The sequence below is a fragment of the Thioalkalivibrio sp. AKL9 genome (assembly GCF_000377825.1).
Classification (GTDB): Bacteria; Pseudomonadota; Gammaproteobacteria; order Ectothiorhodospirales; family Ectothiorhodospiraceae; genus Thioalkalivibrio; species Thioalkalivibrio versutus.
The window spans coordinates 342,975-384,366 of the sequence record NZ_KB905104.1 but is presented as its reverse complement, the minus strand read 5'-3'; the positions used below and the strand labels follow the sequence as shown (position 1 = coordinate 384,366).

Below are 41,392 nucleotides of genomic sequence, written 5' to 3'. Positions count from 1 at the left end.
TATCACGCCCGGGCGTTCAGTCAGGCCTGCCGACGACTGGGGATCCGCCACCGTCGCACCCGGCCCTACACGCCCCGAACCAACGGCAAGGCCGAGCGCTTCATCCAGACCGCCTTGCGCGAGTGGGCCTATGCCTTCACCTACGCCACGTCAAAGGAACGCAAAAACCATCTTCCCCGATGGATCCATGACTACAACTGGCACCGTCCACACGGTAGCCTGAACCAACAACCACCCATCAGCATCCTCGGCCTACCCGAGGACAACCTCGTGAGACTCCACACCTAGAAGGAGATCAGGGCGCTGCCGCCGGATCTTCAGGCTCGTTATCTGCGGCTGGTGGATGTGATTCAGGGACACGGCCCGGGGGTGTTAGGTATGCCCCATGCGCGGCAGGTGGAGGGCAAGATCTGGGAGTTGCGGCTGAAGGGGCGTGACGGGATTGCTCGAGCCCTTTATGTCTGCGCAGCTTCACGCGAGGTGGTTGTTCTGCATGCCTTCGTGAAGAAAAGCCAGAAGACCCCGCGTCGGGCGATTGATACGGCCAGGAAGCGGTGGGAGGAGTATCTGTGATGAAGACCCATGAGGAACTGAGAGCCGAGCTGCTGGAAGACTCGGAGGTACGCCGCGAGTATGAGCAGCTGGGGCCGGAGTTCGAGTTCATCGAGGCGCTGCTCGACGCGCGCGCCAGGGCGGGCCTCAGCCAGGCAGAAGTCGCCCGACGCATGGGGACAACGCAGTCGGTGGTGGCGCGGCTGGAGGGTGGCCGGTCGGCCCCTACCTGGAAGACCCTTTGCCGGTATGCGGAGGCCACGGGGCGTCGGCTCCGACTGCATCTGGAGGATCGGGCCTGACCTCCTGAAGGTTTGGGCCACCGGTTTTACAGGAGGCCAGCCCTCTGGCCGATCCGGCGTTGGCCGGGCCCCTCAAACCGGGCGCTGCGTCCTTTGCTGTCTAGCAGCCGCATCACGTCCCTCTCTTCGGCTTCTCGAACCGTCGAAAAGCCATATCTCCATCCTTCGTCATACCGGAAACCGCGTGGCGGTTATCCGGGATCTCTGGCGTGGGTGGTGGCACCGGCGTTTGGTGTTGGTCCGACGTGGGAGGTCCCGGCTCTTCGCTTCGCTGCGGCCGGGGTGACGGAAGGTTTGGTCAATATCGAGGCCATGAGGTTCTGGTTCCGGCTGCTTTTGCAGGATCGGCTCTGAGCGAATACAGGGATGCGGAGACGTGCGGGCCTCTCGTGGGAAGGAAACGGACACAGGTGGATTGTCACCTTGAAGAGGCGGGCACAGAACGCGATGGGCGGCGCGTGGGCCTCGATCAGATGCCCGTAAACAGGAAGTCGCAGGCGGCCATGATGGTGTCTCGTTCGCCGCCGAGGGAGAGGACTTCTTCGCCTAACGTGGTCCGGGAGACCCCGGCAAGCTCGGCGGTGGACAATACCACCCGGTGACCTTCGATAGTGAAGGCGGGGTTGAGGATGTGGGCGGGGAGGCCAAATGACTCCGCGTGTATCAGCGGGGCCACGACCACGGTGCTGATCTCCGCGAGCAGGTCGTTCTGGAGTACCAGCAGGTACGGTACCCAGGATGCGGTATCGGCGGATGGGTTGCGGTGGACCGAGAGCTGGGCCATCAGAAGCGGCGAGTGCGGTCACCGAAGCTGCCACGCTCGGCAACACGCTGGTTGTATTCGGCCAGGGCTTGGCGGTTCTCGGCGATCCAGGCATCGCGGCGTGCTTCTCGCACGGCCTGGACTAACTGCTGCTCGAAAAGGGCCGAGAGGTTGATGCCCAGTTCACGCGCCTGAGCCAGAAGGTCGGAATTGACGGTGAGGTTGGTGGCCTTGCGCGGGGCGTCGGTGTTGTAGGGCATGAGGTTCATGGTGGCTCCCGGTCTGTTCATATGCGATGCGCATAGAATGTGCGCATTCATCATATGGGTCAATTACGGTCATTTGAGAGATGGTGATGCGTTCTGGGTTTCAGTTGTACCGGTTGTCCTGGATCTCAGGTGTAGATGGTGGCACCGGCGTTTGGTGTTGGTCCGACGTGGGAGATCCCGGCTCTTCGCTTCGCTACGGCCGGGATGACAGAGTGTGGGGGCTGCGGCCGGGATGACAGAGTGTGGGGGCTGCGGCCGGGATGACAGAGTGTGGGGGCTGCGGCCGGGATGACGGGACAGGGGTGTTGCGGCCGGGACGATGACAAGGGAATTCAACGGAGAGGGATTGCTCCGTCGCCCGCAGGATCGACCTTCCCGGTCATCCCGGAAACGGCGAAGCCGTTATCCGGGATCTCGACCGTCCAGGGATAGCAAAGTGGCTGTGGGGCTCCATCCGTGGGAGATCCCGGCTCTTCGCTGCGCTACGGCCGGGATGACGGGGTGGGGTGGCGCTGGCGCCGGGATGACGGGGTGGGGGCGTTGCGGCCGGGATGATGGGGTAGGGTGGTGCTGGTCTCCGGCCAGGGTTGCGTGTGCTTCGGGGCGGGGGCTTGGCGTCTGCGATTCCGGGATGCTGATCGGAGAAACTGGTAGGGTCAGTCGGGTGTGGGACGCTGAGATGATGAGAATCTACCGCTGACCGGCCGATATCGACCGTTGGCGGGTTTTTCTGCTGTGGGGCTGGAATCCTCTACTTTATGTGCTAGTTTCTGTCGCGGGGACACGGACGTTCCCGAAAGAGCCGCCCGGGCAAGGATGCTGGGGTGGCTCTTTCTCTTTCTGGGGCTGGTGAAGAGCGAGGCTCTCTGGCTGGTGATCGGAGGGTGTGATTCGGCGGCCCGTTCTTCTATTTCCTCGCCGGGCGCGCAGGCTCCGCGCGCGCACTTTGAGGCGGGCGGACGGGCACCGAGGGAGGGTGCGCGCGCGATACCTGCGGTGATGCCCGGAATGCGGACCGCGGGCGGGTCCTCAGTGCGAAGCCGGCCGTCTTTGGGTGGTAGGTGGGGATGGTTGGGGCCTTGGCGGGCGAGCATTGCTGCGCGTAATCGGCAATGCGCGGGCTCGTGACGCTTGCTGGGGTGATTGTTTGCTGGCGGGCCCCATAGGGAATCACGGGTATGGGGGTGTTGTCTGGCGCGGGCGGGGGCTTCGCGGCCAAGGCCGCTCCCACAGGGTCTGATCCCACAAGGGCCTTATTCGTTGGGGCGATGCAACTATGCGGTTGCCAGAGAGGGGGGCTCCGGCGAAAGACCGCCCCACGGGGTTGTGGGGCGGCGCTTGGTTTAGTGGTCGGCGGGGGGCATGTATTCGTGGCGGATGTGGTCCGGTTGCTCCGGTAGCTGGATGCCGGCGTTTTCCAGGGCTTCGGTTAGCTCCTCGCATTCGTCGAGGTCGTCGGCGCGCTTCTTGAGCGTGGCCAGGGCGTCGGCGGCTTCCGCCTGGGGCATGGTGATGACGAGTTCCCCGTTTTCCGCTTTTTCCAGGTGCATGTGCTGCTCCTTAGTGTCTTGTGGTGAGTCGATGATGCCTTTGCGGCGGCGAGCTCAGTCCTCGATGGAGGGCTGCTTGGGGGCCTGCTCGTCGAAGGCATGCGGCGGCTGGCGGAATTCGTTTTCCAGCTCGTAGATGCCGTCTTGCAGCACGGAGCCCAGTGCCCGCGCGCCGTTGCTGATCTCGCCATCGAGCTCGGTGATGTTTTCGGCGATGCCCTTCGCGGTCTTCTTGTCGATCTTCAGGGTGACCGTTCCGTCCTTCAGTGTGGCTTCCATGTCGATCTCCTGGTTGCGATGTTGGTGACGTCGGTTGTACCCGTGTAGAACGGGTCTGATTCGTGTTCGGTTGACCTGCATCAAGATAGCCGGGCTCGTTGGGCGCTATCCTGTATAACCGTTTCTGCCTCCAACGTACCGAAGAGGCAGCCGATCACGAGCATTCCCGCTTCCCGGGAAAGGAGAAACCATGATGCATTCTAAAGTGATGACCATGCGCCACGGCCCGCGGTTCCTCGCACTGGTGGCGATGCTGCTGGCGCTGGCGTTTGTCGGTGCGGCGCAGGCCGATAACCATGGCGACCAGCAGCCGGAGATGGTCAAGGTGACGCAGAGCCCGCATTCGTTCCCGGAAACCCTGGCCGCGTTCGAGCGCGAGGCGTCCGAGGCCGGCTGGAGCATCCTGAACCGCAACAACATGGCCGGGACGCTATCCGAGCGCGGTTTCACCATTGATCCGGTGGTGATCCTGGACGTGTGCAGCGGGCGCTACAGCGCCCAGATCCTGGAAGAGGATGCGTATCGCCCGGTTTCCGCCTTCATGCCCTGCCGGGTGAGCGTTTATCAGGACAGCCAGGGGGATGTGTTCATCTCGCGGATGAATGTCCCGGACTTCCTGCCGATGATGCCGGAAGGCGTGGCCGAGGTGATGGAGAAGTCTTCCGAGGAGATCGAGGCGATTATCGAGCGGGCCATCGCCGAGTAACGCAATCCGGTACAGTCCTGTACCGCAGGCCGGGCGTCAGGCTGGATTGGATCTGACGTGCCCGGTGCAATGGGGCCCGCTTCGGCGGTTCCCTTGTTGTTGGGGTCGAGGGATGACGGCCCGCCGGTTCCCCTGGAATGTGCAATGAACGCTTGAATGGAGACGGGGTGTCCCCCGATGCAGATGCCGTTGGCATTGACGAGAAACGACGCGACTAGCAGCGATTCGGCCCGATGGGGCGCCGCGCCAGCCGGAAACGGGGCGCGGCGCTTTTTTGCGTCCGCGTCGAGCGCGTGCGGGCACCGCCGATGACGACCCGGCGTCAGGTGTCGCGGCGCTTCGCGGCCGGGTGGATCGCGGGTGCCTATGTCGTGCTGGGGCTGTTGTGGATTGCCCTGTCCGATGTGGCGCTGGCCTGGTGGGCGGGGGCGGACATCACGACTGCCCTGACACGGGTGCACCTGGGCAAGGGCTTTGGGTTCGTGCTGGTCTCCGGGGCGCTGCTTTATCTTGCGATGCGCTGGTTGCCGGCCTGGCGCGACGAGGCGCCGGGTACGGGTGCGCGCGAGGAGCTGGCGCGTTTCGGCTCCTGGCCCTGGCTGGTGCTGGCCGTGGCGGTGATCGCCTCCACCGCAGGCGTAGGGCTGGGCGCGTGGCATTTGCAGGGGGCCGCCGCCGAGTCGCAGGCGCGTGAGGATCTGCAACGCGCGGCTTTTTTGAAGGGCGGCGTGATCGACCAATGGCTGGCGGAGCGTACCGGCGACGCGATGGTTCTGGGCGAGGCGCGGGGCTTCAACCTGTTCGCGGTAACGGCCCTCGAGCGGCGTTCGACGCTGGCGCTGGAGCAGGTGCTCGATCGCCTGGAGCTGATGCGCACGGCTTATGATTACGACAGCGTGGCCCTGCTGGATGCGGATCGTCAGCCGGTGATCGAACTGGGCCGCAGTGCCCTCGACGAGGCCGCGATGGACGCGGTGCTGCGCGAGGTGCGGCGCAGTGGCGAGACCAGTGAGCCGATCCTGCACGCGGACCCGGACCGGCGCCCGCGGATCAGTTGGGCGGTGCCGGTGCGCGACCGGGCGGCACCGCAGCATCCGGTGGTGGGACTGTTGCTGCTGTCATCGACGCTCGAGAACCTGCATCCGTTGCTGACCCTGACCGCGAACCGTAACGGCATGGATGCCCAGGCGCATATCGTGGTGCGCGAGGGTGACCAACGCGCCATGATTGCCCGGATCACCGAGTCCGGGGGCCTGATTATCCCGGCGCCTGCGGCCTTCCCCCGGCTACGCGAACGGGTCCTGGATCATCCCCGTGCCGAGGTTGTGATCGAGCGCTTTGAGGATGCGGACAGTCCGTTCCTTGCCGGTATACAGGGGCTGGAACCCGCGGGCTGGGACCTGGTGCTGAAGCGCGATCTCGACGCGCTTCAGGCGCTGCCACGGCAGCAGGCGGCGTGGGCGGCCGGGGCCACGCTGTTCGTCTGGCTGGTCGTGCTCGGGGCGGGGGCGTTGCTGTGGCGTCAGCAGTGGTTGCGGCGCAACCTGGTCTTGGTCCGGGCTCACGCCGATCAACATCGGCTGCTCGGGATCTTTTTCGATATGCCGTTTGTCGGGATGGCGATTTCCGGGCCGCGGGGTCAGGGCTGGGAACGCGTGAATGCGTGCCTGGCCGACATGCTGGGTTATGCGCCGGACGAGCTGGCGGCGATGGACTGGGACCGCCTGGCCATACCCGAGGATCGTGGCTGCGAGGCGGTGCTGGATGCCGAGATGCGCCGCGGCGACCGTCCGGGCTATAGCGTGGTGAAGCGCCTGCTGCGCCGTGACGGGCGCGTGATGGTCGCGGATATCGACGTGAAGTGCAGCCGCACGCCGCAGGGCGAGCTGGACCGGGTGGTGGCGACGGTCGGGGACATCACCGAACAGCGCGAACAGGAAGAGCGGCAGCGCCTGGCCTCGGTGGTGTTCGAAAACACCCGAGAAGGGGTGGTGATTACGGATGCTAGCGCCCATATCCTGTCGGTGAACCGGGCCTTTACCCAGTTGATGGGATACACCCAGGACGAGGTGGTGGGGCACACGCCGAAGATGTTCCAGTCCGGGCGCCACGATCAGGCGTTTTACACCAACCTGTATCGCGAGCTGCAGGTGAACGGTCACTGGCAGGGCGAGATCTGGAACCGGCGCAAGAACGGCGAGATCTTCCCGGAGTTGCAGAGCATTACCGCGGTGCGCAACGAGCAGGGCCACCTTACACATTACGTGTCGGTGTTCGCGGATATCTCGCGGATCAAGGCGTCGGAGGCGGAGCTCGACTTCCTCGCGCATCACGATCCGCTGACCGAGCTGCCGAATCGCCGCTTGCTGCGCGCACGCCTGACGCACGGCATCTCGTTGATGCGTCGCCGCCAGGGGCATCTGGCGCTGCTGTTCGTGGATATCGACCGCTTCAAGGACATCAACGACAGCCAGGGCCACGCCGCGGGGGACCGCTTGCTGAAGATCGTCGGTGAGCGCCTGCAGGTGGGGCGGCGCGGAACCGATACCGTTGCCCGCCTGGCGAGCGACGAGTTCGCGGTGCTGGTGGAGAACCTGGGGCATGTGGACGACGCCGCGCTGGTGGCGGAGAACATCATCCGCGAGGTGGGCTACCCCTGTGATCTCGGCAACGGCGTGGAGATGGAGATTGCCGCGACGGTTGGCATCGCGGTCTTCCCCGACCATGGGGTGGATGCCGACACCCTGCTGCAGCAGGCGAGTACCGCGCTGTCGCAGGCCAAGATGGACGGGCGCGGGAGCTATCGGTATTACTCCGACGAGTTCACCCGTGCGGCACGCGAGCGCATTGACCTGTCGGCGCGCCTGCGCCGCGCCATCGAGGCGGATGTGCTGGAGGTCCACTACCAGCCGCAGTACAACGTCGAGGACGGGCGACTGCTGGGGGCGGAGGCGCTGTTGCGCTGGACCGATCCCGAGCTGGGTCCGATCTCGCCGGGGCGCTTTATCCCGCTGGCCGAGCAGACCGGCCTGATCGTGGAGCTGGGGGGCTGGGTGCTGCGCCGGGTGATCGAGCAGGGCCATCGCTGGCGCGCGGCGGGCTATCCGCCGATCCGCCTGGCGGTGAACGTCTCGGCGCTGCAGTTCCAGCGGGTGCCGATCGACCAGCAGGTGGGCCAGTTGCTGGAGGACTTCGAGTTCCCGGCGGATCAACTGGAGCTGGAGATCACCGAGTCCGCGTTGATGGCGGACCCGAGCCGGGCCCGGCGCATCCTGATGCGCTTGCGCGAGCGCGGGGTGCACTTTGCGATCGATGACTTCGGCACCGGGTACTCCTCCATGGCGCAGCTCAAGCGTTTCCCGGTGGATACGCTCAAGATCGACAAGAGCTTCGTCGACGGCCTGGCCGAGGACGATGCGGCCGGCAGCGCGGACGATCGCTCCATTGCCCGCTCCATCGTTGGCCTGGGCCATGGCCTTGGGCTGACCGTGCTGGCGGAAGGCGTGGAGACCGCCGAGCAGCTCGCGGTTCTGCGCGAGCTGGGCTGTGACCACTATCAGGGGTTCTACGCCAGCCGCCCGGTGCCGGCGCTCGAGTTCGAGGCCTTGCTGACCAGCGCTCCGGGCACGCCTTCACCTTAGGCGGTTCACCGCGGCATCCGGAGGATGTTGCAGCGGCCCGTCTGGCGAGCCCGTTGCGGGCCTCGCGTCGGGCTACTAGACCCCGGGCAGGTGCAGGATGCCGACCACGGCGCCGGTCATCAGCGTGGCCAGGGTGCCGGCCACGATGGCGCGGATGCCGAGGGCAACGATCTCGCTGCGTCGCTCCGGGACCAGGGCGCCCAGCCCCCCGATCAGGATGCCGAGACTGCCGAGGTTGGCGAACCCGCTGAGGGCGTAGATCAGGATCAGCTCGCTGCGCGCGGACAGGGCGTCGCGCGGCAGTTCGGCCAGATGCAGGAAGGCCACCATTTCGTTGAGGATGGTCTTTACCCCGAGCAGGGAGCCGGCGGTGACCGCCTCGTTCCAGGGGATGCCCATCAGCCAGGCCAGCGGCGCGAAGACCCACCCCAGCATGCGCTCCAGGCTGAGGGCCGCCCCGGCCACCTCCGGTAACGCGCCGAGCATCACGTTGACCAGCGCGACCAGCGCAATCACCACGATCAGCAGCGCGACGATCTGCAGGAGCAGTTCCAGCCCGCGCAGGGTGCCGCGGGTGATCGCATCCATCGAACTGCTGGCGGGTTCCGGTTCGGGCAGCAACTCGCCCGCGGTCGAGGGTGCGGTGGGCGGGATCATCACCGTGGCAACCAGCAGTGCGGCCGGCAGGCTGATCAGGGAGGCGACGATCAGGTGGCCCAGAGCATCGTCCAGCGCCGTGTTGATGATGGTGGCGTAGAGCACGAGCATGGTGCCGGCCAGGGTGGCCATGCCGACGGCCATCAGTGCGAACAGCTCGCTGCGGGTCATCTCCCGCAGATAGGGGCGGATCACCAGCGGGGATTCGACCATGCCGAGGAACACGTTGGACGCGGTGCCCACGCCCAGGGCGCCGCCGATCCCGAAGGCCCGCTGCAATACCCTGGACGCGCCGCGGATCAGTAGCGGCAGGATGCGCCAGTGAAACAGCAGCGCCGAGAGTGCGCTCAGGACCAGGATCAGCGGCAGGGCCTGAAAGGCGAGCACGAAGGTGCTGCCGTGGCCTTCGGTCGCAAATGGGGGTTCGTCCCCGCCGATGTAGCCGAAGACGAAGGTGGTCCCGGCCTGCGTCGCGTCGGTCAGGGCGATCACCGCCTCGTTGGCCCACAGGAACAGGTGCTGCATGCACGGCACGTTCAGCAACAGCGCGGCAATCCCGAATTGCAGGGCCAGGCCGGCCAGTACCGGCCGCCAGGGGAATGACCGCCGGTGCTCGCTCAGCAGCCACGCGATCGCAATGAAGACCAGAAGGCCCAGGCCGGCTTGCAACTCGGTCACGAACAGTCTCCGACAAAAATGGCGGGCACAGCATACCCGGGGGCTGGGTCCGATGCGCGCGGCGGGTCGGCGGTGGGCCATGCCGGATTGTGTGTCGGGCGCGACGTGGATCGTCGCCTGGGGATGGTAGGGTAGGCGCATCTGGACCACGCGGGCCTTGAGGCCATGCGTGGCATTTCCCGAACGGATCAAGGAGCCGGGTTGGTGGAGTCGCGCGAGTTGCAGCCAGGGATGGTGGTGCTGCATGGCAATCACCTGGAGTCGCTGCGCACGCTGGCGGTGGAGTGGATGCGCCGTGCGCCGCTCGGTCCGCTGGAGAACGAGACCATCCTGGTGCAGAGCAACGGCATGGCGCAGTGGCTGCGGCATGCCCTGGCCGCGCCGCCGGATGCCGACCCGCCGGGCTGTGGGATCGCGGCGGCGCTGGACATGCAGTTGCCGTCCCGCTTCGTGTGGTCCGCCTATCGTGCGGTCCTGGGGGCCGAGGCCGTTCCGCTGGAATCCCCGTACGCCAAGCGGCCGCTCACCTGGCGGCTGATGCGCCTGCTGCCGGAGTGCCTGGCGCAGGAGGCCTTCGCGCCGCTGCACCAGTTCCTGCAGGACGACGATCCGGGGCAGGGGGGCGACCTGCGCAAGCGTTTCCAGCTGGCCGAGCGCCTGGCGGACCTGTTCGATCAATACCAGGTGTACCGCGCTGACTGGCTGACCGACTGGGCGGCCGGACGCGACATCCTGCGCGACGCCCGCGGGCAGGAGCGCGAGCTGGCGCCCGGGCAGCGCTGGCAGGCCGAGCTGTGGCGCTTGCTGCAGGCGGATATCGGTGTGGCCCGCGAGGCGGTCAGCCGCTCGGCCGTGCATGCCCGGTACATGGAGGCGGTGCGCGCGCTGGAGCAGCGCCCGGCGCGCCTGCCCCGGCGGATCATCGTGTTCGGCATCTCTTCGCTTCCGGGGCAGATCCTGGAGGCGCTGGAGGGCCTGGCGCGCTTCTGCCAGGTACTGGTCTGCGTGCACAACCCCTGCGAGTACTACTGGGCCGACATCGTGGCCGACAAGGACCTGCTGCGCGCCACGCGCCGGCGCCAGGCGCGCAAGGCGGGCATGCCCGAGGCCCTCGACGAGGCGGAGCTGCACAACCACGCCCACCCGCTGCTGGCGGCCTGGGGCAAGCAGGGACGCGACTACATCGGGCTGCTGGACGAACACGACGACCCCGAACACTACGGCCGGGTGTTGCGCACGCTGGACTGGGAGCGCGTGGACGTCTTCGAGCCGCACGGCACGCGTGGGCCGGAGGACTGCCTGCTGCACCAGCTGCAGGAGGACATCCGCGAGCTGCGCCCACTCGCCGAGACCCGGGAGACCTGGCCCGCGGTCCCGGCGGAGGACCGTTCCGTCCAGTTCCACGTGGCGCACAGCCCGCTGCGCGAGGTGGAGCTGCTGCACGACCGCCTGCTGGATCACTTCGAGCGCGATTCGTCGCTGCGCCCGCGCGATGTGATCGTAATGGTTCCGGACATCGATCAGTACGCCCCGCACATCGAGGCGGTGTTCGGCCAGCCGGAGACCGATGATCCCCGGGTTATCCCGTACACGCTGTCGGACCAGGGTCCGCGCGGCCGCGATCCGGTCCTGATCGCGCTGGAGCAGTTGTTGTCACTGCCGGAGAGCCGGATGGGCGTCAGCGAGCTGCTGGACCTGCTGGACGTGCCGGCGGTGCGCCGGCGCTTCGGGATCGCGGAAGAGGACCTGGGCCAGCTGCACCGCTGGGCCGAGGGGGCGGGCGTGCGCTGGGGGCTGGATGCCGCTCAGCGCGCCGGGTTAGGCCTGCCCGAGGGGCTGGAGCAGAACACCTGGCGCTTCGGCCTGCGGCGGATGCTGCTGGGCTATGCGCTGGGCGACCAGGGTCCGTGGCAGGGCCTGGAGTCCTACGACGAGATCGGCGGGCTGAGTGCCGCGCTGCTGGGGCCGATGGACGCCCTGATCACCGCCCTGGAGGATGCCTGGGCGTGGCTGCGCCAGGCGCATGCGCCGGCAGACTGGGCCGTGCATCTGGGCGGGCTGCTGGAGCAGTTCTTCGCGGCCGAGACCGATGCCGAGCTGTTCACCCTGGAGCAGCTGGGCGAGGCCCTGGATCAATGGCGCGACGACTGCGCGGCGGCCGGACTGGAAGAGGCGCTGCCGCTGGCGGTGGTGCGCGAGCAGTGGCTGGCGAGCCAGGACGATTCCGGGGTGGGCCAGCGTTTCCTGGCCGGGCAGGTGAACTTCTGCACCCTGATGCCGATGCGGGCGATCCCGTTTCAGGTGGTCTGTCTGCTGGGGATGAACGACGGCGACTATCCGCGCAGCCCGACCCCGGTGGACTTCGACCTGATGGCGAACGACTACCGCCCGGGCGATCGCTCGCGGCGCGAGGACGATCGCTACCTGTTCCTGGAGGCGCTGCTCTCCGCTCGGCGCCAGCTGCATGTGAGCTGGGTAGGGCGGCATGTGCGTGACAACGAGCCGCGCCCGCCGTCGGTGCTGGTGGGCCAGCTGCGTGATCACCTGGCGGCGGGCTGGGGGCTGGCCGGGTCCGACGGGCCGGAGTCCGGCCCGGCCCTGGTGGACCACCTGACCACCTGGCACCCGCTGCAGCCGTTCTCCCCGGTGAATTTCCCGGCAACAGACGCCGCCGACGCTCGGCACTTTACCTACGCGCGGGAGTGGGAGGCGGTGCACGATCCGGCGCCGGGCGCTGCGGCGGATGCCGCTGGTGGCGCCCCCGCGGCGGTGCCGTTGCTGGAGGCCGAGCGCGAGCCGCGCGCCCTGGGGCCGGAGGCACTAACGCGCTTTCTGCGCTTCCCGGTGGAGGCGTTCTTCCGCCATCGTCTGGGGGTGTTCTTCGACGAGGAGGAAGAGGCCGGCGACGACCTGGAACCCTTTGGCCTGGCCGGGCTGGAGCAGTGGCAGGTGCGTCAGCAACTGGTCGCGGCGGCACTCGAGACCACCGACGACGCGGAGGCCTGGCCGAGCATCCTGGAGGCGGAGTCGGCCCGGCTGCAGCGCGCGGGCCGGCTGCCGCTGGGTGCGGCAGGCGAGCTGGAGCGCGGCGCGATGGTGGAGGAGGCCGCGCGGCTACTGGAGCGGATCGGCGAGCGCTATGCGCTGTACCCCGAGTCGTTGCCGGCCGCACGGCCCCTGCGTCTGGAACACGAGCACTGGGGTCTGGAGGCCGTGCCACCCGCCCTGCGCAGCGACGGGCAGGCGCGGGTATGCCTCGACTACACCGCGAGCCGCATTGGTGATGGCAAGAAGTGGCGCTTCGACAAGCTGATGGCGCCCTGGGTGATGCATCTGCTGGCCAACGCCGGGACGGGCGGCGTGGACTCCGAACTGGTTGGACTGGACAAGCGCCTGGAGCTCCCGGGGCTGGAACCGGGGCTGGCCGAGGAGTTGCTGGGGACGCTGCTGGAGGCCTGGGCGGCCGGCCAGGAGCGGCCGCTGCCGCTGGCCTGCGCCGCCGCCTTTGCCTGGCTCGCGGCGGAGGAGGGATCGAAGGATCCGTATGACGAGGCGCTGAAGACCCTGGCCGGGAATGACTTCGCCGCCGGCGAATGGTCGCGCAGCCCGGCGCTGGCGCGTGCCTGGCCCGACCCCGAGACCCTGCTGGACGATCCGGACTTTGACTTCTGGCGCGACCGGATCTACCGGCCGGTGTTTTTCGTGGTGAATCAGGCGGAGGACCCCGCATGAGCGCGACCGCCCACAAGCTGGATCTGCTGGGGCTGCCCCTGCACGGCAGCCGCCTGATCGAGGCGAGTGCCGGCACCGGCAAGACCTACACCATCGCCGCGCTGTATCTGCGCCTGGTGCTGGGGCACGGCGAGTTGCCGGAGGGCACTGATGCCCTGACGCCGCCGCAGATCCTGGTGATGACCTTTACCGACGCGGCGACCCAGGAACTGCGCGAGCGTATCCGCGACGCGCTGGCGATTGCCGCGCGCGTGTTCCGCGCGGAGGACCCGGATGCGGTGCCGGGTGTGCAGGACATCCACCTGCAGTTGCGCGGCGAATACGCCGAGGCGGAACGCCCGGGTGCGGCGCGCCGGCTGGAGCTGGCGGCGGAGTGGATGGACGAGGCCGCGGTCTCCACCATTCATGGCTGGTGCTATCGCATGCTGCGCGAGCATGCCTTCGACAGCGGGAGCCTGTTCACCCAGGACCTGGCGAGCGACCAGCAGGAGTTGCTGGCGGACGCGGCGCGCGACTACTGGCGCCGTTTTGTCTATCCGCAACCGGCGGCGCCACTCGCGCTGCTGCGCAACGCCTTCGGTGCTGATCCCGACACGCTGCTGCAGAAGATCCGGCCGCTGGTCGGGCATCTCCCGGCCCACACGGCGGATGTGGAGCTGGAGACGCCGGAAGGCTTGGCAGCTGCATTGGGCGATCGGCTGGCGCGGCTGGAGGCCATGAAGCGGCCCTGGCGCGAGGACTTTGCGGCGGTGGCCGAGCAGTTCGAGACGCTGCGCAACTCGGTGCTGAACAAGCAGAAGTACAGCAACCCGGAGAAGCTGCTGGGGGCGATGCGCGACTGGGCGGCGGACCCCGGCGCACTGCGGCCAGGCGGGGTCTCGGGCGACTCGCCGCTGGAGCGCTTCAGTGCGGCCGGGATGCAGGCGCGGCTGAAGGCGGGGCAGGCGCTGCCGGACGATCTGCATCCGGCCTTCGCGGCGCTGGACGATCATGCCGAGGTCTGTGTGGACGACCGCGAGCGCCTGTTGCAGGCGGCCGCGCGGCAGGTGGACGCGCGGTTCCGTCAGGCACAGCGTCAACGCGCGCAGATGGGTTTCAACGACCTGCTGACCCGGCTGCGTGACGCCCTGGACGGACCCGGTGGCGAACACCTGGCAGCGACCCTGCGCGCCCAATTCCCGGTGGCGCTGGTCGACGAGTTCCAGGATACCGATCCGGTGCAGTATCGGATCTTCCACCGCGTCTACCGCATCGACGAGAACCCGCGCGATCTGGGCGTGCTGCTGATCGGCGACCCCAAGCAGTCGATCTATCGCTTTCGCGGAGCGGATATCCATACCTATCTCGCCGCGCGCGCGGCCACCGCCGGGCGGCATTACACGCTGGAACGAAACTTCCGGTCGACCGATGCCCTGGTGCAGGGCGTGAACCGGCTGTTCCAGCATGCCGAGGGCTGGCAGGACGGGGCCTTCCTGTTCCGCTCGGGAACGGAGAACCCCTTGCCGTTTCTGCCGGTGGACGCGAACGGCCGCTCGGAGGCCTTCGAGAACGATGGACAGGCGATGCCGGCCGTCACGCTGTGGTGCTTTGATCCGGGCGCGCCGGTGCCCAAGGGCGCCTATCGCGAGCGCATGGCGCAGGCCTGCGCCAGCTACATGGTGGAACTGCTCAACGGCGGGATGGCCGGTCGCTGTGGCTTCCGCAAAGGTGAGGAATTGACCGGGGTACGGCCGCGCGACATGGCGGTGCTGGTGCGCGGGCGTGGCGAGGCGGATGCGATCCGTGCCGAGCTGCGCCGGCGGGGTGTGCGCAGTGTGTACCTGTCCGATCGCGAGTCGGTGTATGCGACCGCCGAGGCGGGAGATCTGCTGCGCTGGTTGCGCGCCTGCGCCGAGCCGACCAGTGAACGGCTGCTGCGCGCGGCGCTGGCGACCGCGACGCTGGGGCAGTCGCTGGCCGAACTGCATCGGCTGACGCTGGACGAGCTGGCGTGGGAGGTCCGCGTCGAGCAGTTCCGCGACTATCGGCGGTTGTGGCAGTCGCGCGGGGTGTTGCCGATGCTGCGCCGCCTGCTGCACGACTTCGAGGTCCCGCGCCGGCTGCGGGCCACGGCCGAAGGCGAGCGTGCCCTGACCAATCTGTTGCATCTGAGCGAGCTGCTGCAGCAGGCGGCCGCCGAGCTGGATGGCGAGCAGGCGCTGATCCGGCACCTGACGGAACATCGCGGCGGCGAAGGCGAGACCGGGGAGGAGCAGGTCCTGCGTCTGGAGAGCGACGAGGACCTGGTCAAGGTGGTTACGCTGCACAAGTCCAAGGGGCTGGAGTATCCGCTGGTGTTCCTGCCGTTTGTCTGCAATTTCCGCCAGACGGATACGGCCAAGGATGTGCCCTACCGCGACCATCCGCCGCAGGGTGGGGCGCGCTGGGTATTCCGCATGGACGGCGAGGTGTTCGAGCGCGCCGAGCGCGAGCGCCTGGCCGAGGACCTGCGCCTGTTGTATGTCGGCATGACCCGTGCGCGGCATGCCTGCTGGCTGGGGATTGCGCCGATCGTCTCCGGAAAAAGCAAGACCAATCACTTCGACCGCACGGCGGCCGGATACCTGCTGGCCGGACCCGCGGGGGTGCAGGACGGCGGGTTGGAGGCCGCGCTGCGGGATGCAGCCGGCGACGCATCGGCGATTCATGTGGGCCCCCTGCCGGAGGCGCGCGCGGTGGCCGCGCAGATGGGCAGTGCCACGACCGCGACGGGGCCGGCCCGGGTGCCGCCGACGCGCCGCTTCGAGCGCTGGTGGGTGGCCAGCTACAGTGCGATTGCCGCGCATGACGAGGGGGTCGCGCCGGTGGCCCCCGACTCGGCGCGCGAGGACGTGCTGCGCGAGGGGGTGGCGGATGCGAGTCGGCCGCCGCTGGAGGCGCCGGAGCCCGAGTCGCGCGCGGCCAGTGGGCTGCATGCCTTCCCGCGCGGGCCCGGGCCCGGCACCTTCCTCCACGGGCTGCTGGAGTGGGCGGCGGAGCAGGGGCTCGCTGCGCAGGCGGCAGATCCCGAACGGATGGCGCAGGAGATCGCGACACGCTGCGAGCGGCGGGGCTGGGGCGAGTGGTCGGAGACGGTCGCGGACTGGATGCAGCAGTTGCTTGCGGTCGCCTTCCCGCTGGAGGACGGCGAACATTTCAGTCTGGGCGGCCTGACCACCTATCAGCCGGAGCTGGAGTTCCTGTATCCGACGCGCAACCTGCAGGCGGGCGAGCTGGATCAGGCGGTCCGCGCGCAGATCCTGCCCGGACAACCGCGCCCGCCGCTGGGGAACGTGACCCTGAATGGGATGCTGAAGGGATTCGTCGATCTGGTCTTCGAGCGCGGCGGGCGCTATTACGTGGCGGACTACAAGTCCAACTGGCTGGGGACTTCGGCGCAGTCCTACACCCCGGAACGCCTGCAGGCGGCGGTGCTGGAACACCGCTACGACCTGCAGCTGGTGCTCTACACCCTGGCACTGCATCGCCAGCTGGCCGCGCGCCTGCCGGGCTACGACTATGACCAGCACATGGGCGGCGGGGTGTACCTGTTCCTGCGTGGCGTGGATGCGCCGGGGCACGGGGTGTTCCACCACTGTCCGCCGCGCGCGCTGATTGAATGGCTGGATCACCGCATGGCGGCCGGCCCGAACCGGGAGGCGACGGCATGAGCGCGGTGATGACAACGGGCACCTTGGCCTCGGCGGAGGCCGTGCTCGAGCTATTGCGCGAGTGGGAGGAGGCCGGCTGGCTGCGCAGCGTGGACCGGGCGCTGGTGCGCTTCCTGCACGAGCAGGCCCCGGCGGCGTCGCCGCTGGCCCTGCTGCTGGCGGCGCTGGCCAGCCATCAGGTCGGGCGCGGCCATGTGTGCCTGGAACTGGACGCATTGCTGCAGGCCCCCGACGCCACGCTGGCCCTGCCGCCGGAGGGCGAGCCGGGATCAAAGCCGCCGCCGCGACCCTCGTCGGTACTGCAGGGGGTATCCGTTGCGCAGGTTGCGGCGGCCCTGCAGGACAGTGGCCTGGCCGGACCGGGCGAATTGGGTGGAACGCCGCTGGTGTACACCGGGGGGCAGGTCTATCTGCGCCGCTACTGGGAGAGCGAGCGCCGCATCGGCCAGGCCATCCGCGCGCGCCTGGCTGACCGCGAGGCCTGGCAAGGTGCGCTGGACGAGCAGGCGTCGCGGGACTGGCTGGACCATCTGTTCGGACCGCCGGCGGAGGCTGCCACCGATCCGGACTGGCAACGCCTGGCCTGTGCCCTGGCGGCCGGTTCCGGCTTCAGTGTGATTACCGGCGGGCCGGGGACCGGCAAGACCACCACCGTGCTGCGACTGCTCGCGTTGTTGCAGGGGTTGCAGGGTCCGGACGACCCGCTGCGCATCCGCCTGGCGGCGCCGACCGGCAAGGCGGCGGCGCGCCTGAATGCCTCGGTCAGCGGGGCGCTGGATCGCCTGGGGCTGGACCAGCTGCCCGATGGCGATGCGCTGCGCCGGAACCTGCCGGCCGAGGTGGTGACGGTGCATCGCCTGCTCGGGGCGCGCCCGGATACCCGGCACTTCCGCCACGGGGCGCGCAACCCGCTGGCGGTGGATGTGCTGGTGGTGGACGAGGCCTCTATGATCGACCTGGAGCTGATGGCGAGCCTGGTCGAGGCCGTGCCACGCACGGCGCGCCTGATCCTGCTGGGGGATCGCGATCAGCTCGCCTCGGTGGAGGCCGGCGCGGTGCTGGGCGAGCTGTGCCATCGCGCCGGGGGCGGGCACTACACGCCGTCGACCGCGCACTGGCTGGAGGCCGTGACCGGGATGGCCGTACCGGCGGCCATGCAGGATGCGGCCGGTCAGGCGCTGGACCAGCACATCGTGATGCTGCGGGAGAGTCATCGCTTCGGCGCGGACAGCGGGATCGGGCGGTTGGCCGCGGCGGTGAACACGGGCGAGGCATTGAATGGGCCGGACGGGGACGATGCCGTCCGGCAAAAGGTACTCGCTGGGCCCGAGGACCCGGCACTGGTGACGCTCGCGGTGGACGGGCGCGCGGACACGCCGGAGGGCGAGGCGGTGGGTTATGCGGGCTATCTCGAGGGCCTGCGGGCGGCGCGGCCGGCCCCGGCGGCCCCGCGCGCGGCCTGGGAGGACTGGGCGCGCGACGTGCTGGCGGCCCACGGGCGGTTCCAGCTCCTGTGCGCGGTGCGCCGCGGCCCGTGGGGGCTGGAGACGCTGAACCGGCGCGTCGCCGCGGCCTTGCAGGCGCGCGGCCTGCTCGCGGGGGACGCGGGACGGATGGACGGGCCGGGGGCCGGCGGACAATGGGTCGAGGGGCGCCCGGTGATCGTCACGCGCAATGACTACGCGCTGGGGCTGATCAACGGCGATATCGGGATCGCCCTGGCCGTCCCGGCCTGGCTGGCGCGGGGTGAGCCGGAGGCGGACTCGGATGCCACCAAGGGCGAAGACTCGGTGCTGCGGGTGGCGTTCCTGGCCGCCGGGGACGGCGGTCGCGTGCGCTGGGTGTTGCCCAACCGCCTGGAGGCCATCGAGACCGCATTTGCCCTGACGGTGCACAAGGCCCAGGGGTCGGAGTTCGAGCATGTGGCCCTGGTGCTGCCGGACGCGGACAGCCCGATCCTGACCCGCGAGCTGGCCTACACCGCCATCACCCGCGCCAGCCGCTGGTTCAGCCTGCTGGAGCCACGCGCGGGCACGCTGGTTGCGGCCAGCCAGCACCAGATCCGCCGCAGTGGCGGCCTGCGGCGGTGGCTGGGGAACTCGTCTTAGACCGTCGTAGGGTGCGTTGAGCATCGCGAAACGCACCGTTCACGGGACAATAAGCGCCCTCTTGATGCGATTCGCTGCGCTCATCGGCATCCTACGTCCGTTGCCCGTGTCCGGGGTTGGCAGCATCACCTCGCCCATCGTCCGCTGTCCAGGTCCGGCTTTGGCGGGGCTTCGCGGGCGAGCCCGCTCCTGCAGGGGTTTGGTTCCTGCGATGTCCAACTTTGCCCCAGGATCGTCATCCCGGAAACCGCGTGGCGGTTATCCGGGATCTCCTGCGGTAGGGCCTCTACACCCGTCGGAGATCCCGGCTCTTCGCTGCGCTGCGGCCGGGATGACGGGGTGGCCGGGCCGCATTGCAGGGCTCCCGATGTTGGAGGGGGCTTCGCCTGCAAGCAGGCTCCCACAGAGGGTCGTGCGGCTGGCCGCTCGGGGGGTGTTCAGGTGGTGCGGCTGCCGTAGGTGACGACGGATTCGATGCGTTGGGCGCGTTCTTCGTCGAGGCCGTCGGTCTGGGCGAGGGTGGCGGCGTCGGCGTTGATGATGTCGCGCACGCTGCCGATGTCGCGCAGGAGGTCGCGGGCCTGGTCGGCCTCGACGCCGGGCAGGCCGCTGACGATGAATTCGGCGGCCTTGCGCCGGGTGTCGGGCTTGGTCGGGCGGTCGGACGGGTCCGGCTCGATCTGTGCGTTCAGCCCCAGCAGGTAGATCAGCATGCCGCTGTTGTCGGCATCGGAGCTGGGCAGGACGCTGATGCCGAGGGCGATCGTCAGGTGGGCCAGGGCGCGGTGGATGTCCAGCGCCTGCTGATGGAAACGGGGCTCGTAGAGGTCCCCCTCCACGATGTAGACGACCTGCTGGTAGTTGGCCTTCAGCTTGGCGGCGTTTTCCCACAGACTCTTGTCGACGACACTGAGAACCATATCGGTGGCGGACTTGCGTTCGACCACGACGCCGTTGGGTAGCAGGTAGTCGCCGACGTCGAGGTCGGTGAATTCCAGCTCCACTCCCTCCAGGCGTTCGATGCGCTGAATGATCTTGCCCTGCTCGCGGCGGTCTGCGCGGATCGGCAGGTGAACGTTTTCCATGGGGGGCTCCGGTTGGTTGGCAAACTCAGGGCACTCTAGGGCGTGCCGCGGGCCGCTCCAAATGGCCGGATGGCGGGCGGGGCGGCCCGGTGCACGGGTTGGCGTGCGTGGGCGCCGCACATGGCCTACAGTCGGGGAGCGTGCCCGGCGGATGGCAACCGTGGGCATGCATGGAAACAACAAAAACAGAAAAGGATGGAGTGCATATGTCGATTCAGATTGCAGTGGTGGGACTTGGCCGGGTGGGCGGCCGCTTCCTGGAGATGTTGCTGGAGTCCGGTCTGCCCGGAATGACGATCTGCGCGGCCTCGGAGCAGGGCGAGACCGAGGGGCGCCGGCTGGCCGAGGCGAAGGGGATCCCGCTGGAGTCGGTCGCGGATCTCGTGGCACGCGGGGATCAGGTGGATGTGATCTTCGATCTGACCGGGCAGCCGCAGGTCCGCCAGGAGCTGCGCGAGGGGATGCAGAACAGCGGTAACCGGCATACCGTGGTGGCGCCGGAGGTGATGGCGCACATGACCTGGGCCATGCTGACCCGCGAGGCCCCGCCGGACGTGCACGGCAGTACGGGGTACTGATTGAGCGCCGCGTCGCCTCGTTCGAAGGTGGGGCGAAGGGCTTGATTCGGTCACGAAAGGCCGCCTTCGGGCGGCCTTTTTGTGTCTGGCTGGCGCGCAGGCGTTGAGAAGTGAGGCGAAACGACACGCGGAATGATTGCTTGCTGGTTCGAGCTGATGGTGGGTGCCTGTCCCCTTGATGTCATCCCGGCCGTAGCGCAGCGCAGAGCCGGGATCTTCGGTGTTGCGGTGGCCGGCCGGCGGATCCCGGATCACCGCTACGCGGTGTCCGGGATGACGGGGTGGGGTTGGGCGGTGTCCGGGATGACGAGGTGTGTGTTGCGTGGTGTCCGGGACGGCGGGGTGGTGTGGAGGGGCCGCTTCAGACCAGGCGTGTCTCCAGGCAGTCGGCGAGGGCGAGTGGCGCCATGGCCCTTGAATGAATCCATCCCTGGTAGAGGTCGCAGCCGATCGTCCGGAGGAGATCCCGCTGCGCCGTGGTCTCGACGCCCTCGGCCACCAGGGTCAGGCCCAGGCTGTGGCCGAGGTGGACGATGGAGCGCAGGATCATGTCGGATTCCGGGTCCTGGCCGATGTCGGCGATGAACGAGCGATCGATCTTGAGCTTGTCGATCGGCAGTGACTTCAGGTAGGCGAGCGAGGAATAGCCGGTCCCGAAATCATCCAGCGATACGCGGATGCCCAGGGCCTTCAGTCCGCGAAGCTGATCGCGGGTGAGTGCGACGTCCGCCATGGCCACGGTCTCGGTGACCTCGATCTCGAGGCGCTCGGGCGGGGCGCCCGTGGCTTCGAGGATCGCGCCGAGGCGCTGGACGAGGTCGTGTTGGCGGAACTGCATCGCCGAGACGTTGATGGCGACCCGGAGCTCGAGACCCGAACGGGACCACTGGGCGAGCTGCTCGCAGGCCTCGGAGATGACCCACTCGCCGAGTGGCAGGATCAGGCCGGTGGCCTCGGCGCTGGTGATAAAACGGGTCGGGGCAACGGGACCAAGCTCGCTGTCGGTCCAGCGGGCCAGAGCCTCGACGCCGATGACGCGATTCGACGCCACGTCCACCAGCGGCTGATAGTGCAATTCGAGGCCGTCGTTCCCGAGCGCCTGCTGGAGGCGTTGTTGCAGGCGTTGCTCTTCGTGCACCTGGGCATCCAGGTGTTGCGAGAAGAAGGCATAGGTGTTGCGTCCGGAGTGCTTGGCCTCGTACATCGCCATATCGGCGTAGCGAACCAGGCTGCGTTCGTCGCGGGCATCGCGCGGAAACAGGGCGATGCCCAGGCTTCCGGTGGAGGTCAGTCTACGGGCCTGTTCGGTCTGGAACGGGCTGGTGAAGATGTCGAGGATGCGCTCGGCAATCGCGCCGATGGCCTGTTCGTCTTCGACGTTGGTCAGCAGGATCATGAACTCGTCGCCGCCGAAACGCCCAATGGTCGCCTCCTGGTCCAGGGCGCCCTGAAGTCGTGCGGCCACGGCCTTCAGCAGCTGGTCGCCCTCGTGATGGCCGAAGGTGTCATTGACCATCTTGAAGTTGTCGAGATCCAGCAGCATGACGGCGATCGGGTGGCCGTGACGTTCGGCCTGGGCGATCCCCTGCGTCAGGCGGTCGTGCAGGAGCCAGCGGTTGGGTAGTTCGGTCAGGCTGTCGTGGGTGGCCTGGTGCTGGATCCGCGCCTCGCGGCGCTGGCGGTCGGTGATGTCGCGGATGAACGCGGTGATGCGGCGGCCTTCGCTGTCGTCGAAAGCATTCAGGCTGATGTCCAGCGGGAACTCGGTGCCGTCGATGCGGCACCCGCGCAGGTGGGGCACCTGCCCCATGGTGCGGCGGTTGATGGTGTGGGCATGTGCCCGCCGGTGTATGCGGTGGCGTTCGCGCAGGCGCTCGGGGACCAGCCGCTCCACCGGTTGCCCGATCAATTGCTGGCGTGGATAGCCGAACAGGCGTTCGATGTTGCGATTGGCCATCACGATACGGCCGTCCATGTCGGTGACCAGCACGCCGTCGGGGGCCGTCTCCACCAGTTGCTGGTAACGCTGCTCGCGCATCTCGATATCGCGGTGGGCCTGGTGCAGGCGCTGGAGGGGCGAGCGTACGCTTTCCAGGAACAGGCCCTGGTAGATCAGGAGATACGCCGCGAGCTTGTACAAATGGCCGAGTACAAACGGGGTGTCCGTCAGGTCTTCGTAGAACATGAAGAACATCCCGCTGCCGATGCTCATGACCATGGCGGCGGCGACCAGGGGCATGCCCGGACGTTGCAGGAGCTCACGGCGCAGGGCGAGCAGGGCCAGGGTGGCCAGGTGCAGGCCGATCACCAGCGCCTCCAGCCCCATCTTGATGGGCGTGAGCCCGCTGACCGGGTCGAACAGGAGCGGGATGATCTCCGCATGCCAAAGTCCGATCCACGCCAGCAAGGCGACCAGCAGAAGGCTCCCGACCAGGTAGACAAGACGGGGTGGACCGTCGCTTTGCGAGACCATGGGCAGGGCCACGTAGGCGAGCAATGCCGCGGCCGCGACCAGGCGCGCGGCCAGCCAGAACAACAAGGTCTGTTGTGACGAGTTCGGGGTGATGAAATCCGGCATGGCCGGATAGGTCATCAGGTGCAGGAAATCAAGCAACGCGACCGCCAGGAAGGCGCACGCCAGCAGCAGAGAAGCGGCCACGCGGCGGCGGTCGATTACGTGGTAGCCCACCGCGAATACCAGTACGGCCACAACCACCGCGAACAACTCCGCGCCCGTGTGGAAGGCGGTCAGGTGCTCGCGGGGCAGGATCCGCGGCAGCTCCACCCCGAGCATCCAGATCGCCAGCGGTAACAGCAGTAGCGCCAGCAGAACGCCGGAGGCGAGGGCAATATGTTGCCGCAGGTACCGATCGGAACCCGAAATCATCGGGCTCTAAGTGCACACATTGTTGGACAACTCCCCTGGACGCATCCTTATGGGCGGGTCGCGTCGGCCTGACCGTTGCTGCGTGGGCATCGGTTTCTTTGAAAATGAAGCTAGCGGATATTCCCGCACAAAACAAATATATATCCGATGGGGTATGGAGCGGTGTCTTTTCATTGACAAAAGGCGTATAGTGCCCGGATCGAACGCCCCGCCCGTCAGCGTCCGTTCATTTGATCCAGAGCCTTCCGGCTCGCAGTGATCCCCCTGATTTCGTTTCCCCCGATGGGTGCTCTGTGTTGAACGAGTGGCGGGTGGCGTTGGAGCATTCCATGACTGATACGACCTTTGCCGACCTCGGGTTGGCCGATACCCTTTTGCGTGCGCTGGAAACCTCCGGGTACCAGCACCCGACCCCGATCCAGGCCCAGGCCATCCCGGAAGTCCTGAAGGGAGGCGACCTGCTGGCCGCCGCCCAGACCGGCACCGGCAAGACGGCCGGCTTCACCCTGCCGATCCTGCAGCGCCTTTCCACCTCGGATGCGCCGCAGGCCGGCAATGGCCGCCCGCGTTGCCTGGTGCTGACCCCGACCCGCGAGCTGGCTGCGCAGGTTCACGAATCCGTGAAGACCTACGGACGCAATCTCAAGATGCGTTCGATGACGATCTTTGGCGGTGTGAACATGAACCCGCAGATCAAGGCCCTGCGTGATCGCATGGACATCGTGGTGGCGACGCCGGGGCGTCTGCTAGATCACGCCAATCAGAAGACCATCGACCTGTCCGGTGTCGAGATCCTGGTACTCGACGAGGCCGATCGCATGCTCGACATGGGCTTCATCCGTGACATCAAGAAGCTGATTGCGATGATGCCGAAGAACCGCCAGAACCTGATGTTCTCGGCGACCTTCTCCGACGAGATCCGCAAGCTGGCCAACGGCCTGCTGAACAACCCGGCGGAGATCGACATCGCGCCGCGCAACACGACCGCCGAGGGCGTGAAGCAAAGCGTGCACCTGGTCGAGACCAGCCAGAAGCGCGAGCTGCTGAGCCACCTGATCCGCACCAACAAATGGGAACAGGTGCTGGTGTTTACCCGCACCAAGCATGGCGCCAATCGCCTGGCCGAGAAGCTGTCGAAGGATGGCGTGCGCTCCGAGGCGATCCACGGCAACAAGAGCCAGGCGGCGCGTACCAAGGCGCTGAAGCAGTTCAAGTCCGGCCAGGTGCCGGTCCTGGTAGCCACGGATATCGCTGCGCGCGGGCTCGACATCGACCAGCTGCCGCAGGTCGTCAATTTTGAGCTGCCGAACGTGCCGGAGGACTACGTGCATCGCATCGGTCGCACCGGGCGTGCCGGCTCCGACGGCGCCGCGCTGTCGCTGGTGGACGGTGAGGAGATCAAGCTGCTGAAGGGCATCGAACGCCTGATTCAGCGCCCGATCGACCGTATCGAAACCGAGGGCTTCGCCACGCCGAAGCCGGCTGCCAATGACGGCAACGGCAATCGCCGTGGTGGTCCGGGTGGCAAGCCGGGCGGAGGCGCCCGTAGTGGCGCCCCGCGCAACGGTCGCGGTGGCAAGCCCGGTGGGGGTCGCGGCGGCAACGGTCGCCCGTCCGCCAACGGCAACCGCGCGGCTCGCAGCCGGTAAGCGGACCCGCTAACGCAGTACCGCGAACCCGCGGTCCCGAGTCTCGGGCCCGCGGGTTTTTTGTGTATGGGTATCGGGGGTGAGGCGAGTGCCTGCTCAAGGGCTTTATTCACCACGAAGCGCACGAAGAAGGTCAAGGCCAAAGGCCTATCAACTCAGAGGACACAGAGAAAGGACGAATTCTGTCCGGAACGTCTGTTAGCCATGGCCGCTGGCCCGACCGCTGAAACCAAGCGAGCCCCCTGCTTCAAGTTGAAAGCCTTTCCATCCTCTCCGTGAACTCCGTGTCCTCTGTGGCGCAATCGCCCTTGATCTTCTTCGTGTCTTCATGCGCTTCGTGGTGAGACGATTTCCTGATTAGCGATAAGAGTCAGCCAGTGCCGGGGGGCCTTTGGGGGGGCGTGCATGGCCCGCCCCGGGGCACTTGGATCCAGGCCTTGTTGGGGATGTCACCATCGCGGAGCGCCTTACCCCTGCCTGGTCATCCCGGCCGGAGCGAAGCGAAGAGCCGGGATCTCCCCCGTCGGGGCAACCCCCAACCGCAGAGATCCCGGATAACCGCTACGCGGTTTCCGGGATGACCAGGCTGGGGGCGGCTGGAAACCCGGGCCGGCACGGTCATTGGGCCTGGCTGATGATTGTTGCTAATCAGGAGCGATTTTTGGCTTGTGGTGGGACCTGGGGTTGACCCGGATCAAGACGATAGGGGCGGGGCGGATGGATACTGTGTCGGGCTCAAGACCGGGACCGGCTGGTCGTTAAGGGACGGAAAGGAGGGCGTCGATGAAGATTGGACCGTTGGGTGGGCTGCGACTGAAGCTGATTATCCTGGTGATCGTGGTGAGCACCGTGCCGTTGTCCATCATGGGCGGCGTGACCTTCCACACCATGAAGGGTGATCTGGCCGCGGGTGTGGACGCGGCGCTGGTGACCCAGTTGTGGTGGCTGCTGTGGGTGCTGTGGATCGTCGCGTTCGTGGTGGCGCTGGGTATTGGCTGGTTCTACGCCAATGTGCTGACGCGCCCCATGGAGCGCCTGGCCGAGGGGCTGGAGGCGATCGGCGAGGGCCGAGCGGATCTCGGGCACCGAGTGGAGGTGACGACCGACGACGAGATCGGGCGCACCGGCGCGGCCTTCAACACGGTGATGGGCCGGCTTTCCGGGCTCATTCGCCAGGTTGCCGACGCGGCGGACGGGATTGCCGCCTCGGCGCGGCAACTGGATGGGCGCAGCAATGAACTGACGCGTGCCACCCACGAACAGCGCGGTGATGTGGAGCAGGTGGTCACGGCAATGAACCAGATGTCTGCCACGGTGCAGGAGGTCGCCAACAACACGCAGAGCACGGCCGAGAGCGCGGGGCAGGCGACGCGTGCGGCGGAAGGCGGGCGCACCGTGGTGCAGGCGACCCAGGGTGCGATCAACACGCTGGCCGGCGAGATTCGTCAGGCGAACAATGTGATCGTGGAGCTGAAAGGGGACAGCGACAACATCGGCACGATCCTGCAGGTGATCGAGGAGATCGCCGAGAAGACCAACCTGCTGGCGCTCAACGCGGCCATCGAGGCGGCGCGGGCCGGCGAGGCCGGGCGGGGCTTCGCGGTGGTGGCGGACGAAGTGCGCCACCTGGCGCAGCGCACGAACGACTCGACCGGGGAGATCCGCGAGATCATTCAGCGCCTGCAGGGCGGGGCTACCCGTGCGGTGCAGGCGATGGAGGTCAGCCAGCAGCATGCGGAGACCTCCGTGGCGAAGGCGGGCGAGGCCGGCGAGACCCTGGAGTACATCCACGACTCGGTGACCGCCATCGACGACATGACCCGCCAGGTGGCCAGCGCGACCGAGGAGCAAAGCCAGGTGGCGGAAGAGATCAACCGCAACATCCACCACATCAACGATATTGCCGTGCGCAACGCCGACGGGGCGAACGAGATGCAGCAGGCGGTGGAGGCGCTGGAGGCCTTGGCGCAGCAGCTACAGGGCGAGGTTGCGGGGTTCCGTCAACAGGCGTAACGGCCGAGCCAGGCGCAGCGCAGGTTCGGCTCGCCATCCTGGGAAACCGGGGGTGGTGTGTTGTGACGCCGGATAAGCGACCGCAAGGCCTTGCAACGGGGCTTCAGAAGCCCCGGCGCAGGGCGTCGAAGCCCAGAGCGACGTCGTCGGGGTCGGCACCGGGCTCGATGCGCAGGCGTTCGCGCACCATGTTTCGATCGATGTGGGATTCTTCGATGGCGGTGCCCGGCAGACGGTAGAGCCACCAGGCCAGCGCCGCCTGGGTGCGGGTCTCCGACCAGGGTTCCAGGTCGGTGCCGATCCGCTCGGCGTGGGCGCCCAGCTCCTCGTTGAAGAACGGTTCCAGCCGGTCCAGTGCCGCGAGCGGGTCGGGCATCTCCGGTCGCTCGCCGTCCAGTGCCTCCGTGGCGCGCGCCAGCTCCTGGCGGGCGATCTCCGGCCAGATCTGCGATGGCAGGTAGCCCTCCATCGCCGGGCGACCCGCCGCGGTGATGCCGTGCAGGTAGCCCTGTTCGGTCTGCAGGTAGCGATCCAGCGCCCGAAGGGCCTCGTGTGCCCACTCCAGTGTGTCCCTGTCTTCCAGCACTCGCGCCATGTTGGCGAGGGCGGCGATCGCCTGGCCCGAGGTGTCGGCGTAGGTGTTGCGGTCGACCTGCGGCGGGTCGGTTTGCGTGCGCGTCTCCGGGTCCAGCTGGTAGTAGTCGCGGTCGGCGTACTGGCTGTTGCCGAAGCGCAGCTGGCGGCTGTCCCACAGGTGGTCTTGCAGGTAGTCGCGGATGCCGCGGGCGATCTCGGCGTAGCGTTCGTCGCCGGTGGTGTCATGGGCCTCGGAGAACAGCCACAGGAACGCCGCGTTCTGGTCCAGGCGCTTGGAGGTCTCCAGTGCCAGGACGGGGTCGCGCTGGTCCGGATCGTGAAAGAAGAAGAAGCCGCCTTCGACCTCGTCGTAGAGGTCCTCCGCGATCTGGTCGAGGAGCCCGGGCATGCGATCCTGCCAGTCTTCGGCGGTGAGCAGGAAGCGATAGGTCCAGGGCTGCGGGCGCTTGCTGAGGGTGCCGAAGGTGGCGCTGCCGCTCAGGCGGTCGGCGCGGGCATCGTAGACCTCGTCGAGCATCTCCATGAAGGCTTCAAGATCGTCGATCGCGGCATCGTCCGGCGTGATCTCGCGACCGGTGACCGAGAACATGTCCCGCTGGGCCACCAGGATGTTCTGCAGGTCGCGGGCATTCACGTGACCGGTAAAGCGGGTCAGCATCTCGTCCTCGTGATTCACGATGACCACGAAGGGCAGGCCGCGGCCACCGTAGCGCCGGAACAGATCCGCACGTTCGTCCAGATCGACCAGGACCGGGATGTAGTGCTGGTCGATGGTGTCCACCACGTCGGGGTTCTCCAGGGACTCGTCCTGGAAGTCGCGGCACCAGGTGCACCACTGGCCGTGAAAATAAAAGAAGATGGGCCGCTCGCGTGCCTCGGATTCCTCGAAAAGCTGGCTGTCCCAGTCCTGCCAAGAGATCGCGGAATCGGCGGGGTAGTCCTCCGCGGCGGCCGGCAGCGCGAGCAACAGCAGGACGAGTCCCGCGCCGAGTCCGCATGCGGCGGACCACTGGATGCGGCGTATGGCGGGCAGCTTCTTGATGTCGATGGATCGAGTCATGGCGGGTGCTTCAGATCGTTGTGTCTATTGGTATAGACCAATGGGAGAATTGAGCGTTCGTGCCCGGGGCGGGTGGTAGGATGGCCGGACTTATTGGGGCAATTCTGGTGAATGCATGAACGTCGAACGCGCCGGGCGCCGCGCCCTGCATCATGTCGAAGTGGCCGTGCTGGTGGTGATCGCCGTCGCCACCGTGATCGCGATCCTGCAGGAGATCGCCACCATGGTCTCGGCGATGTGGGTGGGGTTGGCCGACCTGCTGTTGCTGTTCATCTTTCTTGAGGTGCTGGCGATGGTCGGGATCTACTTGCGTTCCGGGCGTCTCCCGGTGCGCCTGCCGATCTACATCGCGATCGTCGCGCTGGCGCGTTACGTGATCATCGACATGAAGGACATGGACGTATGGGAGCTGATCGCGGTGACTGCCGGGGTCCTGATTCTGGCGGGCGCAGTGTTGGTGCTTCGCTACGGGCATGTCCGGCTCCCGTATGACGACGAAGGTCGCATGACGCCGGGGATCGAGGACGATCCGGCGAAGGAGCGCGACGTGCCGAAGGGGCGCTACGGGTCCGATCGATGACACGTCCGGGTGCAAGCCGGCGGGTGATTCACCTGCTGCCCGGCCTGTGGGCAGCGCCCGAGGGCGCGGTGGCCGGGGCGCCTCCGCTCTCTGTGCGACGTCTGGCGCGCTGGCTCGGACGGGCGCGGAGCGGGGTCACCGGCACGGAAGCACCAGGGTGGGAGGCCGCGTTGGCCGAGCGGCTCGGATACCGGCCAACCGCTTCCGGCTGGCGAACCTGGCTGGTCCAGCCGGTGCAGCTGACTGCGGGGATGAAGGACCTGGTGGCCTATCCGGTGGAGCCGGTGTCGGAGGCCGAGCGCGAGGCCTTGTGGTCGGCTGCACAGCCGGAACTGGAGGCGGCCGGGGCGACCTTGGCGCTGAGTGAAGACGGCTTGTGGGAGATGCGGATGGACGCCGAGGGCGATGCGTCGGGCCCGCCACCGTCGATCGGCATGGGGCGCGCCATGGTGGCGCCGTCGATGCAGGGCGATGTAGCTCGGCGCCTGCAGGTGCTGGCCAACGCCTTGCAGATGGCCTGGTTCCAGCACCCGGTGAATCTGGCGCGCGAGCGGGAGGGGCGTGGAGCCGTGCATGGCCTCTGGCCCTGGTCGCCCGGGCATCCCGGTGGCCCAACGAGTGTGGGCCGTGTGTGTGGCGGCGGTGTGGTCGCGCACTGGCTGGCGCGGGGCGCCGGCATCGATTGGGCGGCCGACCCGGCGGCCGACCCGGCGGAATCCGGCGATACCGTGGTCGTCGTCGAGGCACTGGAGGCGGCCCCGTCGCTCGAGCGCCGGCTCGAGCTTCTGGAGTCGGTTGCCGACGACGTGGTGGCACCGAAGCTGCGGGCTCTGCTCCGTGGCGGCCTGGGCGCGCTGGAATTTGTTGATCCGCAATCCACGGCCGGGTCAGGCGCCGGCGCCCTGGTGCTGGAACGCCGCGACGCGCTGGCGTTCTGGCGCCGTCCCCGCCGGCCCTGAAGCCGCTGTCGGGTGTTATACTGCGCGGCTTTTCTCGCCACGTGATCGAACCTGCCGTGCGCGCCACGGCACCCGACGGAAACTGCCATGGAACTGAACGCGCTGTATTCCCTGATCGATGACCTGAAAGGCCGCCTGGAAGGCCTTAGGGGGTATCTTTGACTACCCTGCCAAGGAAGAACGGCTAGAGGAAGTCCAGCGCGAGCTGGAGCAGAACCCGGATATCTGGAACGACCCGGAGCAGGCCCAGGCGCTGAACAAGGAGCGGGCCCAGCTTGAGGGCGTGGTGGTCAACATCCGCGAGATCGGCACCCAGCTGGACGAGAGCCGGGACCTGCTGGAGATGGCCGAGGCGGATGGCGACGAGGAGACGGCGGCGTCAGTCGAGGCCGATGTGGAGGCGCTGACCGCGCGTATCGAGGGCCTGGAGTTTCGCCGCATGTTCTCCGGCGATATGGACGAGGCCAACGCCTATCTCGATATCCAGGCCGGTTCCGGGGGCACAGAGGCCCAGGACTGGGCCAACATCCTGCTGCGCATGTACCTGCGCTGGGCCGAGCACAAGGGTTTCAAGGCGGAGGTCACCGAGCTCTCCGAGGGCGAGACCGCCGGGATCAAGAGTGCGACCGTGCACATCCAGGGCGAGTACGCCTTCGGCTGGCTGCGCACCGAGACCGGCGTGCACCGGCTGGTGCGCAAGTCGCCGTTTGATTCCGGCAACCGCCGGCATACCTCGTTCGCGTCGGTGTTCGCCTCCCCGGAGATCGACGAGAACTTCGAGATCGAGATCAATCCGGCCGATCTGCGGGTCGATACCTATCGCTCCTCCGGCGCCGGTGGTCAGCACGTGAACACCACCGACTCGGCGGTGCGCATTACCCACGTCCCGACCGGAGTGGTGGCGGCGTGTCAGGCCGGGCGTTCGCAGCACAAGAACCGCGAGATGGCGATGAACCAGCTGCGCGCCAAGCTGTACGAGCGCGAGTTGCAGGAGCGCAATGCCGAGAAGCAGGCGGTGGAGGACACCAAGTCCGACATCGGCTGGGGCAGCCAGATCCGCTCCTACGTGCTGGATCAGTCGCGGATCAAGGATCTGCGCACCGGCGTGGAGGTCGGGAACACCCAGGGTGTGCTCGACGGCGACCTCGACCCCTTTATTGAAGCCAGTCTCAAGAGTGGCTTGTAAGTCTATCTATTGCATGGATTTCTGATGACCGAAACCACTGACGAGAACAAGCTGATCGCGCAGCGCCGCAGCAAGCTGAACGAGCTGCGCGCGGCCGGTCCGGCGTTCCCCAACGATTTCCGTCGCGATGCGCTGGCGGGTGCGCTGCACGCCGCGCACGACGAAACCGAAGGCGAGGCGCTGGAGGCCCGGGGGATTCGCGTGACGGTTGCCGGGCGCATGGTCGGCAAGCGCGTGATGGGCAAGGCAAGCTTCATCCGCCTGCGTGATCAGTCGGGCGACATCCAGTTGTTCGCGCAGCGCGACAGCCTGCCGGAGGGCGTGTACCCGGCGTTCAAGCAGTGGGATCTGGGCGATATCGTCGGTGGCCAGGGCACGCTGTTCAAGACCAAGACCGGGGAATTGACGGTCCAGCTCGACGAGCTGCGTCTGCTGACCAAGAGCCTGCGTCCGCTGCCGGAAAAATTCCACGGCCTGACCGATCAGGAACAGCGCTATCGCCAGCGCTACGTGGACCTGATCACCAGCCTGGACAGCCGCGAGCTGTTCCGCACCCGTACCCGGATCGTGCGCTACATCCGCGAGTACTTCGAGGATCAGGACTTCATCGAGGTGGAGACCCCGATGATGCAGGTGATCCCGGGCGGGGCGACCGCGCGGCCGTTCACCACCCACCACAACGCGCTGGATATGCCGCTGTACCTGCGCGTCGCGCCAGAGCTGTATCTCAAGCGCCTGGTGGTCGGCGGCTTCGAGAAGGTCTTCGAGATCAACCGCAATTTCCGCAACGAGGGGTTGTCCACGCGGCACAACCCCGAGTTCACCATGCTCGAGTTCTACGAGGCGTTCGTGGACTACCGCGCGCTGATGGATCGCACCGAGACCCTGCTGCGCGGGCTGTGCGAGGACGTGCTGGGCACGACCACCATTGAGTACCAGGGCGAGAGCTACGATTTTGGCAAGCCGTTCACCCGCATGAGCGTGCGCGAGGCGATCCTGGCCCACAATGCGGAGATCGCGGACGCCGACCTGGACGACATCGAGAAGGTGCGCGCGCACTGCGAGCGCCTGGAGATCCCGATCAAGCCTAGCTTCGGTCTGGGCAAGCTGTGGACCGAGATCTTCGAGTACACCGCCGAGAACCAGCTGCGTCACCCGACCTTTATTACCGCCTATCCGACCGAGGTCTCGCCACTGGCGCGGCGCAACGACGATGACCCGTTCGTCACCGATCGCTTCGAGTTGTTTGTCGGCGGGCGCGAGATCGCGAACGGCTTCTCCGAGCTGAACGATCCGGAAGACCAGGCCGAGCGCTTCCGCGCCCAGGTCGCGGAGAAGGACGCCGGTGACGACGAGGCGATGCACTTTGACGCCGACTACATCCGCGCGCTGGAGTACGGCCTGCCGCCGACCGCCGGGGAGGGCATTGGCATCGACCGCCTGGTGATGCTGCTGACCAACAGCGCTTCGATCCGCGACGTGCTGCTGTTCCCGCACCTGCGCCCGGAGGCCTGAACCCTCGCGCGTCGGTCATACCGACCGGGGTCGGTTCGAGGGCGGCGAAGGGGGCAGCGTTTCGTCAGTCGCGTTCGAGTGACAGCAGCGTAAAATTTTCGCCATCGAGTCGGATGTTCAGCTCGTCGCCGTCTTCGGTGATGCCCTCGATCTCGATGACGCCGTCGTCTTCGAACTCGATCTCCTTGAAGCGGAGCATGCCGTGATCCCGCGCGACGGCCGCTGAGCGGAGAATCATCTGGGCGGTCATGCCCGCCGCGTGATCGGGGTCGCGTACGCGTTCTTCGCGAAGCAGATCACCATCCAGATTAAACCGGGTCTCCATGCGCAGTTGTGCGTCGTCCCAGCCCTTGAGGACGAATTCCCGGTCACTTTCTGCCTCCAGTTCCTCGAAGGTCTCGAAACCGTGTTCCTGGCCGATGTCGACGATGGCCTCTATCGACTCGAGCGCGATGGTGTCGGACTGACCCGGGCTACACGCGGCAAGAAGAAGGAGGGCCGGGGCAGCGGCAAGCGAGAGAAGGCGAAGATTCATGAGTTCGAGACCTGATAGGGCGTTGGGGCCGATACAGGCGAGTTTAGTTCTACGAATGCAAGGCAGCCAGCGCGCGTCAGGGAAAATGCACATTCATCAGCGTTTCCCTGGGTTCGATCGCGCTTGAGTTTCAGGATTGGGAAGCCCTCGATACTCAGTTTGATCTCGATTTCCGCGTCCCGCGAAGTCTCGTTCTCGAGCTCGTTGGCGTTCCAGACTTCCAATTCAAAGCGACGGGCACCCTCGTCCACTCGATCTCTTTTGGGTATCGATGTAGACCTCTTTTGGGTATCGATGTAGACGAGGCACCTTGAAGTCAGTCTCCGACCGGTTCCAGCAGCAGTGCCGCGAGCGGCGGGAGGTGCAGATAGAGCGTGGCGGGATGGCCGTGACGTTCGATCGGCTCGGCGTAGGCTTCTGCCGGGCCGCGTGAGCCTCCGCCGTAGACCTCCGCATCCGTGTTCAGGGTGACCCGCCAGCGCCCGGCATGCGGTGCGGGTACCGGATAAGCCGCGCGTTCCATGGGCGTCAGGTTCAGCACCACGACCACCTGGCGTCCCTGATGGTCACGGCGGACAAAGCTGATCGTGGAGTGCGCGGCGTCGTCGCAGTCCAGCCAGTCGAAGCCGTCCGGCTCGAATTCGCGGGCGTGCAGGGCCGGGTCTTCGCGGTACACCCGGTTCAGGTCGCGCACCAGATTCTGCAGGCCCTGGTGCAGGGGGTACTGCAGCACGTACCAGTCCAGCTCGCGATCCTCGGACCATTCGGGGCCCTGGCCGAACTCCTGGCCCATGAACAGCAGCTTCTTGCCGGGGTAGAGCCACTGCCAGCTGTAGAGTAGGCGCAGGTTGGCGTGCTGCTCCCACTCGTTGCCGGGCATGCGCCCGCGCAGGCTGCGTTTTCCGTGCACCACCTCGTCGTGCGAGAACGGCAGGACGAAGTTCTCGCTGTAGGCGTAGAGCTGGCCGAAGGTGAGCTGGCCATGGTGGTGGGTGCGGTAGATCGGGTCCATGCCGAAATAGGTCAGGGTGTCGTGCATCCAGCCCATGTTCCACTTCATGGTGAAGCCCAGCCCGCCCATGGACGGTGGGCGGCTGACACCCGGCCAGGCGGTCGATTCCTCGGCGATCATGGCGACGCCGGGGTGGCTGGTCTGGACGGTCTCGTTCAGGTGCCGCAGGAAGTCGATCGCCTCGAGGTTCTCGTTGCCGCCGTGGATGTTGGGCAGCCAGTCCTCGCCTTCGCGGTCGTAGTCGCGGTAGAGCATGGAGGCCACGGCGTCCACGCGCAGGCCGTCGAGGTGGAAGTCCTCGACCCAGCACAGGGCGCTGGAGAGCAGGAAGTTGCGGACCTCGGGGCGCGAGTAGTTGAAGATTAGCGTGCCCCAACCCCGGTGTTCGCCAATGCGCGGATCGGCGTGTTCGTACAGCGCGGTGCCGTCGAAGCGCGCCAGCGCGAACTCGTCGCGCGGGAAGTGGCCGGGGACCCAGTCGAGCAGTACGCCCAGCCCGGCCTGGTGGGCCTGGTCAACCAGGTAGCGAAAGTCGTCGGCGGTGCCGAAGCGCGAGGTGGGGGCGAAAAAGCCCGTGCTCTGGTAACCCCAGGAGCCGTCGAACGGGTGTTCGGTGATCGGCAGCAGCTCGAGGTGGGTGAAGCCCATGTCGCGCGCATAGGGCACCAGGCGCTCGGCCAGTTCGCGGTAGTTGGGCCATTCGCCCTCGGGGCTGCGCTGCCAGGAGCCCAGGTGCACCTCGTAGATGCTCATGGGCCGGTGCTTCCAGGCCTCGGGGTCGCGATTGCGCATCCACTGGTCGTCATGCCAGGTGTAGTCGCTGGCCGGCTGGATGCGCGCGGCGGTCTCGGGCCGCATCTGGTAGGCGCGGGCGTACGGGTCGGTCTTCAGGTGGAGGCTGCCATGCTCGCGGTTGCGGATCTCGAACTTGTACAGCGTCTCCGTGGCCAGGCCTGGGATAAAGAGCTCCCATATGCCGCTGCCGGGGTGGACGGTCATCGGGTGGCAGCGGCCGTCCCAGCGGTTGAAGTCGCCAACCACTGCGACGCGCTCGGCGCTGGGCGCCCAGACAGCGAAACGCACGCCCTCGATGCCGTCACGCGTGAGCGGATGGGCACCCAGCATGCGGTGGGCATGCCAGTGGCGCCCCTCGGCGAACAGGTGGCGGTCGAAGTCCGGAAGGTCGGGGGCGAAAGACCAGGGGTCAACGTGGTGTAATGTCTCCGTGCCGCCCTCGGGGATCCAGTGCAGTGTCGGGTGCGCGGGGAGCTCGTCACCCGCGCCCTGCCACAGGAACAAGCCCGGAAAGCCGGGTGCCGCCATCAGGGGTTGTACCCGGTCGTCAGAAAGCGTGATGGAGGCCTCATTTGCGTGCGGCAGCCAGGCACGGTAACAGACCGTTTGTTGATCCAGCGCATGGTGTCCCAGGACGCTATGGGGATCATGGAGCCGAGCCTCGGTCAGGCGTGCTAACGGGTCATCGACGGAACGGGTGCATTTGTCGGGGGCTGTTGCCATACTCGGATCCAACTCGCATTTCGTATGTGGAACGACGGAATTCGGGTTTACGGTCTCTAGTACAACACGACTAAGCAAGGAAGGGTGCATGACTCCGCAACCGCAACGCTACGTTAGCCGCCTGACCCGGGAGACCCTGGCCCTGATCCTAGCCGGCGGGCGCGGCTCGCGACTGAAACAACTGACGCTGTGGCGGGCCAAGCCGGCCGTGCCCTTTGGCGGCAAGTTCCGAATTATCGATTTCCCCCTGTCCAACTGCATCAACTCGGGCATCCGTCAGGTGGCGGTGGTGACCCAGTACAAGGCGCACTCGCTGATCCAGCACATGCAGCGCGGCTGGAGCTTCCTGCGCGGGGAATTCGGCGAGTTCATCGAGCTGCTGCCGGCGCAACAGCGCATCGAGACCTCCTGGTATGCGGGAACCGCCGATGCGGTCTACCAGAACATCGACATTATCCGGCAGCACAATCCGAGCTACGTACTGATCCTGGCCGGGGACCACATCTACAAGATGGACTACGGCCAGATGATCGCCTTCCATGTGGAGAGCGGCGCGGACATGACCGTGGGCTGCCTGGAGGTCGAGCAAGAACGCGCCAAGGCCTTCGGGGTGATGGGCGTGGATGCCGCCAGCCGCATTACCTCGTTTGCCGAGAAGCCGGAGGACCCGGCGCTGATCCCCGGTAGCAAGACCCACTCGCTGGCCTCCATGGGGATCTACGTGATCAATACCGAATTCCTGTTCGAGCAGTTGGTCAAGGATGCCGACGACACCTTCTCCAGCCATGATTTCGGCAAGGACATCATTCCCGGCATCATCGAGCGAAACCAGGTGATGGCCTACCCGTTCCGCGACGAGCAGGGCGTACGCCAGGGCTACTGGCGTGATGTGGGGACCATCGACTCGTACTGGCAGGCCAACCTGGAGCTGATCGGCGTGACCCCGGAACTGAACCTGTACGATTCGGAATGGCCGATCTGGACCTACCAGGAACAGCTGCCGCCGGCCAAGTTCGTGTTTGACGACGAGGACCGGCGCGGCATGGCGATCGACTCCATGGTCTCCGGCGGCTGCATCATTTCCGGCAGTACCGTGCGCCACTCGCTGCTGTTCTCCAACGTGCAGGTGAACGCCTGCGCCACGGTCGAGGACTCGGTGATTCTGCCGAGCGTGACCATTGGCGAAAACTGCGTGATCCGCAATGCGGTGATCGACAAGGGGTGCAAGGTCCCGGACGGGACCGAGATCGGGGTGGACGACGAGGCCGATGCCCGCGACTACTTCGTCTCTCCGGGTGGAGTGCGCGTGGTCACGCCCGAAATGCTGGGCCAGGCCACTCATCATGTCCGCTGAATCCGGCAGTACCACCGCGCTCGCCACCCAGCCGCCGCAGCTCGATGTGGTGTTGTGCTGGCACATGCATCAGCCGCAATACTACGACTCGGGCGCGGGTGAGTACGTGTTGCCGTGGACCTACCTGCACGCATTGAAGGACTACACCGACATGGCCGCGCACCTGGAGGCCTGCCCCCAGGCGCGCGCGGTGGTGAACTTCGCCCCGATCCTGCTGGAGCAGATCGCCGATTACGGCGAGCGGCTGGAGGCCGGTATTGGCGACCGCTCGATCTTTGGCGATCCGGTGCTGGACCTGTTGCAGATGGACATAGTGCCGGTGGACCCGGTGCAGCGCCGCGAGATCCTGCGGGTGTGCCTGCGGGCGCATGCCCCGCGCATGATCGAGCCGTTTCCGCTGTTCGAGCGCCTGGCGGCCCTGGCGCGCCAGGCGCTGGAGGATCCGGTGCTGTTGGCGCACCTGGATAACCGCTATTTCCAGGATCTGGCGACGTGCTACCACCTGGCCTGGCTGGGCGAAACCGTGCGCCGGGCCTATCCCGAGGTGCAGGGCTGGCTGAAAGTCACGACCGCCTTTAATCGTGATGTCCGGGGCCGGCTGCTGAAGCTGATCCGTGACGAGGTGAAGGCGATCCTGCCACGCTATCGTGAGCTGGCGCAGCAGGGGCGGGTGGAGCTGTCGTTTACCCCGTATGCCCACCCGATCATGCCGTTGCTGCTGGATCTGGATTCCGCTCGCGATGCGATGCCGGATATCGCCCTGCCGCAGGCCCCGGTCTACCCGGATGGCGAGGCCCGCGTGCGCTGGCACATCGAACGTGGGCTGGATGTGTTCGAGCAGTATTTCGGTTTTCGCCCGCGTGGCTGCTGGCCGTCGGAGGGGGGCATCAGCGAGGCGACCGTGCGCCTGCTGGATGACTACGATATCTGCTGGACGGCCAGTGGGCAGACCGTGCTGGGTAACAGCCTGGCCGCAGCCGGTCAGACGGCCGAATCCAACACCGGATCGGCGGAACAGGAGGGCTGGCTGCACCGCCCGTATCGGTTGGCGGACGCCAAAACCGAGCTGTTTTTCCGTGATGACGGGCTGTCCGATGCCATCGGTTTTCGTTATGCCGACTGGCATGCCGACGACGCAGTCGGCGATTTCGTCCATCACCTGGAGAACATTGCCGCGGTCTCGCCCGAGGGTGGCGTGGTGGCGGTGATCCTGGATGGCGAGAATGCCTGGGAATACTACCCGGACAACGGCTTCCATTTCCTGCGGGCGTTGTATGAGCGCCTGGCGGAAAACCCGCGACTGAACCTGTGCACCTTCTCCGACGTGTGCCAGCGCAGCGGGCCGCGCGCGGATCGCGGCGAGCTGCCGGGCATGGTGGCCGGGTCCTGGGTCTACGGGACCTTCTCCACCTGGATCGGTGATCCCGACAAGAACCTCGGCTGGGACCGCCTGATCGAGGCCTGGACGGCTGTGGATCAGGCGATCGCGCAGCGCCCTGCGCTGGATACGCCGCAGTTGCGCAAGCAGTTGGCGGTGTGCGAGGGCTCGGACTGGTGCTGGTGGTTCGGGGAATACAACCCGGCCGGGTCGGTAAGCGACTTCGAACAGCTCTACCGCCGTCACCTGGCACGGCTGTACCAGCTGGCGGACCTTGAAGTGCCCGAGTCACTGGGCGAGGTGCTGTCGGTCGGGGGTGGTGATCCCGCCGCTGGCGGCACCATGCGCAAGGGACAGTAGTCCATGGAGGCGGGTGAAGAGCACTGTAATCCGCTGATGCAGCGCCGCCGGGCCGGCATTTTGCTGCATCCGGTCTCACTGCCGGGCCCGGGCCCGGTGGGGACGCTCGGGCAGGAGGCCTTCCGGTTTCTGGACTGGGCGCGGGATGCCGGATTCAGCCTGTGGCAGATCCTGCCGTTGCATCCGCCGCAGGAGGACGGTTCGCCCTACGCCAGTATCTCGGCCTTTGCCGGAGATGTGCGCCTGATCGACCCGCAGCGGTTGGCTGAACGGGCGGGCCTGGATGCGGACGACGAGCCGGTCGGAACGCTGCTGGAACAGGCGCGGGAGCGGCTGGAGCAGGCGGGCGAGGGCTGGGCGCAGGCCTACCAGGCCTTCCTTGATGCCCAGGGTCCGGTCTGGCTGGATGATTTTGCCCGTTTCGTGGTCATCTGCGGCCGCGAGGACGGCCGCCCCTGGTGGGAATGGCCGGCCCCATTGCGCGACCGCGATCCGGCCGCCCTGGCGGCCGTGGAGGCCGAAGCGGGCCAGGCCCTGGAGGCCGTGCGCTTCGCCCAGTTCGTCCTGTTCGACCAGTGGCAGGATGTACGCGAACATGCACGCAAGCAGGACATCCTGATCCTCGGCGACATGCCGATCTTCGTGGCCCACGACTCGGCCGAGGTCTGGGCCCACCGCGACCTGTTCGACCTCGACGCCACGGGGCATCCGCAGACCGTGGCCGGCGTGCCGCCGGATTACTTCTCCGAGACCGGGCAGCGCTGGGGCAATCCGCATTACCGCTGGGATCGTCTTGCCGAGCGTGGATACGACTGGTGGGTGGAGCGCATGCGCTGGACGCTGGAGACAGTGGATGCCGTGCGCATCGACCACTTCCGCGGCTTCGAGGCGAGCTGGGCGGTGCCGGCGAGCGAGCCGGATGCGACTCAGGGCCACTGGGTCCCGGGGCCGGGTGCCGACTTCTTCGAGCAATTGCAGGCCCGCCTGGGCGCGTTGCCGCTGCTGGCGGAGGACCTGGGGGTGATCACGCCGGAGGTCACCGAACTGCGCCTGCGTTTCGATCTGCCGGGCATGCGCATCCTGCAATTCGCCTTCGAAGGAGGGGAGGACAACCCCTACCTGCCGGCGAATCACGATGAACTGAGTGCGGTGTATACCGGGACCCATGACAACGACACCACGCTGGGCTGGTTTCGCTCCCTGGAGCCGGCCATGCAGGAGCATGTGATCGGGACACTGGATGAGGGCCCGGCCGAGGAGATGCCCTGGCCGCTGATTCGTGCGGCCTGTCGTTCACCGGCCCAGCTTGCGATCCTGCCGATGCAGGACGCCCTGCACCTGGGATCGGAGGCGCGCATGAACACCCCCGGCACAGTCGGTAACGGCAACTGGAGCTGGCGCTTTGGCTGGAACCAGCTGCCCGATGGACAGACCGAGGCGCTGCGTGCGCTGGCGCAGGAGACGGGTCGCCTCGACTGACGGTCCGGCCCGGACATGAAAAAAGCCCGGTCCCTTTGCAGGGGCCGGGCTTTCTTTGTTAGCGGGCTAGTTGCGCGATTAGCGCATCATGCCGCCCTGACCACCTTGTTGCTGCTGCATCTGTTGCTGCATTTGCTGCATGCGCTCGATCACGTCGTCGATATCGGCGTTTTCCTGGCGCATGGCGGCCATCAGGTCTTCACGCAGGGATTCCTGCGCCTGACGAATTTCCTGGTCTTCCGCGACGGCCTGCTGTGCTTCCTGCAAGTTCATCTGCGCCTGCTGCACGTCTTCGGACTGAATGACTTCCTGACGTTGCTCCGCGCTCAGATCGGGGTCGCGCAGCTGCTCTTCGGCGGATTCGAGGGTCTCCAGATCCCGGCGCGGCTGGTAGCCGGCGGCCTCCATCTTGTCCAGCACCAGGTTCTCCAGTTCTTCACCCTTCTGTTCCAACTGGGGGTTGTTCTCGATGGCCTGCTGCTGGGTCTCGGCGAGGGTCTGCTGGAGCTGCTGCATCTCCATCTGCGGGTTGCCGCCCTGGCCACCCTGCATGCCCATGCCGCCCTGACCTTGCCCCTGGCCCATGCCCTGGGCGATGGCGAGTGGGCTGGCCAGCGCGAGCGCGGCGGCGGCAATCAGTCCGGCGAGGGACTGGGAACGAATCTTCATAAAGTTTCTCCTCGTGAATACACGTACATCGTAGTCAATGGCACTTAACCCC

At 67.0% G+C, this 41,392-nt stretch carries 29 protein-coding genes; 18 read left to right on the top strand and 11 right to left on the bottom strand.

Features of this window, described 5'->3' with window-relative positions; translation table 11 throughout:
• The 3 genes from D573_RS14095 to D573_RS0103895 all read left to right on the top strand — a co-directional run.
• Positions 1 to 288: integrase core domain-containing protein (locus D573_RS14095; RefSeq protein ID WP_018939171.1), on the top strand; the 288-nt coding region annotated here is incomplete at its 5' end.
• Between the two features lie 6 nt (positions 289 to 294).
• Positions 295 to 573 carry a type II toxin-antitoxin system RelE/ParE family toxin gene (locus D573_RS0103900; protein WP_081618729.1) on the top strand — a complete coding sequence of 93 codons (279 nt, stop codon included), beginning with the start codon at positions 295 to 297 and terminating at the stop codon, positions 571 to 573.
• Positions 573 to 854: a helix-turn-helix domain-containing protein gene (locus D573_RS0103895; RefSeq protein ID WP_018937793.1), complete on the top strand. Its 282-nt coding sequence runs from the start codon at positions 573 to 575 to the stop codon at positions 852 to 854. The genes D573_RS0103900 and D573_RS0103895 overlap by 1 nt, the downstream gene beginning before the upstream one ends.
• Positions 855 to 1,323: 469 nt before the next feature.
• On the opposite strand, the gene D573_RS0103885 is transcribed toward D573_RS0103895, so the two are convergent.
• The 4 genes from D573_RS0103885 to D573_RS0103870 all read right to left on the bottom strand — a co-directional run bounded on the left by D573_RS0103885 (position 1,324) and on the right by D573_RS0103870 (position 3,715).
• Complete coding sequence (locus D573_RS0103885; RefSeq protein ID WP_018937791.1) at positions 1,324 to 1,638, bottom strand: CcdB family protein; 315 nt, start codon at positions 1,636 to 1,638, stop codon at positions 1,324 to 1,326.
• Positions 1,638 to 1,886, bottom strand: a complete 249-nt coding sequence (locus D573_RS0103880; protein WP_018937790.1) for a type II toxin-antitoxin system CcdA family antitoxin — start codon at positions 1,884 to 1,886, stop codon at positions 1,638 to 1,640. The genes D573_RS0103885 and D573_RS0103880 overlap by 1 nt, the downstream gene beginning before the upstream one ends.
• Positions 1,887 to 3,229: 1,343 nt before the next feature.
• Positions 3,230 to 3,436 carry a hypothetical protein gene (locus D573_RS0103875; RefSeq protein ID WP_018937789.1) on the bottom strand — a complete coding sequence of 69 codons (207 nt, stop codon included), beginning with the start codon at positions 3,434 to 3,436 and terminating at the stop codon, positions 3,230 to 3,232.
• A gap of 54 nt (positions 3,437 to 3,490) precedes the next feature.
• Complete coding sequence (locus D573_RS0103870) at positions 3,491 to 3,715, bottom strand: hypothetical protein (RefSeq protein ID WP_018937788.1); 225 nt, start codon at positions 3,713 to 3,715, stop codon at positions 3,491 to 3,493.
• Between the two features lie 208 nt (positions 3,716 to 3,923).
• On the opposite strand from D573_RS0103870, the gene D573_RS0103865 reads away from it, so the two are divergent.
• Positions 3,924 to 4,421, top strand: a complete 498-nt coding sequence (locus D573_RS0103865) for a DUF302 domain-containing protein (protein WP_018169562.1) — start codon at positions 3,924 to 3,926, stop codon at positions 4,419 to 4,421.
• Between the two features lie 308 nt (positions 4,422 to 4,729).
• Positions 4,730 to 8,062 (top strand): bifunctional diguanylate cyclase/phosphodiesterase, encoded by a 3,333-nt coding sequence (locus D573_RS0103860; RefSeq protein ID WP_018937787.1) that lies wholly within the window; start codon positions 4,730 to 4,732, stop codon positions 8,060 to 8,062.
• Positions 8,063 to 8,137: 75 nt separating this feature from the next.
• Here D573_RS0103860 and D573_RS0103855 read toward each other — a convergent pair whose 3' ends face one another.
• Positions 8,138 to 9,397 carry a NupC/NupG family nucleoside CNT transporter gene (locus D573_RS0103855; protein ID WP_018937786.1) on the bottom strand — a complete coding sequence of 420 codons (1,260 nt, stop codon included), beginning with the start codon at positions 9,395 to 9,397 and terminating at the stop codon, positions 8,138 to 8,140.
• Positions 9,398 to 9,628: 231 nt separating this feature from the next.
• Between D573_RS0103855 and recC the strand changes: the two genes are divergently transcribed.
• Genes recC through recD form a run of 3 tightly spaced genes read left to right on the top strand, consistent with a single transcriptional unit; the run spans position 9,629 to position 18,926 of the window.
• Positions 9,629 to 13,129 (top strand): exodeoxyribonuclease V subunit gamma, encoded by a 3,501-nt coding sequence (recC, locus tag D573_RS0103850; RefSeq protein WP_038039638.1) that lies wholly within the window; start codon positions 9,629 to 9,631, stop codon positions 13,127 to 13,129.
• Positions 13,126 to 16,818, top strand: coding sequence for an exodeoxyribonuclease V subunit beta (recB, locus tag D573_RS0103845; protein ID WP_018937784.1), 3,693 nt, complete (start codon positions 13,126 to 13,128; stop codon positions 16,816 to 16,818). Before recC ends, recB begins: the two co-directional genes overlap by 4 nt.
• On the top strand, positions 16,815 to 18,926 hold the full coding sequence (gene recD / locus D573_RS0103840) for an exodeoxyribonuclease V subunit alpha (RefSeq protein WP_018937783.1): 2,112 nt from the start codon (positions 16,815 to 16,817) through the stop codon (positions 18,924 to 18,926). The genes recB and recD overlap by 4 nt, the downstream gene beginning before the upstream one ends.
• 437 nt (positions 18,927 to 19,363) lie before the next feature.
• Here the strand turns inward: recD and D573_RS0103835 are convergent, their stop codons facing one another.
• Positions 19,364 to 20,011, bottom strand: a complete 648-nt coding sequence (locus tag D573_RS0103835; protein ID WP_018937782.1) for an ERCC4 domain-containing protein — start codon at positions 20,009 to 20,011, stop codon at positions 19,364 to 19,366.
• A gap of 206 nt (positions 20,012 to 20,217) precedes the next feature.
• Between D573_RS0103835 and D573_RS0103830 the strand changes: the two genes are divergently transcribed.
• Positions 20,218 to 20,589, top strand: a complete 372-nt coding sequence (locus tag D573_RS0103830) for a hypothetical protein (protein ID WP_018937781.1) — start codon at positions 20,218 to 20,220, stop codon at positions 20,587 to 20,589.
• Positions 20,590 to 20,950: 361 nt separating this feature from the next.
• Here the strand turns inward: D573_RS0103830 and D573_RS0103825 are convergent, their stop codons facing one another.
• Positions 20,951 to 23,476 carry an EAL domain-containing protein gene (locus D573_RS0103825; RefSeq protein ID WP_018937780.1) on the bottom strand — a complete coding sequence of 842 codons (2,526 nt, stop codon included), beginning with the start codon at positions 23,474 to 23,476 and terminating at the stop codon, positions 20,951 to 20,953.
• A 329-nt stretch (positions 23,477 to 23,805) separates the two neighbouring features.
• On the opposite strand from D573_RS0103825, the gene D573_RS0103820 reads away from it, so the two are divergent.
• On the top strand, positions 23,806 to 25,125 hold the full coding sequence (locus D573_RS0103820; protein WP_018951780.1) for a DEAD/DEAH box helicase: 1,320 nt from the start codon (positions 23,806 to 23,808) through the stop codon (positions 25,123 to 25,125).
• Positions 25,126 to 25,908: 783 nt separating this feature from the next.
• Positions 25,909 to 27,138: a methyl-accepting chemotaxis protein gene (locus D573_RS0103815; RefSeq protein ID WP_018145889.1), complete on the top strand. Its 1,230-nt coding sequence runs from the start codon at positions 25,909 to 25,911 to the stop codon at positions 27,136 to 27,138.
• Between the two features lie 103 nt (positions 27,139 to 27,241).
• Here the strand turns inward: D573_RS0103815 and D573_RS0103810 are convergent, their stop codons facing one another.
• The gene (locus D573_RS0103810; protein ID WP_018937778.1) at positions 27,242 to 28,795 is read right to left on the bottom strand and encodes a DUF255 domain-containing protein; all 1,554 of its coding nucleotides are present in this window, start codon (positions 28,793 to 28,795) and stop codon (positions 27,242 to 27,244) included.
• A 115-nt stretch (positions 28,796 to 28,910) separates the two neighbouring features.
• On the opposite strand from D573_RS0103810, the gene D573_RS0103805 reads away from it, so the two are divergent.
• From D573_RS0103805 to lysS, 4 genes are all read left to right on the top strand, one after another.
• Positions 28,911 to 29,375: a phosphate-starvation-inducible protein PsiE gene (locus D573_RS0103805; RefSeq protein ID WP_018937777.1), complete on the top strand. Its 465-nt coding sequence runs from the start codon at positions 28,911 to 28,913 to the stop codon at positions 29,373 to 29,375.
• Between the two features lie 170 nt (positions 29,376 to 29,545).
• On the top strand, positions 29,546 to 30,334 hold the full coding sequence (locus D573_RS0103800) for a hypothetical protein (protein ID WP_018937776.1): 789 nt from the start codon (positions 29,546 to 29,548) through the stop codon (positions 30,332 to 30,334).
• Positions 30,335 to 30,421: 87 nt separating this feature from the next.
• Positions 30,422 to 31,520, top strand: a protein-coding gene (prfB, locus tag D573_RS0103795; protein ID WP_155984856.1) for a peptide chain release factor 2 whose coding sequence is annotated in 2 segments (ribosomal slippage) — positions 30,422 to 30,493 and positions 30,495 to 31,520 — 1,098 coding nt in all. Because the reading frame shifts where the segments join, the coding sequence is not laid out codon by codon here.
• A gap of 24 nt (positions 31,521 to 31,544) precedes the next feature.
• On the top strand, positions 31,545 to 33,035 hold the full coding sequence (gene lysS, locus D573_RS0103790) for a lysine--tRNA ligase (protein WP_018937775.1): 1,491 nt from the start codon (positions 31,545 to 31,547) through the stop codon (positions 33,033 to 33,035).
• Between the two features lie 64 nt (positions 33,036 to 33,099).
• Here lysS and D573_RS0103785 read toward each other — a convergent pair whose 3' ends face one another.
• Together D573_RS0103785 and glgB are read right to left on the bottom strand one after the other, a co-directional pair.
• Complete coding sequence (locus D573_RS0103785; protein WP_018937774.1) at positions 33,100 to 33,570, bottom strand: PepSY domain-containing protein; 471 nt, start codon at positions 33,568 to 33,570, stop codon at positions 33,100 to 33,102.
• A 316-nt stretch (positions 33,571 to 33,886) separates the two neighbouring features.
• Positions 33,887 to 36,100: a 1,4-alpha-glucan branching protein GlgB gene (gene glgB / locus D573_RS0103780; protein WP_081618728.1), complete on the bottom strand. Its 2,214-nt coding sequence runs from the start codon at positions 36,098 to 36,100 to the stop codon at positions 33,887 to 33,889.
• Positions 36,101 to 36,188: 88 nt separating this feature from the next.
• On the opposite strand from glgB, the gene glgC reads away from it, so the two are divergent.
• The 3 genes from glgC to malQ are packed head-to-tail and all read left to right on the top strand — an operon-like array spanning position 36,189 to position 40,671.
• The gene (glgC, locus tag D573_RS0103770; RefSeq protein WP_018937771.1) at positions 36,189 to 37,454 is read left to right on the top strand and encodes a glucose-1-phosphate adenylyltransferase; all 1,266 of its coding nucleotides are present in this window, start codon (positions 36,189 to 36,191) and stop codon (positions 37,452 to 37,454) included.
• Positions 37,444 to 39,192, top strand: a complete 1,749-nt coding sequence (locus tag D573_RS0103765; RefSeq protein WP_018937770.1) for a glycoside hydrolase family 57 protein — start codon at positions 37,444 to 37,446, stop codon at positions 39,190 to 39,192. Before glgC ends, D573_RS0103765 begins: the two co-directional genes overlap by 11 nt.
• 3 nt (positions 39,193 to 39,195) lie before the next feature.
• Entirely contained in the window at positions 39,196 to 40,671 is a 1,476-nt protein-coding gene (gene malQ / locus D573_RS0103760) for a 4-alpha-glucanotransferase (protein ID WP_018937769.1), read from the top strand.
• A gap of 78 nt (positions 40,672 to 40,749) precedes the next feature.
• Here malQ and D573_RS0103755 read toward each other — a convergent pair whose 3' ends face one another.
• Positions 40,750 to 41,340: a hypothetical protein gene (locus D573_RS0103755; RefSeq protein WP_018169586.1), complete on the bottom strand. Its 591-nt coding sequence runs from the start codon at positions 41,338 to 41,340 to the stop codon at positions 40,750 to 40,752.
• Positions 41,341 to 41,392 lie beyond the last annotated feature (52 nt).

Coding starts and splice junctions, on each gene's coding strand:
- D573_RS0103895 (WP_018937793.1), top strand. CDS start 573: ATGAAGACCCATGAGGAACTGAGAGCCGAGCTGCTGGAAGACTCGGAG.
- D573_RS0103885 (WP_018937791.1), bottom strand. CDS start 1,638: ATGGCCCAGCTCTCGGTCCACCGCAACCCATCCGCCGATACCGCATCC.
- D573_RS0103880 (WP_018937790.1), bottom strand. CDS start 1,886: ATGAACCTCATGCCCTACAACACCGACGCCCCGCGCAAGGCCACCAAC.
- D573_RS0103875 (WP_018937789.1), bottom strand. CDS start 3,436: ATGCACCTGGAAAAAGCGGAAAACGGGGAACTCGTCATCACCATGCCC.
- D573_RS0103870 (WP_018937788.1), bottom strand. CDS start 3,715: ATGGAAGCCACACTGAAGGACGGAACGGTCACCCTGAAGATCGACAAG.
- D573_RS0103865 (WP_018169562.1), top strand. CDS start 3,924: ATGACCATGCGCCACGGCCCGCGGTTCCTCGCACTGGTGGCGATGCTG.
- D573_RS0103860 (WP_018937787.1), top strand. CDS start 4,730: ATGACGACCCGGCGTCAGGTGTCGCGGCGCTTCGCGGCCGGGTGGATC.
- recC (WP_038039638.1), top strand. CDS start 9,629: ATGGTGGTGCTGCATGGCAATCACCTGGAGTCGCTGCGCACGCTGGCG.
- recB (WP_018937784.1), top strand. CDS start 13,126: ATGAGCGCGACCGCCCACAAGCTGGATCTGCTGGGGCTGCCCCTGCAC.
- recD (WP_018937783.1), top strand. CDS start 16,815: ATGAGCGCGGTGATGACAACGGGCACCTTGGCCTCGGCGGAGGCCGTG.
- D573_RS0103835 (WP_018937782.1), bottom strand. CDS start 20,011: ATGGAAAACGTTCACCTGCCGATCCGCGCAGACCGCCGCGAGCAGGGC.
- D573_RS0103830 (WP_018937781.1), top strand. CDS start 20,218: ATGTCGATTCAGATTGCAGTGGTGGGACTTGGCCGGGTGGGCGGCCGC.
- D573_RS0103825 (WP_018937780.1), bottom strand. CDS start 23,476: ATGATTTCGGGTTCCGATCGGTACCTGCGGCAACATATTGCCCTCGCC.
- D573_RS0103820 (WP_018951780.1), top strand. CDS start 23,806: ATGACTGATACGACCTTTGCCGACCTCGGGTTGGCCGATACCCTTTTG.
- D573_RS0103815 (WP_018145889.1), top strand. CDS start 25,909: ATGAAGATTGGACCGTTGGGTGGGCTGCGACTGAAGCTGATTATCCTG.
- D573_RS0103810 (WP_018937778.1), bottom strand. CDS start 28,795: ATGACTCGATCCATCGACATCAAGAAGCTGCCCGCCATACGCCGCATC.
- D573_RS0103805 (WP_018937777.1), top strand. CDS start 28,911: ATGAACGTCGAACGCGCCGGGCGCCGCGCCCTGCATCATGTCGAAGTG.
- lysS (WP_018937775.1), top strand. CDS start 31,545: ATGACCGAAACCACTGACGAGAACAAGCTGATCGCGCAGCGCCGCAGC.
- D573_RS0103785 (WP_018937774.1), bottom strand. CDS start 33,570: ATGAATCTTCGCCTTCTCTCGCTTGCCGCTGCCCCGGCCCTCCTTCTT.
- glgB (WP_081618728.1), bottom strand. CDS start 36,100: ATGGCAACAGCCCCCGACAAATGCACCCGTTCCGTCGATGACCCGTTA.
- glgC (WP_018937771.1), top strand. CDS start 36,189: ATGACTCCGCAACCGCAACGCTACGTTAGCCGCCTGACCCGGGAGACC.
- D573_RS0103765 (WP_018937770.1), top strand. CDS start 37,444: ATGTCCGCTGAATCCGGCAGTACCACCGCGCTCGCCACCCAGCCGCCG.
- malQ (WP_018937769.1), top strand. CDS start 39,196: ATGGAGGCGGGTGAAGAGCACTGTAATCCGCTGATGCAGCGCCGCCGG.
- D573_RS0103755 (WP_018169586.1), bottom strand. CDS start 41,340: ATGAAGATTCGTTCCCAGTCCCTCGCCGGACTGATTGCCGCCGCCGCG.